The sequence below is a fragment of the Rothia terrae genome (genome assembly GCF_012396615.1).
GTDB lineage: Bacteria > Actinomycetota > Actinomycetes > Actinomycetales > Micrococcaceae > Rothia > Rothia terrae.
In genome coordinates, this window is record NZ_JAAXPV010000017.1 from 1 (window position 1) to 47364 (window position 47364).

40 protein-coding genes and 1 tRNA gene are annotated in these 47364 nt (G+C 52.9%); 7 read left to right on the forward strand and 34 right to left on the reverse strand.

From position 1 onward, the window contains the following. Positions 1-286: 286 nt before the first annotated feature. The 3 genes from HF984_RS09235 to thrS all read right to left on the reverse strand — a co-directional run bounded on the left by HF984_RS09235 (position 287) and on the right by thrS (position 4373). Positions 287-1660, reverse strand: coding sequence for an HsdM family class I SAM-dependent methyltransferase (locus tag HF984_RS09235; protein ID WP_168615386.1), 1374 nt, complete (start codon positions 1658-1660; stop codon positions 287-289). 3 nt (positions 1661-1663) lie between these two features. After that, positions 1664-2296 (reverse strand): hypothetical protein, encoded by a 633-nt coding sequence (locus HF984_RS09240; protein WP_168615387.1) that lies wholly within the window; start codon positions 2294-2296, stop codon positions 1664-1666. A gap of 73 nt (positions 2297-2369) precedes the next feature. Further along, on the reverse strand, positions 2370-4373 hold the full coding sequence (gene thrS / locus HF984_RS09245; RefSeq protein ID WP_168615388.1) for a threonine--tRNA ligase: 2004 nt from the start codon (positions 4371-4373) through the stop codon (positions 2370-2372). 256 nt (positions 4374-4629) lie between these two features. On the opposite strand from thrS, the gene HF984_RS09250 reads away from it, so the two are divergent. Then, the gene (locus HF984_RS09250) at positions 4630-4932 is read left to right on the forward strand and encodes an ArsR/SmtB family transcription factor (RefSeq protein ID WP_247596577.1); all 303 of its coding nucleotides are present in this window, start codon (positions 4630-4632) and stop codon (positions 4930-4932) included. A 399-nt stretch (positions 4933-5331) separates the two neighbouring features. Here the strand turns inward: HF984_RS09250 and HF984_RS09260 are convergent, their stop codons facing one another. Then, positions 5332-6186, reverse strand: a complete 855-nt coding sequence (locus tag HF984_RS09260; protein WP_168615391.1) for a fumarylacetoacetate hydrolase family protein — start codon at positions 6184-6186, stop codon at positions 5332-5334. A 132-nt stretch (positions 6187-6318) separates the two neighbouring features. Here HF984_RS09260 and HF984_RS09265 point away from each other — a divergent pair, with 132 nt between their 5' ends. Then, entirely contained in the window at positions 6319-6828 is a 510-nt protein-coding gene (locus HF984_RS09265) for a GNAT family N-acetyltransferase (protein ID WP_168615392.1), read from the forward strand. Positions 6829-6879: 51 nt separating this feature from the next. Here HF984_RS09265 and HF984_RS09270 read toward each other — a convergent pair whose 3' ends face one another. The 11 genes from HF984_RS09270 to HF984_RS09320 all read right to left on the reverse strand — a co-directional run bounded on the left by HF984_RS09270 (position 6880) and on the right by HF984_RS09320 (position 18018). Beyond that, positions 6880-7830 (reverse strand): SOS response-associated peptidase, encoded by a 951-nt coding sequence (locus HF984_RS09270; RefSeq protein WP_168615393.1) that lies wholly within the window; start codon positions 7828-7830, stop codon positions 6880-6882. Next, positions 7830-8516, reverse strand: coding sequence for a lipoate--protein ligase family protein (locus HF984_RS09275; protein ID WP_168615394.1), 687 nt, complete (start codon positions 8514-8516; stop codon positions 7830-7832). Before HF984_RS09275 ends, HF984_RS09270 begins: the two co-directional genes overlap by 1 nt. Before the next feature lie 2 nt (positions 8517-8518). Then, positions 8519-9385 (reverse strand): GNAT family N-acetyltransferase, encoded by an 867-nt coding sequence (locus HF984_RS09280; protein ID WP_247596578.1) that lies wholly within the window; start codon positions 9383-9385, stop codon positions 8519-8521. A gap of 450 nt (positions 9386-9835) precedes the next feature. Next, complete coding sequence (gene nrdF, locus HF984_RS09285) at positions 9836-10810, reverse strand: class 1b ribonucleoside-diphosphate reductase subunit beta (RefSeq protein WP_168615421.1); 975 nt, start codon at positions 10808-10810, stop codon at positions 9836-9838. Positions 10811-10925: 115 nt separating this feature from the next. Next, positions 10926-11411, reverse strand: coding sequence for a MarR family winged helix-turn-helix transcriptional regulator (locus HF984_RS09290; RefSeq protein ID WP_168615395.1), 486 nt, complete (start codon positions 11409-11411; stop codon positions 10926-10928). A gap of 127 nt (positions 11412-11538) precedes the next feature. Then, entirely contained in the window at positions 11539-13719 is a 2181-nt protein-coding gene (gene nrdE, locus HF984_RS09295; protein WP_168615396.1) for a class 1b ribonucleoside-diphosphate reductase subunit alpha, read from the reverse strand. After that, positions 13689-14165, reverse strand: a complete 477-nt coding sequence (gene nrdI / locus HF984_RS09300; protein ID WP_375546045.1) for a class Ib ribonucleoside-diphosphate reductase assembly flavoprotein NrdI — start codon at positions 14163-14165, stop codon at positions 13689-13691. Before nrdI ends, nrdE begins: the two co-directional genes overlap by 31 nt. A 171-nt stretch (positions 14166-14336) precedes the next feature. Further along, positions 14337-14561 (reverse strand): glutaredoxin-like protein NrdH, encoded by a 225-nt coding sequence (gene nrdH / locus HF984_RS09305; RefSeq protein WP_168615397.1) that lies wholly within the window; start codon positions 14559-14561, stop codon positions 14337-14339. 594 nt (positions 14562-15155) lie between these two features. Continuing rightward, positions 15156-16235 (reverse strand): App1 family protein phosphatidate phosphatase, encoded by a 1080-nt coding sequence (locus HF984_RS09310; protein ID WP_168615398.1) that lies wholly within the window; start codon positions 16233-16235, stop codon positions 15156-15158. A gap of 124 nt (positions 16236-16359) precedes the next feature. Beyond that, the gene (locus tag HF984_RS09315) at positions 16360-16791 is read right to left on the reverse strand and encodes a hypothetical protein (RefSeq protein WP_168615399.1); all 432 of its coding nucleotides are present in this window, start codon (positions 16789-16791) and stop codon (positions 16360-16362) included. 141 nt (positions 16792-16932) lie between these two features. Then, a complete protein-coding gene (locus HF984_RS09320; RefSeq protein ID WP_168615400.1) occupies positions 16933-18018 on the reverse strand; it encodes a 2,3-butanediol dehydrogenase in 1086 nt (361 codons plus the stop codon). Positions 18019-18664: 646 nt separating this feature from the next. Here HF984_RS09320 and HF984_RS09325 point away from each other — a divergent pair. Then, positions 18665-19642 carry a GNAT family N-acetyltransferase gene (locus HF984_RS09325; protein WP_168615401.1) on the forward strand — a complete coding sequence of 326 codons (978 nt, stop codon included), beginning with the start codon at positions 18665-18667 and terminating at the stop codon, positions 19640-19642. Here HF984_RS09325 and HF984_RS09330 read toward each other — a convergent pair. The 12 genes from HF984_RS09330 to HF984_RS09385 form a co-directional block, all read right to left on the reverse strand. After that, positions 19639-20058, reverse strand: a complete 420-nt coding sequence (locus tag HF984_RS09330) for a hypothetical protein (protein ID WP_168615402.1) — start codon at positions 20056-20058, stop codon at positions 19639-19641. The two genes, HF984_RS09325 and HF984_RS09330, sit on opposite strands and share 4 nt — an antisense overlap. A gap of 248 nt (positions 20059-20306) precedes the next feature. Beyond that, positions 20307-20379, reverse strand: a tRNA-Ala gene (locus tag HF984_RS09335). A 103-nt stretch (positions 20380-20482) separates the two neighbouring features. Continuing rightward, complete coding sequence (gene rsfS, locus HF984_RS09340; RefSeq protein ID WP_168615403.1) at positions 20483-20929, reverse strand: ribosome silencing factor; 447 nt, start codon at positions 20927-20929, stop codon at positions 20483-20485. A gap of 65 nt (positions 20930-20994) precedes the next feature. Beyond that, positions 20995-22242 (reverse strand): hypothetical protein, encoded by a 1248-nt coding sequence (locus HF984_RS09345; RefSeq protein WP_168615404.1) that lies wholly within the window; start codon positions 22240-22242, stop codon positions 20995-20997. An 80-nt stretch (positions 22243-22322) separates the two neighbouring features. Further along, the gene (nadD, locus tag HF984_RS09350) at positions 22323-22961 is read right to left on the reverse strand and encodes a nicotinate-nucleotide adenylyltransferase (RefSeq protein WP_168615423.1); all 639 of its coding nucleotides are present in this window, start codon (positions 22959-22961) and stop codon (positions 22323-22325) included. Positions 22962-23142: 181 nt separating this feature from the next. Beyond that, entirely contained in the window at positions 23143-23388 is a 246-nt protein-coding gene (locus tag HF984_RS09355) for a hypothetical protein (RefSeq protein ID WP_210729685.1), read from the reverse strand. 106 nt (positions 23389-23494) lie between these two features. Beyond that, positions 23495-24787 carry a glutamate-5-semialdehyde dehydrogenase gene (locus HF984_RS09360; RefSeq protein WP_168615405.1) on the reverse strand — a complete coding sequence of 431 codons (1293 nt, stop codon included), beginning with the start codon at positions 24785-24787 and terminating at the stop codon, positions 23495-23497. A 63-nt stretch (positions 24788-24850) separates the two neighbouring features. Next, positions 24851-26011, reverse strand: a complete 1161-nt coding sequence (gene proB, locus HF984_RS09365; RefSeq protein WP_168615406.1) for a glutamate 5-kinase — start codon at positions 26009-26011, stop codon at positions 24851-24853. Between the two features lie 94 nt (positions 26012-26105). Further along, positions 26106-27677 (reverse strand): GTPase ObgE, encoded by a 1572-nt coding sequence (gene obgE / locus HF984_RS09370; RefSeq protein ID WP_168615407.1) that lies wholly within the window; start codon positions 27675-27677, stop codon positions 26106-26108. 149 nt (positions 27678-27826) lie between these two features. Next, positions 27827-28084: a 50S ribosomal protein L27 gene (gene rpmA, locus HF984_RS09375; protein WP_168615408.1), complete on the reverse strand. Its 258-nt coding sequence runs from the start codon at positions 28082-28084 to the stop codon at positions 27827-27829. A gap of 51 nt (positions 28085-28135) precedes the next feature. Then, positions 28136-28447 (reverse strand): 50S ribosomal protein L21, encoded by a 312-nt coding sequence (gene rplU, locus HF984_RS09380; RefSeq protein ID WP_168615409.1) that lies wholly within the window; start codon positions 28445-28447, stop codon positions 28136-28138. A gap of 406 nt (positions 28448-28853) precedes the next feature. After that, on the reverse strand, positions 28854-32270 hold the full coding sequence (locus HF984_RS09385) for an Rne/Rng family ribonuclease (RefSeq protein ID WP_168615410.1): 3417 nt from the start codon (positions 32268-32270) through the stop codon (positions 28854-28856). Positions 32271-32792: 522 nt separating this feature from the next. Between HF984_RS09385 and HF984_RS09390 the strand changes: the two genes are divergently transcribed. Next, a complete protein-coding gene (locus tag HF984_RS09390; RefSeq protein ID WP_168615411.1) occupies positions 32793-33437 on the forward strand; it encodes a vitamin K epoxide reductase family protein in 645 nt (214 codons plus the stop codon). Between the two features lie 86 nt (positions 33438-33523). On the opposite strand, the gene ndk is transcribed toward HF984_RS09390, so the two are convergent. From ndk to HF984_RS09420, 6 genes are all read right to left on the reverse strand, one after another. After that, the gene (ndk, locus tag HF984_RS09395) at positions 33524-33943 is read right to left on the reverse strand and encodes a nucleoside-diphosphate kinase (protein ID WP_168615412.1); all 420 of its coding nucleotides are present in this window, start codon (positions 33941-33943) and stop codon (positions 33524-33526) included. A 194-nt stretch (positions 33944-34137) separates the two neighbouring features. After that, positions 34138-35154, reverse strand: a complete 1017-nt coding sequence (locus HF984_RS09400; protein ID WP_168615413.1) for an LGFP repeat-containing protein — start codon at positions 35152-35154, stop codon at positions 34138-34140. A 196-nt stretch (positions 35155-35350) separates the two neighbouring features. After that, complete coding sequence (locus HF984_RS09405; RefSeq protein ID WP_168615414.1) at positions 35351-35812, reverse strand: DUF4233 domain-containing protein; 462 nt, start codon at positions 35810-35812, stop codon at positions 35351-35353. Beyond that, positions 35813-37234, reverse strand: coding sequence for a bifunctional folylpolyglutamate synthase/dihydrofolate synthase (locus tag HF984_RS09410; protein ID WP_375546046.1), 1422 nt, complete (start codon positions 37232-37234; stop codon positions 35813-35815). It abuts the gene before it with no gap. 1 nt (position 37235) lies between these two features. Further along, the gene (gene ileS, locus HF984_RS09415; protein WP_168615415.1) at positions 37236-40538 is read right to left on the reverse strand and encodes an isoleucine--tRNA ligase; all 3303 of its coding nucleotides are present in this window, start codon (positions 40536-40538) and stop codon (positions 37236-37238) included. Between the two features lie 926 nt (positions 40539-41464). Next, the gene (locus HF984_RS09420; RefSeq protein WP_168615416.1) at positions 41465-41911 is read right to left on the reverse strand and encodes a precorrin-2 dehydrogenase/sirohydrochlorin ferrochelatase family protein; all 447 of its coding nucleotides are present in this window, start codon (positions 41909-41911) and stop codon (positions 41465-41467) included. Positions 41912-41980: 69 nt separating this feature from the next. Between HF984_RS09420 and HF984_RS09430 the strand changes: the two genes are divergently transcribed. Beyond that, positions 41981-42676 carry a GNAT family N-acetyltransferase gene (locus HF984_RS09430; protein ID WP_210729687.1) on the forward strand — a complete coding sequence of 232 codons (696 nt, stop codon included), beginning with the start codon at positions 41981-41983 and terminating at the stop codon, positions 42674-42676. A gap of 176 nt (positions 42677-42852) precedes the next feature. On the opposite strand, the gene nirD is transcribed toward HF984_RS09430, so the two are convergent. After that, positions 42853-43188, reverse strand: coding sequence for a nitrite reductase small subunit NirD (nirD, locus tag HF984_RS09435; protein WP_168615417.1), 336 nt, complete (start codon positions 43186-43188; stop codon positions 42853-42855). Positions 43189-43347: 159 nt separating this feature from the next. On the opposite strand from nirD, the gene nirB reads away from it, so the two are divergent. Next, positions 43348-45999 carry a nitrite reductase large subunit NirB gene (gene nirB / locus HF984_RS09440; protein WP_168615418.1) on the forward strand — a complete coding sequence of 884 codons (2652 nt, stop codon included), beginning with the start codon at positions 43348-43350 and terminating at the stop codon, positions 45997-45999. Between the two features lie 145 nt (positions 46000-46144). Then, positions 46145-47221 carry a uroporphyrinogen-III C-methyltransferase gene (cobA, locus tag HF984_RS09445; RefSeq protein ID WP_168615419.1) on the forward strand — a complete coding sequence of 359 codons (1077 nt, stop codon included), beginning with the start codon at positions 46145-46147 and terminating at the stop codon, positions 47219-47221. The last annotated feature ends 143 nt before the right edge of the window (positions 47222-47364 follow it).

Below are 47364 nucleotides of genomic sequence, written 5' to 3' on the forward strand. Positions count from 1 at the left end.
TGGCGGTGAGGCCGGTTGTACGCTGGTGTTGCAACGGTTCTTCCGGTATGGCTTGAGGTTATTTGTAGAGATTTAACGCTCATATTTTTGCCGCTGGTGGGGCCGTTGTCTAGTTGGTGGGTGTGGGGTGTGCTCTTACTTTTGAATAAGCCTCATTATAGTGCATTAAATTAGTCTATTTTTACCGGAATAGAGATGTATAAATTTATAAGATTGATTTAAACTTAAAATTATTTCCAATCAAATATTGAGATTAAATGAAGAAAATTTAGATACACCTTAAAAATCATAAATTTTTGAATAGTTCTATAGGTAAAAGTATTCTATTAACATCACCCGGTTGCAATTTATATAAACCGTTCGCCATTTGTTTAGAAACTTTAATTATCTCGCTGAGACCTTTTTCTGAACTTAGATACTTAAATAAAGCATGAGATAGATTTTTATCACCTTTGATATAAATTGAATGAAAACATGTCAGATTTTTCAAATGCACATTATTAAAAATAATCTTTGGCGCAACACGATATTGAGGAGTAATCCAAATGATTGATGGAGATTTATCTTCAGGCTTCCACCATTTATTTCTCTTAGAGCACAAATATTTTTTATTAACTCCGCTAAGCTCGCCATAATCAATATATTCTTGCGTATATTGGTCAAGAATTATGGGGTTAAACAGATATTTAATTTTACCGTTTTCTACCATTTTATTTTTTAATTTATTATCTAAAATGCTTCCAGTAATATCTGCTGACCTGGCTATCACCAAATCAAAATTTTCAACAGGAATCTTGCTTTTTTCCATTTGCGCCTTATCAAAAATAAAGAAGGAATTATCCCCAGTAGCAATTCCTCTTGAACATTTAGCGATTTCTTTAAGTTCAACATAATTTGCATCAGCGAAAAAATCGTATTTTATAGATTTATTCCAGTCCTCCATAGGATTGACTTCGGAAAATTTGATTTTCTCGCAACGGTCGAAAATATCATTCCTTAAATCATTAAGTGAAATATTTTTTGCATATAACAATTGTTTATTATGTTTTTTTTGAATATTTAATATACATGCAGTTGTTAAGACATTTTCAAAGGGCAAAGCTTTAGTAGAGTCCAATAATATCAAAGAATGAATTAAATTATTTTCTGTTAAGTACTTTTTAATTTCAATCCCTGAACGCAATCCGAGGAAATCACTGGGCAATATTATTGACAACCTACCCATCTCTTCTAGTTGATATATACATTTCCATAAAAAAAGAAGAGATTGATTACTGAATCCGCTAATTTTACAATTCAATTTTTCTTCAATTAAGGATTTTATTTTCGTGCGATCTTCAATATTTTGAAATCTGTTATATGGTGGATTGCATATTATGGCATCATATTTCTTATCCCAGTCAGAAATTAAAAAATCTTTAAAATATATGTCGACATCATCAGGTATTTGAAAGTGTTCATAAATTGAACTATCAATTTCATATCCTATTTTATTAACCTCTTTAATATTTTCTAGAAGTATTCCTGGCCCCAAAGCAGGATCAAGAATATTTGAGGGTTTATCCTCTAAAACCCAACCCTTCATAAATTCGGCAATTACATTAGGCGTAAAGAACTGGCCAAATTTTTTCCTGTGGATTGAATCTGATATGCTCCACACTTTTCAAATATTCCTTTCTAACTTTTTCTTATTTGCTATCGATATTGCATCTTCTAGTAAATCTAAAAATTCACTATCGTTTCGTTCTATTGAATTTCTTAGATCTTTAACTTTGGAGGATTGAAGATTTCCATTATTGCTGGGATTAACGTATATATCCGGTATCCAAGCAACAGGGAAAACTACACATTTATCTATCGTGACAGTCAGGTCATCATGAAAGCTTATGAAAAAAGTCGCTACGAATAACGTACTGTCATTCAAATCTTTAATGAAGTCTCTAATCTTATCAGCTTTGGATATATCATCCTTAGAATTCTTTGCCCCCACTACAGACGATTTTATATTTACGAAACTTTTTAGACCCCAACTTGTAGTGAATTCAAAATCATAAACACCAACCTCTGAGACGGCAGGCTTAACATTAGAGAAACCAAGTTCTTTATATCTTTTTTCCAGGTTTTGACTTATAATTTCTTCGACTATACGCCAAACTGTTCGACCTTTTGCAGCTTTGCGCCATCCGAACGGCAATAGCTCAGGTGAGGCAATTCTAATAGACGGTATCTCTGTAATAAGTTTGTCTAATTTGTCTTGTAGAACCTTGCGTTCTACCTCAATTTGCTGTTTATGCATTTTGTACCCCTGCTTAATTTAAAGCGCCATTTCAAATGTTGAAATGGCGCTGCTGAATTTTATTTAACTATATTTATTTATGCGACTTCGGGTCCTCATTGTTACGTGACTGAATGTGCTCCACGATGCGCTTCACCGCCTCTTCCATGGGTACGCCGTTCTCCTGTGAACCATCGCGGAAGCGGAATGAGACCGCGCCATTCTCCGCGTCCTCGCCACCGGCGATGAGGATGAAAGGTACCTTCTCCTTGGACGCGGTACGGATCTTCTTCGGGAAGCGGTCAGTGCCGTAGTCCACCTCAACGCGCACACCGGCAGCCTGCAGCTTAGCCGCAACCTCACCCATGTAATCGTTGAACGCCTCAGCCACGGGAACACCCACAACCTGCACCGGAGCCAACCACGCCGGGAACATACCCGCATAGTGCTCAGTCAGCACACCGAAGAAACGCTCCAATGAGCCGAACTTCGCGGAGTGAATCATCACGGGTTCCTGACGGCTACCGTCTGATGCCTGGTATTCCAGACCGAAACGGGTCGGCTGGTTGAAGTCATACTGAACAGTCGACATCTGCCAGGTACGTCCAATCGCATCCTTCGCCTGAACTGAAATCTTCGGGCCGTAGAACGCAGCTCCGCCGGGATCGGGCACGAGATCGAGACCGGTCTCCTTGGCGACCTGCTCCAAAACAGCGGTAGCTTCTTCCCACTGTTCATCGGTACCAATGAACTTGTCCTTCTTGTCGCCCTCAATGTCACGGGTGGACAGCTCAAGATAGAAGTCAGTCATGCCGAAATCTTCAAGCAAGCTCAGCATGAACTTCAACAAGTGACGAACCTCGTCAGGTGCCTGTTCCTTGGTCACGTAGGAGTGTGAGTCGTCCTGAGTAATCATGCGCACGCGGGTCAGACCCTGCAGAACGCCGGACTTCTCATCGCGGTAGACAGTGCCGAATTCAAACAGGCGCAGTGGCAACTCGCGGTATGAGCGTCCGCGTGAACGGAAAATCTCATTGTGCATGGGGCAGTTCATCGCCTTGAGGCGGTATGCCTGGCCTTCATCCTCCATTGCGGGGAACATGCCATCAGCGTAGTACGGCAGGTGACCCGAGGTGTAGAAGAGATCTTCCTTCGAGATGTGAGGGGTCTTCACGTACTGGAAGCCCTCTTCAATGTGGCGAGTACGAACATAGTTCTCCATCTCGCGCAGAATGATGCCGCCCTTGGGGTGGAATACAGGCAGGCCGGGGCCGATGGTCTTGGGGAATGAGAAGAGATCCAGCTCTTCGCCCAGACGGCGGTGGTCGCGTCGCTCCGCCTCAGCAATGCGGTCCTTGTAGGCAACCAATTCTTCCTTGGTCGGCCACGCGGTACCGTAGATACGCTGTAGCATGGGGTTCTTTTCAGAACCGCGCCAGTACGCGCCACCGGCACGCATCAAAGCATATCCGTTAGCAATCAACTTGGTGTTGGGCAGGTGGGGGCCTCGGCAGAGGTCCTTCCACACGGTCTCGCCCTTTTTGTTGACGTTATCGTAGATGGTGATTTCGCCGCCGCCGACTTCCTGGGATGCGCCCTCGGCAGCTTCAGCGCCAGAGCCGGGACCCTGAGTCAATGACAGTAGTTCAAGCTTGTACGGTTCGTCAGCCATTTCAGCAACAGCTTCTTCGTGGCTTACCACGCGGCGCTGGAAAGTCTGGCCTGACTTAATAATCTTCACCATGGACTTCTCAATTTTTTTGAGGTCCTCGGGGGTGAAGGGTTCATCCACGTCAAAGTCAAAGTAGAAACCGTCGGTGATGTAAGGACCAATGCCGAGCTTGGCGTCCTTGCGGTATTCCTGCACAGCCTGTGCCATTACGTGCGCAGCAGAGTGACGCAGAACGTTGAGGCCGTCTTCTTCATGGATGCTTACCGGAACGACGGCATCGCCGGCAGCTACCTCGTGTGAGAGGTCAACCAGCACGTCGTTCACGCGAGCTACAACAATTTCGCGGTCTTCTGCAAAAAGGTCAGCTGCGGTGGTGCCGGCTTCAACATTACGGGGTTCGCCAGCAACGGTAATTTCGATAGACAAAACGTCTCTCTCCTAAAAATGGTTGCTCACCCGTACTAAGGGCAAGCTTTCGTTACATCTGCGCGGTACAAGGGCACAGAACATTACTATTCTACGGCGTTTAATCATCGTTCGGGCACTGTTTGGATGTGCGTTGCCGAGTAAGCTACGCTCCCCTGGTCTTTGCATTATTGCCCACATAGCCATCCATAAATTTTTTAATTAAAATTTTGAACTCCTGCTCAATATAAAGAATTCATTATATAAAGTTATGTTTATGGAAAGTTCATACCCGTGGGAAAGCAAGTACGAGGCATCCGTAGTCATCTTCGCTGCGCTTGCGCATCCGATACGTATTTCAATCGCTCACTGTCTTGTGAACAAACCCCATACCGTCCGCGAGCTCACCGAGCACCTACAGGTTTCACAACCGCTGGTCTCACACCACCTCAAAATCTTGAGGGACGCTCACATAGTCGAAAAAACACAGCAGGGGCGCTCGTCCCTCTACAACCTCACAGATCACCACATCAGTCACATTGTGACAGATGTCCATGAACACACGAAGGAACAATCATGAGTACCCCCACCCTCGAACACACTTACTCAGAAGAACACACACCCACGGCCCTGACTGCGGTCACAAAGCTGTGATTCACCAGGACAACGTGGACTACCTGCACGATGGCCATGCTCACTGCGAGCACAATGGCCACTTCGACGAATGCAACACCTGCTCATGTGGCGACTGCAACGATCTGTGCGCTACCTGCGACTGCGCAAACTGCACCTGCGAGACTTGCAACCACGCACAGTGCCAGTGCGCTGACTGTTCAGATTCATGCTCAAACTGCGTTTGCCATAACTACGCTTGCCCGACCTGTGAGCACGCAGCCTGAGGTTTGATCTAAAAAATTTCCCCCACCGACAGTAGCCGGTGGGGGAAATTTTTATGCTTCAGGTATCAGCTAGGGGTGTATCAGATACATTTGTTTCTCAGCATCCCAATACCCTCAATTTCGGTTTCAACAACCTGACCGGGTTCAAGCCACTTGCGCGGATGCAACGATAACCCAACCCCGGCGGGTGTTCCCGTGATAATCACGTCCCCTGGCTCAAGCGTCATAAATTGCGAAAGATACGAGACAAGCTCAGCCGGTGAAAAGACCATGTTCGCAGTGTTGCCACTTTGACGCACTAGCCCATCTACTGTGCATGTTATTCGCAAGCCTGATGCGACATCCAGCTCTTCTGCCGGAACAATCACCGGCCCCAGCGGTGTGGAGTTATCCCAATTTTTGCCCTGAAACCATTCGCTTGTTCTACCCTGCCAGTCACGCACCGAAATGTCATTGCACACCGTGTAACCGAAGATAGCATCCTGCGCCAGATCTCTATCTACGTTGCGCACCGACTTGCCAACAATCACGGCAAGCTCAGCCTCCCAGTCAATCTTGGTTGAGGCCTCAGCATGAGGAAGTTGTATATGATCGTGCGGGCCAATCAACGCATTGGAAAATTTAGTAAAAATCGTCGGATACTTCGGGAGCTCCGCCCCTACTTCTTGAGCGTGATCGGTGAAGTTAAGTCCCACACACAGAAATTTTCCCGGTTTTAAGGGCATCACCAGCTGGCTCTCATCCAACTCTTCGATGATTGAACCACCCGCATCAGTTGCCGAGGCTTCATCGCGAACCTGATAGACCAACCCCGAAGCCAAGGCATCCGCCACGGTGCACTCAAACTCAAACACCTGATCATTCTCAAACACCTGATCATTGAGCACAGCAACCGCTTTGAAGCGATTATCCCTTACAATCTGACCCCACTTCATAGCTTTCCTTCCACCCTGTGACCTGCAGTTTCTATAAATTTTACGTTAATTTTGTGTCATAAGTCTCCTGAAATTCGCAAGACCTTGTACTCTTATGCATAAGTACTCACCACATCCGAAGGAGGCAATACGATGGACGGCATGATCACTCTCGTCACCAAAACATCACCGAACAATAAGGCTGACACCATCACTACACGCCCGGCAAAGCTTGAAGATGCTGAGGGCCTGGCTCGTCTATATTTTGCTTCTTATGATGACACCGGCATCACCTCACAGGCTGAGGCTCTGGCGGCAATTCAAGAAGTACTTGATGGTAAGTTCGGTGAGTTCCTTCCCGAGGCGTCACCCGTCATTGTTGATGAAAATGACCGCATCGTAGCAGCTGCCCTAGTTCTCAATAACCGCGCCGACGATGTAGAACCAGCTGACTTGCCATCAATCTATGAGCTCTTTACCGCAGCATCTCGCCGCCGTGAAGGTTTGGCAGAACACCTCATCCGCACTTCACTGCATGCTCTCCACGAGGCTGGCCACAAGCAAGCTACCGTTCGCATTTCAGAAAACAACGCCGCGGCTTTGGCCCTCTACCTAACCCTTGATTTCAATCGCTGGTTCCCGGCTAACGACGATATTTTCTAAACCCACAAAACATTCATGGGGCGGCTGAATTTCTCAGCCGCCCCATGAATGTTAATGAGCAAAACTCAATAGGTCCTCATCAGGCTCAATCAACGCCGGAAAGTTATTGCCCACGTTACCTACCTGAGGTGACACCGCGTGCATACGCCAGTTGGATGCCTCAGAGTACGCGTTCTCGATGATCCCGGCTAGTGCCGTCTGAGCGCTCTGGCTCAGACTTTGGCCCTCAGCACTGTAACCGTTCAGCGGGTTCTGGGATTCAAGCCCTGAGATACCGCCTGAACGAAGCCAAGCGTCCACAGTGTTCTTCTTTGAATTCGCCGAATATGTGAGTGGAACGGGCAAGCGATCATGCAGATTGCCTAGATCCATCAGCGCGTGTGCTGATTCTTGATGATCGGTAGCCTCAGCAACATCAAGTTCATCGGGGCTTGCCACCGTGATGATTGAACAGCTCAGTAGCCACTGTCCCGCCTGATTTTCAAACTTAGATCCCGCAAAATCCTCGGTCTCCGGAATCTTCCACCAGTCGTACAGCCCAGCAAAATAGATGGGTTCAGCATCGGCACGATGAATAAAGAACGGAGTCTTCTTAGTTTTGCCTGAATCAGTGGTTTCTGTTTTCCACTCAAAATATCCGCTCACTGGAACGGCGCAGTGGCCTGAAACCGCCGCTTTGCGGAAGGTTGGCTTTGAAAACACAGTCTCGCTGCGGGCGTTGAAGGCACGCGATGAAAAGCTTGATTCCTTAGCCCAGCCAGGTAGCAAACCCCAGCGCGCCGAGTGTAACTCGCGAATAAAGCTGTTTCCCGCATCATCGGTAAGGACGGATGCCTGCGGCGAAAGCACGCCGGTTTCGGCTTGTTCGGCAGTGAGTAAGCGATCAACCAGAATCGGTACGTTATGGGTTGGTGCCACGTTGTAGGACGCGATGGGTTCAGTGACTGGCACCTCGGCAAGATAAATACCGTGGTCAAATTCAACGGCGTAACGACCGCACATTATTCAAACCCTTCATTCGCGTACGCCTCAATGACAGCATCTTCGACATCTTCAGCGGTGATTTCTGGCAAAGCGTCGGTGACAGCACCCACTGTGGAAGGTGTCAATGGCAATTCCAGAGCGCGATAAACGTCGGTCGTCACCGCGCGTAACTGCCTCGAACTACCTACAACAATTCCCGCGCTAAACCACCACGCGCCCGAGACCACCCGTTGCGCTGTGCCCACGAGTTTAATCTTTCCTCCGTCCGGTAGCACACCGTGAACTGAGTACTCACCGGGGCAATACTCCCCCGGGATTTCGCCCACAGCGGCGTCCACGCCAAGACTTTGTAGAGCGTGCGCATACATCTGCCCAAAAATCCCAAACCGTTCGTTGTTGCCGGTGACCGCGTCCTTGGCTGGCTGAAAATGGTCAATAACTAGGCACCCTTGGTGGTAAGCGGCAGCATGCCCACCCACCTTACGAACGATAGGCTCAAAACCGTGATCTCGGCACACTTGAGCTGCCGATTGAAAGTTAGGATTTAGCTCGTCTCTTCGCCCAAAGGCAACCACGGGCTGCGGTGCATAGACGCGCAAAGCTGCCCCTCGTTTGCCGCTTCCCACCTCGCGTAGAAGCTCGAGACTACGCGCGTAAGCAACAATCTGCTGGCCGGGAGCCACTACATCGTGGATAATTTCCATGTTTATTCCGGCCGTCCTTCAATGAGACCCTGCTCAGGGGTATCCACATCAATATCTAACAGACTGGTTGAGGCAAATTCATACCACGCAGGTTCCATCCCAGCGTTAATAGCGGCCTTCTGAGAGACAATATGTGAAGGTGAGGTTCCATAAAAAGGAACTTTTCCGGTTTCGCAAACCCGTTGGGCAACTTCGCGCACCATTACCGGCGCCAGCCCGTGGCCGCGCAAAGGCTCCAACACATCAATACCGATCTGACACATCAGTTCTGAGTCATCGGAGGCACCTGCCATCGCCTGAATCTCACCGTCTTTTTCAGCAGCAAGAACGTGGATATCTGGACGCAATGCACTGAATCCAAGCGCATTTGAAAAACGACGGTCATCCCTGAATTGCTCAAACTCATGAGGTTCTAGCCAACGAAAGTTAAAGCTCTGGCTGAGTTGCTCACGTGCCCTCACGTGCATTTCTGACGACGCAAAGAAAGTAGCACTAGGAACAAAGAATAAAGCTGTTCCCGTATTTTGCAGAGCGGCAGGTGTCAGGTAATCATTGACGCGCTGGAGCTTGGAGTAGTCTCCGATCCACGAGCCGTTATCTCCATTCAGCAAATCCGCTATGGACTCCAAAACTTTTTGATGCTTGGCGCTCAAAAGTGTAATGCCCGAATAGTGCGCCAGCCGTAGTTCCCAATGATCGGTATAGCGCCTGCGGGCGGAACCCATATCCACCAGCTCTTTACGCGGCGCGGTCAATAGGTTACCACCGAATCGGCGCATCAAACCGATAGCACCTGGCTTAAGGCAGTAATCAACCTCAAGCTGCGTATCAAGGATGTCGCGCACTTCTGCGACGGAGGAAATTAGCATGAAAACCAGTCTACCGCCGGGCCATATAGCCTCAAAAGTAGGGGCTTGATAGAATCAAAAACGCGTCGAGCTTTTGGCTCGACGCGTCTGAAAAATAAATAAATTGAAGGAGTTGTTATGTCGCTGCAAGACATCGCAACCCTCGCTCTCATTTTCTCTTACCTTGCAGCTGGAGTCAAGAATCTTGTTGAAGCATTCAGGACTGCCCGCGAGAAGGAAGATGGTAATGAGAGTTAGGTGAGTAAGGGGCGAGGTAGTCCCTCGCCCCGCTCCCCCAACGTATATTGATTTCAGACAGATGCCCTCAGCTCTCTAAGCTGAGGGCATCTTATGTTTCTCAGAAACTGTGGCGTCGCATTACCCTAACAGCCCACTTAGATTATTCGCCTTAACAGCGAAGGGCACCGGTGAATCCGGTGCCCTTGCTCAGTTAACTAAAACCTAACAGAATTAGAAGTCCCAGTCCTCATCTTCAGTGTTCACTGCCTTACCAATAACGTATGAAGAACCTGAACCTGAGAAGAAATCATGGTTCTCATCAGCATTCGGTGACAGTGCAGAAAGAATTGCCGGGGACACATTGGTAACGCTCGCGGGGAACATTGCTTCGTAGCCTAGGTTCATCAGTGCCTTGTTAGCGTTGTAGTGCAAGAACTTCTTGACGTCCTCGCTTAATCCCACTGAGTCATAGAGTGAGTGAGTGTACTGTACTTCGTTTTCGTACAGTTCGTAGAGCAAATCGAAGGTGTAATCCTTGAGTTCCTGCTGACGCTCGGGGCTTTCCTTTTCAAGACCGCGCTGGAACTTGTAACCGATGTAGTAACCATGAACGGCTTCATCACGAATAATCAGGCGAATTAAGTCTGCTGTGTTGGTAAGCTTTGCGCGCGAGGCCCAGTACATGGGCAGGTAGAAGCCTGAGTAGAAGAGGAATGACTCAAGCAGAGTTGAAGCTACCTTTTTCTTCAAGGGATCGTCACCCTGGTAGTAGCTCATTACAATTTTGGCCTTCTTCTGAAGGTGCGGATTCTCAGCTGCCCAGCGGAAGACCTCATCAATTTCGCGGGTGGAGCTAAGAGTCGAGAAGATGGACGAATACGACTTCGCGTGTACTGATTCCATGAACGCGATGTTAGTGTACACGGCTTCTTCGTGAGCGGTTACAGCGTCGGGAAGCAACGAAACAGCGCCAACAGTACCCTGAATGGTGTCGAGCAGAGTCAAGCCGGTGAAGACGCGCATGGTCAACTGTTTTTCTTCATCGGTCAGAGTCTTCCATGAAGGTACGTCGTTTGACAGCGGCACCTTCTCGGGCAACCAGAAGTTAGAGGTGAGGCGGTCCCATACCTCAAGGTCTTTTTCGTCCTGCAGACGGTTCCAGTTGATTGCTTCAACGTGGTCAACAAGAGTGACCTTTTCGCTCATCATTGGCGATTAACTCCTTGGGGAAAATCGGGTCAGCTCTTACAGAAAGAGCTGTTTATCTTGCTTCTATTCAATCATTGAACCGCTGGTTTTGCACCTAGAAAAGCTGTGATTATTAACCTTGTTCGGCTGATGGCGCAACCGGAATAAATTTGCTGGTGGGAGCTACAGTTTTGTCGCTAATTTTATGCAAAAGCTCTAACGCAGCATCGAGTTGTGAAGCTTCTTCTTCCGTGAATTTCTGTTCTATGGTTGCAGTAAGCCACCGTGAACGTTGCTGGCTTATAGAACTCACTAGGCCTCTCCCCTGTTCTGTGAGAAAGAGTTCTTTGCGACGCTTATCGCGGGAATTTTTACCGGAGTCAAGAACACCGTGTTTCATCATAGTGGCTGTAATTTTATTCATTGATTGCGCTGTGATGTGCTCATGACGCGCCAGCTCGGCGTTGGTGAGCCGTGGTGTCCTTGAGAGCGCAAAAAGGACGCTTTCTTCCGTTGCGCTCAGGGACGTAATACTGGCAGTTTCGTTCCTCAGGCGTCGTTGTAGTTTAAACACCGCAAAATGGAGGTTGTCCGATTGCTCTTTAGAAAATTTTTTCATAACGTCCACCCGAGGATAATCAGTTTAACTTGTCAGTTATTTCTAGAATATAGCAGGACTGAAAGAAGGCGAAGTCTTCGAAACTGAAAACTTCGCCTCCTAGCCCAAACGAGCTACTCCCTATGCCTTACAGCATGCAGCTAACGCAGCCCTCGACCTCAGTACCCTCGAGCGCCATCTGGCGAATACGTGAGTAGTAAATAGTCTTGATACCCTTGCGCCATGCGTAAATCTGAGCCTTATTCACGTCACGAGTGGTCGCGGTGTCCTTGAAGAACAAAGTCAGTGACAGACCCTGATCGACGTGCTGGGTCGCTACAGCATAGGTATCGATAATCTTCTCGTAACCAATCTCGTACGCATCCGCATAGTACTCAAGATTCTCGTTCGTCAGGTAAGGAGCCGGGTAGTACACGCGACCAAGCTTGCCTTCCTTACGGATTTCAATCTTCGAGGCAATCGGGTGAATCGAAGAGGTTGAACCGTTGATGTATGAGATTGAACCGGTCGGCGGAACAGCCTGCAGGTTCTGGTTGTACATACCGTGCTCAGCAACGTCTGCAGCCAGCTGCTTCCAGTCCTCAGGGCCGGGAACAAAGTGGCCTTCGAAGAGCTCGCGTGCACGCGCGGTTTCGAAGTCCCAGGTGCCGTTGATGTACTTCTCAAAATACTCCCCCGTTGCATACTTTGAGTTCTCAAAGTTCACGAAGGTCTGCTTGCGTTCTTTAGCAATCAGCATGGACGCGCGAATTGCATGGTAGGTAACGGTGTAGAAGTACATGTTGGTGAAGTCCAACGCTTCTTCGCTACCGTAGTGAACGTGCTCGCGTGCCAAGTAACCGTGCAAGTTCATCTGGCCCAAGCCCACAGCGTGGCTCATAGAGTTACCGCGCTCAATGGAAGGAACAGATGAGATATCTGACTGGTCAGACACTGCGGTCAATGAACGAATAGCGGTCTCGACAGTCTTACCCAAATCATCGCCGTCCATGGTGGTTGCGATGTTGAGTGAGCCAAGGTTGCAGGAAATGTCCTTACCCACGGTGTCGTATTCAAGACCGGGCTTGTAGTGTGAAGGCTCTGAAACCTGCAGAATCTCCGAGCAGAGATTCGACATGATGATCTTGCCCTCAATGGGGTTAGCCTTGTTCACGGTGTCTTCGAACATCACGTAGGGGTAGCCTGACTCGAACTGAATCTCAGCCAGAGTCTGGAAGAACTCACGTGCATTGATCTTTGACTTGCGGATGCGCGCGTCATCAACCATCTCGTAGTACTTCTCAGAGACATTCACATCAGAGAAGGGAACACCGTAGATACGCTCAACATCGTAGGGCGAGAAGAGGTACATGTCTTCGTTGCGCTTAGCGAGCTCGAAGGTGATGTCAGGAATGACAACGCCCAATGACAGGGTCTTGATGCGAATCTTCTCGTCAGCGTTCTCACGCTTGGTGTCCAAGAATGAGTAGATATCGGGGTGATGCGCGTGCAAGTACACAGCACCTGCGCCCTGACGAGCACCCAACTGGTTGGCGTATGAGAATGAGTCTTCCAGAAGCTTCATTACGGGAATTACACCTGATGACTGGTTCTCAATCTTCTTAATAGGCGCGCCCGATTCACGCAGGTTGGTCAGCGCGAACGCTACACCACCACCGCGCTTAGAAAGCTGCAGAGCCGAGTTAATGGAACGACCAATGGACTCCATGTTGTCTTCAATACGGAGCAAGAAGCACGAAACCAGCTCGCCACGCTGCATCTTACCCGCGTTGAGAAAGGTCGGGGTTGCCGGCTGGAAGCGTCCTGAAATAACTTCTTCAACAATCTCACGAGCCAACTGTTCATTGCCCTCAGCAAGCAACAGCGCAACCATAACCACGCGGTCTTCAAAACGCTCCAAGTAACGCTGACCATCAAAAGTCTTCAGCGCGTACGAAGTGTAGAACTTGAAAGCACCGAGGAAGGTCGGGAAGCGGAACTTCTTAGAGTACGCGAACTTCGACAGTGACTTAATGAAGTCAAAAGAGTACATATCAAGCACGTGCTTCTCGTAGTACTGGTGCTTGACCAAGTAATCGAGCTTTTCTTCCAGGTCATGGAAGAAAACGGTGTTGTTGTTAACGTGCTGCAAGAAGTACTGGCGCGCTGCCTGGCGGTCAGCGTCAAACTGAATCTGACCGTTCTCATCATACAGATTCAACATCGCGTTGAGCTCGTGATAGCCCAAGCCCTGGAACTTCTCAGGAGTGGTCGGATCTTCGTGACCCGGCTCAGCACTTAGATTCGGTGCAGGGAGTTTTGCTTCCAAAATTCTTCCAATCCATCTCTTACTTTACTTACATCTTCGGCAGTGCCCATGAGCTCAAATTTATAGAGAACCGGCACATGGCACTTTGCGGCTACCTTGTCTGCTGCTACACAGTACAGCTCACCGAAATTAGTGTTTCCCGCCCCGATAACACCGGCAAGATGCTCACGATTAACGGGGTTATTCAAAAATTTCACGGCCTGTGGCGGAATAGATCCGCTACCACCAGGACGTCCATAGCTGGGCACACACAGCACAAAAGGTTCATTGACTTCAGGAGACTCATCTGAAGTCTTCAGCGGCAACCGAACACTTCTTACGCCCGTCTTCACCACAAACTTGTGAGTGTTTTCGGAAATAGACGAAAAATAAACAATTAGCGGGTTGATGGTTAGGTGCTCAAGGTCGGCAAAATCGCCGGTGGTCTCTTCTGCAAATTTCTCCACAGTAGAAAACTTTCTTTGTGCTGGTGTGGTTTGTAGTGCTACTCCCCCATTTGTCTCACTGCTTCCGCATCGTCTACTGGAAGATCTGCGGAGCTGAAGGAGCGCATCTAAAAACCCGGCTCACGAGCAGGTGAGCTCGTAAGTTCTCCGGGGTATGGCGACGCAGAGAATTTACTGCGCCAAAGCGTTAATTTTGTCGGGCTGGAAACCAGACCAGTGGTCATCGCCTGCAACAACAACAGGTGCCTGCATGTAACCCAAACCCTTGATGTGTTCGAGCGCCGCAGCATCCTCGGTGACATCAACAACGTTGTACTCGATGCCGTTCTTATCCAGCGCACGGTAAGTCATGTTGCACTGAACGCATGCGGGCTTGGTGTACACCGTAACTGACATGTTGTCTCTCTCCTCATCAGCTGACTCTTTGCGAGCGCGGCTGTGCGTAAATTCTTGTAGTTGTTTGTGCGTGTGATAACTGTTTTGGACAGTCGCGGGTGGGCGCTGTTGTGAGCTGGGGCTGTTGTTTTAGGCTTTTTGCTCTGTAGTTATCTCAACAGGAATCAATACTACATCTAGTGTTGTGGCTGAGGTAGAGCCCCCAGATGGTGTGGTTTGTCGCTTAATTTTTTTGTGAATTTGAGTATCCACATCTTAATTCGCGTGTTTTCGCGGTTTGTTTATGCGCCGGGGTGGGTTATCCACATGTTCACCTACAGGTGGGTGTTTGATGGTGCACTTGGTCTGGTTAATCACGTGGATTTTGGTCGTGATACGGTTTTGCGAAAACCTTCCTTGAAATTACGCGGTGGGAGGTTCAAGCATCACGTTAACCTTGAAGTTTTAAGGATGGTGGGTAGGAGTTTTTTAAACTTTTTTTGAGGTTGGCGTGTCGAATATTCGAGATTGACAAATTCTAAAAACGGGCTTAAAGATGCGGGTCTGAGTCACCGATAGTGGTGGCTCAGACCCGCATCTTAGGGTTCTAACTGGTTAGAGCAATCCTTCTTTTTCGAGTTCGTGACGGAAGGTCGTGCCGTCATTCGCCTCGTTCCAAAATTTCTCGCGTGTAATCTGTTTTGAGCGGTTATCCGCCCAGACGCGGGTGGGGTTGGCGAGGACGCTTTCGCCGACGGTGAGGTTGCGGATGAGGATTGAGGCTACGTTTTGGGGGTAGCGTACGGCGAAGCCGCTGTAGACGTCGGGGTCGCGCTGTCCGTCGTCGCCGATGAGTATCCATTTGATGTTGGGGAATTCTTCGGCGAGTCGTTTGAGTGAGTTGACTTTGTGTTGTGCGCCTGAGCGGAACCAGCGGTCTGCGGTGGGGCCCCAGTCGGTGAGGAGGAAGGTGCCTTTGGGGTAGCCGTTGCGTGAGAGGAAGCGGGTGAGGGTGGGGGTGATGTTCCATGCGCCGGTTGAGAGGTACATGATGGGCGCTTGGGGGTATTTTTGGTGGAGGCGGTCCATGAGGACTGACATGCCGGGGGTGGGTGTGCGGGCGTGTTCGTCGACGACGAAGGAGTTCCAGGCTGCGAGCATGGGGCGTGGTAGGGCGGTGACCATGACGGTGTCGTCGATGTCTGAGAGGATGCCGATTTTTTGGTCGTCGGGTACGACGAAGACTTCGGTTTCTGAGCTGTCGCCGTCTTCGAGGTCGAGGACGACTTTGTGCATGCCGGGTTCGAGGTTTACGGCGAGTTTGACGTCGATGACGCCGCCTTCGTCTGCGGTGATGGTGAATTCGTGTTGGTCGTCGATGATGACTTTGACGGCTGCGTGGCGGATGGCGATGGAGGTGAAGGATCGCCAGCCGCGTAGGGTTTCGGTTGAGCTGGCTTGGGTGATGGAGTCAAAGATTTCTTCGAAGCCGTCGGTTTTGTAGAGTGCGCGGCCGAGGACGCGTACCCAGCTGGTTGAGCCGTAGCCTTGGTTGGCGACGACGACTCGTTCTAGTCCTTTTTCGCGAGCGCGGTTTTCTCGCCAGTCGTGGATTTTGTTGCCGATGCGGTAGGCGATGTTGTCTGCTTCGTTTTTGATTTTTGTGGTGGGTGTTTGGTTGTTTGGGGTGTTCATGTGTTCCTGGTGGTTGGGGTTGATTGTTGTTTTATTGTCTCATTTTGTTGGCGGTTTGGGGGTGTGAGAAACGGCCGTGCGCGCCTGGTGCGTACGGCCGTTTGTGTATGTATGTGTGTGGTGTTTAGTTGTAGTCGAGGCGGCAGGTTGCTGAGCCTTTGCCTTCTGATTCTGAGGCGTGTGTGGGTTCGGTGATGCCGGTGTCTTTGATGTAGCAGCTGACTTCGGCTTCGGGGTCTTCTGCTTGGACGGTGACCCAGTAGGTGGTGCCGTGGAGATCGGATGTGTTGTCGGCGGTGAGTTTGTAGTAGGACTGTTCGCCGTTGAATTGTGCTTCGTTGCCGTTGAAGTTGGCGCCGTCTACGGTGACGCGGATGTTGCCGGGTGCGGTTTTGCCGTCTTCGGTGTGGATGGCGCCTGATACGACGATGTCGTCGCGGTGGTTGAAGCTGTCGGTTTTTTCGAGTGCGATGCCGGCGGGTACGGTGTGTGCGCAACCTGTGATGAGTGCGCCGGTTGCCAGAGCTAGTGCGGTGAATGCTTTGGGATTCTTCATATAGTTGAATATATCGTTTGTTGGGTGGTTTTGGGGTGATATTGGTGGGTTTTTGGCACAAGTAGTCAGTAAATTGTGTGGTGGGTATGGTTGTGGCCCCGGGACGCGTGTTGTGTTCCGGGGCTTTGTGGTTTGGTGTGTTTAGTTTAGGTTTTGTGGGTCGGTGGTGACGAGGATTTTGACGGCGGTTTCGTTGTGGTTGATAAGGGTGTCGAAGCCTTTGTCGATGAGGTCTTCGAGTTGGATTTTGCCGGTGATGAAGGGCGCGAGGTCGAGTTTGCCGGATTCGACGAGTTTGATGGTGTCGGGGTGGTTATTGACGTAGGCGATGGTGCCGCGGAGATCGATTTCTTTCATGACAATTTTGTGCATGTCGATGGTGGCTGGTTTACCCCAGATGGAGACGATGACGATTTTGCCGGTGGGTCGTACTGCGTCGATGAGGGTGTCGAGTACTACTTGTACTGAGGTGCATTCGAAGGCTGCGTCTGCGCCGCGGCCGTCTTTGGAGAGTTTACGGACTTCTTCTACGACGTTGGTTTCTGCAGGTGAGAAGGCGTAGTCTGCTGAACCCGCTTCGAGTGCTTTTTTGCGGCGGAGTTCTGAGAGTTCTGAGATGACGACGGTAATGCCTTTGGCGCGGAGTACTGCGCCGGTGAGTAGGCCGATGGGGCCGGCGCCGCCGACGAGTGCGATTGAGCCTTCGGGGAGTTCGCCTGCGCGGTCTACTGCGTGGTAGCCGACGGTGAGAGGTTCGATGACTGCTGCCTGATCGAGGGGAATGTTTTTGGAGATTTTGTGGACCCAGCGGCGTTTGACGACTACTTTTTCGGAGAGTCCGCCGCCGCGTCCTGCCAGCCCGATGAAGTTCATGTTGTCGGAGAGATGGTAGTCGTTGGAGTCGGGCCCTACGTTGACGTCTTCGTTGATGATGTAGGGTTCTACGACGACGTGGTCGCCGACTTCAAGGTCGGTGATTCCTTCGCCGAGTGCTTCGATGACTCCTGAGAATTCGTGGCCGAGAGTGACTGGTGCGGTTTCACCTGAGATGGGGTGTGGGGTGTTGTGGGTGGGGCAGAAGATGGGTCCATCGAGGTATTCGTGGAGATCTGTTCCGCAGATACCGCACCAGGCTACTTTGATGAGAACTTCTCCGTTAGCTGGCGTTGGTTCTGGTATGTCTTCGATGTGGATGTCGTGGTTGTCGTAGTAGCGTGCAGCTTTCATGGTGTCCACCTATTGTCGTTGTCTGTGTTTATTGGTAGTTCACTGTTAATGCTAGTCCTGTGAGAGCGGTTTTCTCAAGGGTGGGTTGTTTGTGACAGGAAGTTGCGTTTGGGTGTTGGTGACCTTAGTCAATTGCACTTTTATTGGCTGCTTTCGGGGCTGCGCGGGACATGATGAAGGTGGGTGCAGGTTAGCTAGGGGATCCCCTGTAGTTGGAGAGGTTTTTATGGGCGTTGTGTGACACATGTGGGATGTCTCTTGAAGCCCCGGTTGTACTTGCTGGAAAGCCAGGTGGTTTTTGGTGTAATTGTTGGGTCCTTATCTTCTGAGGCTTACACGTTAGTATGGAATATCCGGTGCGCCCGGCATGGTTGTTCTGACAGACTCAAACATGATTAGGCTGTCTTTGTAGGTACACACCGGGTGGGTTGTTCACAGGTCGGATTGCAAGCATCAAGGCATGTTTTAGTTCTTACTACTGGTTGTAAAAACCGCGAATTTCGGCGGTAAAAAATGGCCGTGCTTCACGGGCGGAATAAAAAGTTGCTAACCGGTTAGGATGTATTCGAATATTCATTCGAACATAGCGAAAATGTGTGCAGTTCAGCTCCATTTCTTCCCCGGCAACTCTAACCAAAGAGGTTTAATGATGCACAATCTCAGCTTTTCTTCGCTGACATGCAAGCACCTTTCTCAGATTCAAGAGCTCCTAGAATCCAACGCCGATTACACCCACCGCATTAGCGGTCAGAACGTCTCACCTCACGCTGCATCAGGGATTTTTGAGACTCTACCGGCAGGTGCATCGCCTGAAGATCTGCTGGTTATAGGCGCATGGCAAGATACTCAGCTCGTGGGCTTGTGCGTCACGGTAACTCATTGGCCCACCCCCGCCACCGCCTATATTGGGTTACTTGCCACGCACCGCGATTATCAGGGGCAAGGCATTGGACGCCAACTCCATTCATACCTATTAGAGCGCCTCCAACTACATACAGCGATAAAAACTCTTCGTCTGGGCATCGTTGCCACCAACGCCGCATCCGCCACCCCCTTCTGGGAATCACTGGGCTATACCTTCACCGGTGAGACAAAACCACATCAGGCAGGCAGGGTCACCAGCACCGTTGAACTCTTTGAACTGCGCATAGATTATAGGCAACACGTCCGTAGAGAAGTTCAGGAATTCTGGGATACCGCCCGCACAGTACTACCGTCACTGCCTATGACTGCACCGGATGCGTGGAGCTTCGGATCCACCGCCAAGCAAGCCGATGATCTGCTTGCACTCGTACTATCGGAAACCAAAACAGCCACATCTTCAGCGCTTCACGATTACGCAGCAGAAAACGAACCGCTCCCAGTTGCCGGTCAGTACAGCGTTCTCTGCAACGGCACAGGGACTCCTCGCGCAATCATCCAAATAACCAGCGTTACCGTCACCGAATTCTGGCAAGTAAGTACCGATCACGCACAGGCAGAGGGAGAAGGTGACCGGACGCTAGATTCCTGGCGAGCAAACCACCGTCAATACTGGGAAGCTAACTCCCCCGACGGTTTTTATCCGCATATGCAAGTAGTCTGCGAGCGCTTTGCCCTGATTTACCCACAGGCGGCACGTTAAAGCTGCCCGGTGGCAAGTCCAAAGACCAGACCGAGAACCACCGGCACAAACAGCAGCAAAAGCACTAGGGCACTGGTTATCAGACACAGGATGCTGATGCTCATCCAGACCGGGTGATGGTACTGTCCTAGACGGATGATCCCGCGCAGACTCAAAACGAACATGACCAAAAACCCGCAACAGGCTACGACGCCTAAGAACAGGCCGGGAAGGTATTCGTAGGCCTCCCCGTGTTGCAGTGCTTCGGCAACCGTTGGGTAGCGCGTAGCTACCTGTACACGAGTCACCATCCCTGCCGATAGAGCCAGCACCCCAAAGGACGCCAGGCCCACACCTATCGCGGTTAGAACACCCCTGGGGTTGTGATGGAAACCGCGAGCATTGCGGATAGTTCTCTTCAGGCGTTTTCTAACCATGGCAACGGAACCTTCAGGTGGTGTGTGGTGTGTGCTATCCACACGATAGCAGGAGCGAACACGGGCAAGGGCTATCTCTTACTGCCACCGACCTCGTTTTTCTGGCGGTTTTGCGCAAACCCAGGCGATAGATATCCCTCATGTGGTGCCAGCCGCCAGAGAAAAGAGAGGGCTACAGAAGACTCACGTGGTTTAGATACAAAAAAGCCGACCGATTGAACCAATGTTCAACCGGTCGGCTAAGGAAGTGGAGATAAGGGGACTCGAACCCCTGACCCCTTGCATGCCATGCAAGTGCGCTACCAGCTGCGCCATATCCCCGTATTCAGTTGAGTCGCATCCTGCAAGAGACGACTCAACTATATTAACCATCACAGGCGGGCAAACGCAAATTGAAAACGCTCGCCGCGCCGAAAGGGGTTTTCTAGCGGTCTTCGCCCACCAGATCGTCATCGGTAATGATAGCTTCTGCTTCTTCTTCACTTTCAGCATCTGCTACAGGAGCTTCATTCTCAACACCGAGCTCAATGCGCGGAGCCTCAGCCCACAGACGATCCAATGCGTAGAACGCACGGTCTTCTTCGTGCTGAACGTGCACTACGATGTCGCCGAAGTCCAGCAGAATCCAGCGTCCGGATGCGCGTCCCTCACGGCTGATGGGCTTGAGGCTCAACTTTTCGCGAAGAGCGTCCTCAATCTCATCAGAAATAGCGTTTACGAGACGCTCGTTGTGCGCACTCACTACCAGGAAGCCATCAATCAGGCCCATAAGATCCGATGCGTCAACAGCCAACAGGTTGGTGCCCTGTTTTTCTTCGGCCGCTACAGCAGCAACCTTAAGTGCTTCAATTGATTCTTTAGCCGCAGCCATAGATTCCTTTCAAAAAATTTTCTTATCTTCTTCACCTGCACATCAGCGCGGGTGTAAGAAGGTACTTAGCCATTATTCATGAAAAAGTAGATACCAAAAATAATGAGCGCCATGATAATCAGCACAAGGGGCAACCACACGGCTGAGGTGCTCTTTTGAGCGGCAGTCGTGGAGCTATCCGATGAAGCCACTTCGGTTGAATCTTGTACATAACCAGCAGGTGTCGCGGACTCATCTGCGAGCTGCTGGTTCTCCTTCGCTCCTGATGCCAAGCTACCGATCTGAGCTACATCGAACTGGGACTGAGCTACGGCTTCTTCATGAACGACCTCAGAGCGTTCAGAACTGGCCGCGGCGTCCTGATCGTCCTGTGGCTCAGTTGCCTCATAACTCTCTTCACCGCGCAAATCCTCAAATTCTTGCGAATCCCCCACCGCGGTTGAGTCAACGTCTACACCCTCAAACGAGTCGTGCTCTTGAACAGGTGCATCTTCTCGCCCCTGAGCGTCCTCACCCAACAGTTCATCATCGGTAAACTCCGAGAACTCAAAAGCAACAGGAGTCAAATCAAGACCCTGCGCCGATAGCGCATTCACGGTCTCGGGAGTGTACTCTTCAACCGGCGCGTCCTGCTCTTCATCTGAGAGTGCAGAATCAGTAACTTCTACAACCTCGGTTTCGTGCACACCCTCATCAACAGCTGGCTCACTAGCGGCAGCAGAGAAATCCTCAGACTCCCCCGCATCTACCAGCTGATCGCTCTCAAGAGGCGAGATGATCTCAGCGCTCGCATCCTCACCATCGTGCTGAGTCAGCGGATCAGAGACAACAACCTCAGTCTCATGCACCTGATCATCAGCATCCACGGCGGCAGGCCCGGTCTCCACCTCATCATCGAAGACAAGCGATGAATCATCGAGACCCACCAGCGTAGGATCGCTCTGCGCAACAGTAGATTTTGCTGTGCCATTGCCCTGCACCTTGTTCAAAGTGCTCTCATCCGAGGCGGCAGATTCTATTGACCCCTGCGCGGCGAGCGCCGATAGACGCTGGTGGGCTGCGGCTGATTCGGCGTTGACAGACTCATCGTCTTCCAGTGCTCCCATGTATGCCACGGGTTCATCTGGCAGCTGCTCACCGTTTTTGAGGGCGCGCAAGTACTCAGCTGCGTCGGTGCGGTAACGGGTGAGACGACGCGGGCCCATGGGACGCGTCGGAGGGGGAACTACGATGTCGTCCTCAGTGGTGAACGGTTCGTAGAGGTAGGCCTCTGATTCGTCATAGGACGTGTTCTGATCTTTGTTCTCAGTCACCGGAATCCTTTGTTGGTGAGCGGGGGTTTATGTAAATTCTAGTCTGTGGGTGCGCTGGACGGAATACGTCGTGTGCAGAGTTATTCGGTGTCTCTTGTCTCGGGGGCAGGTAGTCCGTTGCTGTAGAGGTGCCCGTCCCCTGTCTCATCGCAGCGGGTGTAGAGGTTGTACTTGTTGATGTACTGCACTACGCCATCGGGTACGAGGTACCACACGGGCATTCCTTCGGCGGCGCGGTCGCGTACGTCTGTGGAGGATATTGCGAGCGCGGGAACTTCGAGCAAAGCGGCTTTGGAGGTGTTAGCGATGGGTGGCAGCTCAAGCTCGTGGCCGGGGCGGGTAACACCCACAAAGTAGGCGAGTTCCCAGAGTTTGTCTGCGTCTTTCCATGTCATGATTTGGCTCATGGCATCGGCGCCGGTGATAAAGAACAGGTCGGCGTTGGGGCGTTGTTCGCTCAGATCTTTGAGGGTGTCGATGGTGTAGGTGAGTCCCCCGCGGTCAATATCGACGCGGCTGACGGTGAATTGCGGGTTGGATGCTGTTGCCACCACCGTCATGAGGTAGCGGTGTTCGGCATCCGTTACAACTCGTGCTTCTGCCTTTTGCCAGGGTTTGCCGGTGGGCACGAACACAACTTCATCGAGATCCAGCACGGCGGCGACTTCGCTTGCCGCTACGAGGTGGCCGTGGTGGATGGGGTCGAAGGTACCACCCATGACGCCTAGCCGGATGCGTCCTTCAACGCGCGGTGGAAGGTTCAGGGAGTGGATAGTTGAGCGGGGCTGCGGATTCACAATTCTCCGAAAACAAATAGGTTAATTCAACAAAGTTCGGCGCGACCCTATACGAAATATTCGCTATAAAGTCGCGCCGAACCTGAGGTCTGTAGCGGTGAGCTTAGACGTGGTGCTTGCCCTGGTATGAGCGGATTGCTACCTGCTCATCGCGGTCCAGGCGGTCGGTTGCGGTGTGCGAGCGCACGATACCGCGACCTGAGAATGAGATGGTGACAAGGAGCATCGCCAGGAAGCCGACAGCGAAAAGGATGCCGAACCAGAAGGTGGGGATGCCGAAGAGCATGCGCTCGTGAGCACCTTCTTCAGCGGCTACGGTGCCCGCTGCAAGAATGAGTGAGTTGATCATGTGTCCTCCAGGAATAATCACGATGGTGTGCGTGTGAAACTACAAGCAATGCTACCGGGTTTTGAGTGGTTTTTCTGCAAAGCTCGTGAGGTGTTTGTGTGAGACTTTAGGCGCGTGCTTGCCAGTTTCCGCGCATAATCCATTTGGTGGTGGTGAGCTGCTCTAGACCCATGGGGCCGCGGGCGTGAAGTTTTTGTGTTGAGATGCCGACTTCTGCGCCGAGTCCGAGCTGGCCGCCGTCGGTGAATCTGGTGGATGCGTTGATGTAGACCGCTGCGGAGTCGACGGTGCGGATGAACGTTTCGGCGTGGGCGAGGTTGTTGGTCAAGATCGCCTCGGAGTGCCCGGTGGAGTACTTGCCGATGTGGTTGAGGGCTTCATCAAGTGATGCGACGGTTTTGACGGCTAGATCGAGCGAGCCGTATTCGGTGGCCCAGTCTTCGTCGGTGGCGTCGACTGCCTCTACGCCTCCGGGAAGGTTTTCGCGGGTTGCAGCGTCCACGTGCAGGGTTACTCCGGCATCGTTGAGGGCTTGAAGGGCGCGAGGGGTAGCCTCTGCGCCCTGCGCTAAGATCAGAGTTTCGACGGTGTTGCAGGTACCCGGGCGCTGGGTCTTTGCGTTCACTAAAATCTTGGCTGAGCCCTCAACATCTGCTGTGACGTCAACGAAGATGTGGCAGTTGCCCTCGGCTGTCTCAATGACTGGCACACGAGCGTTGTTCACCACTGACTGAATCAGCTGGCGGCCACCGCGGGGAATGAGCACATCGATGTACCCGCGCGCGACCATTAGAGCGTTCGCGCCGTCGCGTCCAAATTCATCGACGCTTTGCACAGTATCCATGGGCAAAGAGTTCTTATCCAGTGCATGACGGATGATGCCCACAATCGTCTCGTTGGTCTTCGCGGCCGCTGAGCCACCGCGCAACATCACCGTATTACCTGATTTGATGGCAAGACCAGCGATATCAACAGTCACATTCGGGCGAGCCTCATAAATTGCGCCGATGACGCCCATTGGTACGCGCACCTGAGTCATGTGCAAACCGTTATCCAAGGTTGCACCGCGCACAACCTCACCCACCGGATCAGGTAAGGCAGCTAGCTCTCGCAAAGAATTCGCCAGCTCCCCCACGCGGAGAGCATTGAGCATTAGCCGGTCAAGCATCGCTTCGCTCATACCGCCTGCGCGCTCGCGTTCAAGGTCTTCGGCATTAGAACGCACGATAATATCTGCCTTGTGCTCAAGGTCCTTTGCAATAGCTTCCAGCGCGTTGTTTTTCCAGCGGGTATCAGCCTTCGCTAGAATCCGAGAAGCTACTCGGGCGTCATACGCCATATCGGTAACCTTCTTGAGCACATCTGCAGGAACACTCACGTTAGCAGTCGTTGAACTCATCGTTATCGCTTTCTCCCAAAACTCATTCCTGTGATTCACAATACAACCTGTATTCTTCTAGTGCTAGCGGCGAATTAAAGCGATATTGTCAGCATGCACCAGCGTGCCATCATTTTCATCACCCAAAATCTGCACAATCTCCTCGGTATGCAAACCCACCATTTTCTGCGCCGCGGCTGCATCGTACGAGCTCAAACCGTGAGCGACCACCGTACCGTCCTCATCGATGATCTCCACTGGATCGTTAGCCTCAAAATTTCCATGCACCGCCACAACACCGGCAGCCAACAAAGAATTACGACGCGTCAATGCCGCTGCCGCCCCGCGATCGACCGTAATCGTGCCGCGAATATCGGCCAGATGCTCCAACCACAGCATATTCACCGCACGACGCTGACCGGTCGCATAAAACCAGGTTCCAACATCCTCACCGGCCAAGGCCTCGCGTGCCTTCGCCGCCGACGTCACCAACACCGGGATGCCGCTGGCCGCAGCAATCTGAGCCGCCTTCACCTTGGTGACCATTCCGCCAGAGCCCACACCTGCACTCCCCACAGAACCGATGCTCAACCCCGCCAAGTCCTGAGCGCCGCGAACGCGAGTTACTCGCTCACCGCCCTCATCAGGATGCCTGGTGTATAGCGCATCAACATCAGAAAGCAACAACAAGACATCAGCTTTCACCGCGTGAGCCACCAACGCCGCAATACGATCGTTATCCCCAAATTTCAGCTCGGCAGTAGCCACCGCATCGTTCTCATTGACAATAGGCATCACACCCAAATCAAGCAGACGCTCCAGCTGACGATGCACGTTGGTATACCTATCGCGCGCAATCAGATCCTGCACCGTCAACAACACCTGCGAAACAGTCACACCGTACCTGGCAAAAATATCCGTATAGCGCGTCATCAACAGGGACTGACCCACCGACGCAGCCGCCTGAGCAGTCGCCAAATCCTTAGGACGGCGCTTCAAACCTAAAGGCGCCAAACCGGCAGCAATCGCACCCGAAGAAACAAAAACCAGCTCCACATTCTGATGAGCCCGCTTAAACTTCGCCAACACATCAGAAATCGTGGCAATCGCCAGCTCATCCAACGAATTTTCAATGGACGTCAACGATGAAGACCCAACCTTCACCACAACGCGCATCGCACGAGGAATATCAGCGCGCTCCACCACAGCACCACGCTGCACCTTGCTACCGAACTGATCATTCATCCGCGGCTCCGTCCCGTCTTCACGTACAACAAATAACTACCGTCACACCTTCGGCATAACGGTAGTTATTCTACAGATAAATATTAAGTTCTACTTAAGAGTTGCCGCGCTCGCGTTCACGACGCTTCGCATCAACAGACTCAGTCCAAATACCCGCCTTGCGCTCAGCCTCAAGCTCCTCACGAGCAGCAGTCTTAGCGTCCATACGCTCCTTGTACTCGGCACGCTTTTCGGCGCGAGTGGGGCGAATAATCTCTTCAAGACGAGAGTCAGTGCCGCGCGGCGACGTCAGAAGCTCAGCGCCACCCACCATGGTGGGCTCCCAGTCGAAGACCACAGCGTCGGTTTCTTCACCGATCACCACGGCATCGCCGGCGCGAGCACCCATCTTAAATAGTTCATCTTCAACGCCCAAGCGGTTCAGACGATCCGCCAGGTAACCAACTGCCTCATCGTTATTGAAGTCGGTCTGCATAATCCAACGCTCGGGCTTCTCGCCAATCACGCGGAACAACGGCTCAAGATTTCGTTCTTCCTTACGGATAATGAATTCTTGCTTCTTCTTACCGCGCATTGCCTTGGGCTTGATAACCTCAACCTCGACCTTGGGAGCTTCAGCTTCGCGCTTAGCCTGCTCAGCGCGGTCCTCAGCCACCAGCTCAGCCATCGCAAAGCTCAGCTGACGCAGACCCTCGTGAGACGCCGTTGAAATCTCAAAAACGCGCAAACCGCGCTCTTCGAACATGGGACGCACAAAATCTGCAAGTTCGCGTGCCTCAGGAACATCGATCTTATTGAGGATAATCAGCTGAGGACGCTCGTGCAAAGGCACGGTCACACCGGCGGTGGGGTCTACCTCGTAGTTGGACAGCTCGTTCGCGATAATCTCGTAATCGGTAATCGGATCACGGTTAGGCTCAAGAGTTGCACAGTCAATCACGTGAGCAATAGCAGAGCTACGTTCCACGTGACGCAAGAACTGGTGGCCCAAGCCCTTACCTTCTGACGCGCCTTCAATCAGACCGGGGACATCCGCCACAGTGAAGCGGGTATCGCCAGCCTGCACCACGCCAAGGTTGGGAACCAGCGTCGTAAAGGGGTAATCGGCGATCTTGGGACGAGCAGCCGACAGAGCCGCAATCAGCGAGGACTTACCTGCTGAGGGGTAACCCACCAGAGCAACATCCGCAATGGACTTGACCTCAAGCACAACATCGCGTTCATCGCCAGGAGTGCCCAACAGCGCAAAACCGGGAGCCTTACGCTTGGTGGACGCCAAAGCAGCGTTACCAAGACCACCGTAACCGCCCTGGGCTGCCAGGTATTCATCACCAATGTTCACCAAATCGGCAAGAACATTGCCCTCACGGTCTTTAACCACGGTTCCCTCAGGCACTGAAAGAATCAGATCCTCGCCGTGGAAACCATGATGCATATCGCCGCGTCCAATATCACCGTTCGGTGCATGCTGATGCGGGCTGTGGTGGTATTCGAGCAAAGTGGTGGTCTGGCCGTCCACACGCAACACTACGTTGCCGCCATTACCGCCGTTACCACCATTGGGGCCGCCCAGCGGCTTAAACTTCTCACGGCGCACAGACACACAACCGTGCCCGCCGTGCCCACCAGAAATGTGCAACACGACGCGATCAACAAAGCTTGCCATACCGGGCGTATCTCCTTTAAAAATCTTTACTTCACGTTTACTTCGCCACTCAAGTGGACGGGAAAGAATGGGTATAACCCATTAAAGCGAAAGAGGGCTCGCACGTACAGATGTGCTCACCCTCTTTAGCGGTTTGCTACTGAGAAAAATTACTCAGCGGTTGCAAGAATGTTGACAACCTTGCGACCCTTACGAGTACCGAACTCGACCTGACCTGCTGCCAAAGCGAACAGGGTGTCGTCGCCACCGCGACCAACATTGTTGCCGGGGTGGAAGTGGGTGCCGCGCTGACGTACGAGGATCTCGCCTGCGTTAACAGTCTGACCGCCGTAGCGCTTAACACCGAGGTACTGGGGGTTTGAGTCACGGCCGTTGCGGGTGGAGCTTGCGCCCTTCTTATGTGCCATTTGTGCCTACCTTAGGTAAAAGATTGAATTAAAACTGATTCTAGACCGAAATTACGCGTTGATCGAGGTGATCTTAACGTTGGTCAGTTCTGCGCGGAAACCCTGACGCTTCTTATAACCAGTCTTGTTCTTGTACTTCTGAATAACGATCTTGGGACCGCGGAGGTCTTCGATCTTTTCAGCAGTTACCTTTGCAGAAGCCAGTGACTTAGCGTCTGCAGTAACCTTGTCGCCATCAACCAGCAACAGAACGGGCAGCTCAATGCTGTCGCCTGCTTCGCCAGCTACGCGATCAAGGGTAACGATGTCTCCAACGGAGACCTTTTCCTGGCGGCCACCAGCGCGAACAATTGCGTAGGACACTTGGGAACTCAATTCTCTTGACGTCTTTTTTAACAATGAGGATAAAGCGTTTTTACTGCGTACCAAAACGTGTACGGTTTGAGCCCTATCAAAGCGTTAGCTTTGACTTTCTCAAACTGCTTTTCAGGAGGTAATAACGCTCTCCTTACGGCTGAGCTTCCACCGTTCACAGAACGGTTTGTGCTCCACTGAACCCACGCTAACGTTTGCTTGTGAGAACAGCACCAGCACACTAGATTACGGGATGCTCGCCTATCGGGCAAGTAATCCCTGCTTCAACCCACCGGTTTTGCCTGGTTTGTGGGCAAAGACTCACTACGTCAGCCCCCCCCCCCCGCTGATGATGCCACATTAACGCTAAAGCGTCCCGCACCTACTCAGGTACGGGACGCTGTAGAGCTAAAAGCTACTTACCTTCGCGTTTGATCTCATCGGCTGCCACACCGACACCGAGCATAACCGGCGCCGAAACTTCTGCCGTCGGCTTAGTATCTGCGGCCACCTGGGCTGTTACCGATGACCCCTGAGTTGCCTCAGACTTCACCTCGGCTGCTTTAATTTCAACACCGGCACCAGCACTGGTTGCTCGACGCGAACGACGCTTGGGCTTAGCGGGTGTCTGAACTGCCTGGGTTGCGGTTGCAGCTGCCTGAGTGGATGACTCCACCTGGGACTCTTCTTCAACTTTCCCCGGGGTTGCTACACCGGTGACACCTTCAGTAACAGGCGCGTCCTGCGGCTGAACGTAGGCAGGAGCAGATGATTGTGAGCTAGCGCGTCGATTACGGCGCTTCTTACCTTCGGATGAGGAACGTGACTCACGCGCATCATCCTTGGAGCCCTTGCCCTTACCGCCGTTGCCATCACGCTCAGCCTGATCGTACTGGCGTCCTGCCTTCTGCGATGCTCGCGCACGAGCCTCACCGGCGCGGATAGCCTCAAAACGATCAGAGTTCTGAGTAAAGCGATCATCAACCTCGGGATCAACCGACGCGTCTGAACTCTCGTTCAAAGCCTCAGCACGAATCTCACGACGCTGCTTCTTACGAGCGGGCTTATCGCCCTTCTTCTCGAAGACCTGAGCCAATGACTCGAGAGTGAAATCGCCCTGCTCACCCTCGGTGATTTCGTCATCTGATTTATTGCCCTGAGGCAGCTCAATGACTTCATCACCAATGGTCAGCACGTTCTCTGCAGTAACCTGTGATTCGGCAGCAAGAGCCTCCTGCTCCTGGCGGCGGTTGTTCTTGCGACGCTTACGCTTGCGAGCTGACTTGGACTCAGTGACCTGCTCTTCTTCATCGTGGTGCGATGATGCGGCAACGATGTTAGCAAGTGCCGCGCGTCGTGCCTCATTACGCTGCTGATCCTGCGGATTGTCAGTCTCATCGTGATGCTGCGAACGGTTCTGGTGAGCCTTATGGTTGCGGAAGCGCTTGCGGTCTTCACGATCATGACGATGCATGAAATCGGCGGTGCCGCCACTACGACCCTTCAGCGGCTGATCGTGTACGAGGATACCTCGACCAGCACACGCTTCACAGGATTCTGAGAAGACTTCCAGAAGACCTGTGCCCATGCGCTTGCGCGTCATCTGTACCAGACCCAGCGAGGTCACTTCAGCGACCTGATGCTTGGTGCGGTCGCGTCCCAGGCACTCCACCAGGCGGCGCAGGACGAGGTCGCGGTTTGACTCGAGCACCATATCGATGAAGTCGATAACGATGATGCCACCGATATCGCGCAGACGCAACTGGCGAACAATTTCTTCTGCCGCTTCCAGGTTGTTCTTGGTGACAGTTTCTTCAAGGTTGCCGCCGCTACCGGTGAACTTACCGGTGTTGACATCAACAACCGTCATTGCCTCGGTGCGGTCAATGACCAGTGAACCACCTGAGGGCAGGTATACCTTGCGATCAAGAGCCTTGTGCAGCTGTTCTTCAACGCGGTAGTGGTCAAAGAGGTCATCGTTACCTTCCCAGCGCTGCAGACGATCAACGAGGTCAGGCGCAACATAGGTAACGTAAGCTTCGATAGAATCCCAGGCGTGTGAACCCTGCACCACCATCGAGGAGAAGTCTTCATTGAAGACATCACGAACAGTCTTAATAGTGAGATCCGGCTCCTGGTATAGCATCTCGGGGGCAAGCACCTTATTAGAAGTGGACTTCTCTTGGATATCTTCCCACTGCACGCGCAGACGGTTGATATCGTTCGTCAGCTCTTCTTCAGATGCACCCTCAGCAGCGGTACGCACAATAACACCTGCGCCCTCGGGAAGCTTATCCTTGAGAATCTTCTTCAGGCGAGCGCGCTCCACATCGGGAAGCTTACGTGAGATACCGGTCATGGAGCCACCGGGTACGTAGACCAGGTAGCGGCCGGGCAGTGACACCTGGCTGGTCAGGCGAGCGCCCTTGTGACCGACAGGGTCTTTGGTGACCTGCACGAGCACGGAGTCGCCGGGCTTGAGAGCGTTTTCGATTTTGCGCGGTGCGCCGTCCAAGCCGGTGACGTCCCAGTTGACTTCACCTGCGTAAAGGACTGCGTTGCGTCCGCGTCCGATATCAACGAAGGCTGCTTCCATGGAGGGCAGAACGTTCTGCACTTTACCCAGGTAAACGTTGCCGATCAGGGAGTCCTGCTGGGTTTTGGAGACAAAGTGCTCAGCGAGTACGCCGTCTTCGAGTACGCCGATCTGAATGCGGTCGTCTTTTTGACGGACGATCATCTGGCGGTCTACGGATTCGCGGCGTGCGAGGAACTCTGCCTCGGTGATGACGTGGCGGCGGCGTCCGGTTGCTCGTGATTCGCGGCGGCGCTGTCGCTTAGCTTCGATGCGTGTTGAGCCGCGGATGCCGGCTACGCGGTTTGAGGTGTGCGAGTCTGACACGCGCGGTGCGCGAACCTTAGTGACGGTGTTCTCGGGATCATCTGCATTACCGCCGTCGATTTCCATGTCTTCTTCACCACGGCGGCGACGGCGGCGACGGCGCGAGGTGACCTCGGTTTCGCCGGCGAGCTCGGCTGCTCGGCGTGCGCGACGTTCAGCGGCTTCTTTTTCTTGGCGGGCTTTGCGTTCTGCGCGTGTCTGCTCGATGACTTCTTCGAGTGCGGGTTCGTGAAAGAGTAGCGACGCGGATGCTGCGCGGGTGAGCTCAGCCAGCTTTTCTGCCTGAATTTCGCGCTGGGTTTTAGCGGTTTTCTCTGTTTCTTCGGCCTCTTCGGTTGAGTTGATGAGGTCGGCAAGCAAGAAGGCGTGCTCGTTGGCGGGGTTGGATGCGTCAACGCGCAGTTTCTGCAAAGGAGCGGGCTGGGGTTCCGCTTCAGCTGCTGAGGGCTGCTCAGCTTCGACCTGTTCGTTTTCTGACTGTGCTGGTGTAGAAGGCTGATTCTGCTCTTGCGCAGTTTCACCTTCAGATTCTGGCTGCTGAACCTGTGCATCTTTAGCATCGGTGATATCTGCGGTTTGAGCAACCAGCTGTTCACCGTTATCAGCTACCTGCTGACCCTGCGCGTCCTCAGCCTGCGCGCTACGGATCGTATGAGCAGCCGCATCCGCCTCTACAGAGGTTGTTTGCTCTGCAGCTGATTCGCCCTGCTCAGTCTTGGCGGCAGAATCAGGCTGCTCTGCGGGCACGGTAACTTCAGAAGCTACATCCTGAACCTCAACAGTACCGGTGCTCTGCGCCTTGCGGTCTGAAGACTTACGACGGGTGCGAGTGCGCTTTTTCGGCGCCTGCTCGGATTGCGTTGGTGTTGCGCTCTGCTGATCAGCCGACTCAACAGATTCGCCAACGCCCCCAAAATTATTATCAGACATATACGTATCTCCTGCCCTTTTGCGCTCCGCCCCGCACAAAAGAAGCATCTGGCGCTCAAAAAGTTCAAGCGCCGCTAACTAAAACCTAGGCTACTTCGCACATCTCGAGCCCGCATTGGAGCGAGTACCACGGGCATCTATTGCCCCGGGTGCAAAGCCGACGCGCGTACCGAGCTAGCGCATCGCGCGCCAGAACTTACAGTGAACAACCTTCGCCCCCGCCCACAATCGTCCTGGGGCGTCGTACGGTACGTTGTTCTATCGAAACAGCTTTCGTCGGGTAACTGAATCTTGCAGGCGGGCAAGAGGTTACCAGCACCTATTCTCTCATACCGTGAACTCTATTAACACCCGGTTGCGCTTTGGTACCTAAAAATTCTCCGTGAACAATCACTATGACTTCTCTATAAATTTGCCCACAAAACCGTTTGCGACCGGTGCAGTTTTCATGGAAGTGAGTACGATTGTGAATGAATTTATTTGTCCGTCATCAATTACTGCACATGAAAAAGGTAGAAATCCATGAGTGTTGCCTCAACCGAAGAAGATGGCTACATCGATTCGGAAGAATCCATTGACGTCCTGACCGAACGCACCGATCGCAGGCTCGGACCGCTGATGTTTATCACCGGCATCATTGCACTGGCAGCCTCATCCATGCTGATTTATGAGAAGCTTCAGATTCTCATGGACGCTAACCACCAGTCGGTGTGCGACCTGAATGCCCTGCTCAACTGCGGCACCGTGATGCGCCACTGGCAGGCATCAGTCTTCGGCTTCCCGAACCCTTATATCGGCCTGATTGGTTTCACCATTATTGTGACTATCGGTGCCGCTTTGATGGCTGGTGCCCGCTTTAAGAACTGGTTCTGGTGGGGTGCGCAGATCGGTGTAACTTTCGCCTTCTGCTTTATCCTGTGGCTGTGGTCGCAGACCACCTTCGTCATTAACGCTTTGTGCCTGTTCTGCATGATTGTGTGGATTATGACCATTCCCTTGTTTGTGAAGGTCACCGCCCGCAATATCGTTGCCGGTGTTATTCCTGCCCCCGCAGTACTTCGCCGCTCAGTCAGCAGCTGGTCATGGTTCACTGTCATCATGATTTACCTGCTGATATTCGGAATCATCTTCATCCGATTCTTCGATCAGATTATGTTCCTGCTGTAATTTATTCAGCACATGATCATGGGCCTGCCGAGTTCGCTCGGCAGGCCCATGAGTTTTAAGTTGTGGGCAGATGCAATGAGTCAGATTTAGTGCTGGTTGAACCAGATATCGATCTCGCGCTGAGCTGACTCCACAGAATCTGAGCCGTGCACTAGGTTTTTCTGAATATTCTCGCCCCAATCACGTCCAAAATCGCCGCGGATAGTGCCAGCGGGGGCAGTGGTGGGATCGGATGAACCCATCAATGAACGTGCGCCTTCTACCACGCGCTCACCTTCAAAGATCACGGCAACAACCGGTCCGGAGCTCATAAAATCAACCAGTGGCTGAAAGAAGGGTTTACCTTTATGCTCCTCATAGTGCTTCTCGAGTAGCTCGTGGCTGGGAGTGAGCATCTTCAAATCTGCGATGTGGTAGCCCTTGGTTTCAAAGCGGGCGAGCACGGTGCCAATCAGGTTGCGCTCTACACCGTCTGGCTTGACCAGAATGAGGGTACGTTCAGTCATGGTTTGTCCTCTTCATTGAGATTGACTTGGTTTATCTCACTTTACTCCACTTTTTTAGTCGGCGATTTATTTCAAAATGAAAGGACGCGGGTGTTCCGCTGCCTTGCCACCGGCACACACTTGCCATGGCAGGAAAAGACGGAAACCCGCGTCCTTATGTTCACCGTCTCTCAAGCTCACCCTGAGAGCGCTGGTTAGCGGATGCGTTGCACTCCCCCGTTAGCAGTCCATTTGAGCTGAGCGCCCGATGAGAAGCTGATGGTTGCTGAGCCGTCGGCATGGGTGGTTTCATCGCTGGTAGGGTACCCCAAAGTGCGGTAATTACCGGCTTTGAACCAAAAGTTGTACAGGGCACCCTTTGAGTTCATGGTGTGAGTACCGTACGTGGGATGCCACCAGATGCCGTATTCGCGACCACCGGAGGTGCGGAAGTACTGCACTACGGCCCCGCTTTCAGAAATCTCGTCGGTGACGGGATAACCGAAACGATCTTCGCCACCTTGTGCCTGCCACTTAGTGTAAATGCCGCCGTTACCTTTCACCACGTGGGTGCCGGTGTTCGCTGACCAGTAGATGCGGTTTTGCACTCCACCTTGTTGGAAGACTTGGAAAGCTCCGTAAGGGGTTACTTCTTCTTCACCTGTGGGGAAGCCAAAGGTGCCGGTGCCGCCTTCACTCGTGAAGCGTCCACCGATTGCTCCGCCTTCCCAGACCGTGTGCGGGCCAGTTGACGGTGACCAGTAAAAGGCATAGGTGCCTTTCCCGACCTTGTAAAACTTCTGCATGGCACCACCGGGAATATTGACCTCATCGAACAGAGGGTAACCGTAGGTAGATTCATAATCGCCTTGGCGGTAGGTATCACCAATCGCTCCATCGAAATCAACGGCAAAGGCACCGGTTTGAGGGCTCCAATAAATGATGTATCCATTATCGAACTGCTGACCGGCACCGCCGTCTTCTAGCGGCCATTCATCGGCAAGAGGCTCACCAAAATGAGCCTCACCACCGTGGGTTCGGAAATAGTCACCAATGGCACCGCGTAAGGTAACCTCGTAGTCATCGGCGGCGACGCGGGCAAGGTTCACCATCTGGGCAGTCGTCGTAAAACTAGGGTGTTGCTGTGGTTCTGCCTGAGCAGGTACGCCAGTGATAACTGCTGCGCCGAGGGAAAGCGCGAGCGCTCCTGCCAAAATTTTGGGGGACTTCATGTTGTATCTTTCTTGTGCTGACTCATGGTTCGTATCCATGCTGGGGAATTCGATGTACTTATTGTAGAGCAGGTTTGTCCCCCATTCTATGGAATGACCCACGAGATAGAGAAGTTCCTGAATTTCACCAGATGGCGTATAAAAAATGGCGGCAACTGGAAAGAACCAGTTACCGCCACAGGTGTACGCAATGTACTTATTGATTTTTGGCTGGCGCCTCTACGGGGTTGTTGCGTTCCCACTCTTCTTGTTCGCGTGCACGCTGAACGTTTTCGCGATCGAGCTTCTCACCGGTGTGCACCGCGTACCACCAAGCCAGCGCAAAGCAGACCCCGACAAAGAGCATCATGGGTACGACGAGGCCCACGAGAATAAGCAGGACTTGAAGGACCCAGCCCATGGTGTAGCCCCACTTGGTTTTGGTCAGTAAAGCGGGGGTTACCAAAAATGCCAGCACGAGTGCCAGACCAAGTACCCACACCAGGGTTTTGATCCAGGACGCATCGTTGAAGAACAGGCCGAAGGCTGCCAGGGTGCCGAAGAAAGCGACGAGCGCTTCTAGGGTGAGAACGGTGGATGCGAACATGACTTTGATGGATCGCATCTCTTTTTTCTTGCCCGGGTACCATTCTTGCTGTTTGCGAGTCAGGCGTGCCATTTAGTCTTCTTTCTTCTCTCCCAAAAGAACCACGGTATCTCCCACAACGGTGATGGATCCGGTGACCAGTACCGCTGAGCTGTCGTCTTCGGTACCGGCAGCTTCCATCGCGCTGCCCAGAGCATCGGGGAGCTTGTCGAAGGTGATGAGGTCATCTTCGTCAAAGCCCGCGTCGAGTGCGAGTTCTGTTAGACGCTCGGGGTCAATGGCTCGAGGCGAGTTGGATGCTGTGAGGTACAGTCGCGTTGCAAAGTCGGCGGAGTCGCGGTATTCCTCGCGCAACACCTCGAACATGGCAACGGCGTCTTTTTCTTCTAAGATACCAATGACAATGTTGACGTTGGAGAAGTTGAACGACTCTTTGAAGGCGGCTGCTGAGGCGCGCAAACCGTGCGGGTTGTGCGCGGCGTCCACGATGACGGTGGGGTTGGTGGATGCGACTTCAAGACGGCCCGGTGAGGTGACCTGCTCGAAAGCTGCACGTACCAGCTCATCGTTTAGCTGCTTCTCGCCCCCGCCCAAGAAAGCCTCCACAGCGGCGATAGCCACTGCGGCGTTCTCTGCCTGGTGGGCGCCAAAGAGCGGGACGGCCACGTTTTCGTAGGTGCCTGCAAGACCCTTGACGGTAACCATCTGACCGCCAACGCCACCAACCCGCGAGGTCGGAGCAAATTCCACGCCCTCAAAGCGGTACTGCGCGTCCTTGGATTGAGCAGCTTCAAGAAGAACCTCAGCTGCCTCGGGGTCTTGAGCTGCAGATACCAAGAAGCCACCGGGTTTAATGATGCCCGACTTTTCAGCAGCGATATCAGCCAGGGTATCGCCGAGCATATCGGTATGATCCAGCCCAATCGGAGTGACAACGGAAACAGCTCCGTCAGCCACGTTAGTAGCATCCCACACGCCGCCGATTCCGACTTCAAGCACCATCACATCAACGGGCTCGTCCGCGAAAATAGCGAATGCGAGCAGCGTTAAAGCCTCAAAGTAGGTGATGCGCGGCTGACCGTCTGCCTCAAGCTCAGCATCTACGATCTGCAGGTAAGGGGCAATCTCGTCCCAGATACGCACAAAGGTTTCATCAGCAACGGGCTCACCATCAATGCTGATGCGCTCGGTGACCTTGGAAATGTGCGGTGAGGTGTAGCGCCCTACGCGAATGTCGTGCGCCATGAGTAGGCGCTCAATCATGCGAGCCGTCGAGGTTTTACCGTTGGTACCGGTGATATGGATAACCGGGGCAGCCTTATTCGGCTCCCCCAAAATCTCGGTAGCGCGCTGCATCGCATCCAGGCGCGGAGCCATCTTGTTTTCTGGTGCGCGTGAGAGCAAATCGGCATACACCGATTCAACGCCGAAAGCGGCGCTAGGGTTAGCGCCGCTTTCGGGCTGCTCAAACACACCGGTGTTTGAATCTGACAAACTATGCCTTCTTTACATCGATGGTGGTCTCAGTTGCCTCAACATACTCGATGCTGTTGGCAAGGGTTTCACCCGCCACCAGTTCTTCATTCGAACGAACAGCGTCCAGGGTTGAAGCCGGTGCGTTGATGGTTGCCACGATTCGATCTGAAACGTTGAAGTCAGCGTCCTTACGAGCCTGCTGAATCGCACGAATCATATCGCGAGCGGTACCCTCTGCCTCAAGCTCGGGGGTCAGCGCGGTATCGAGCACCAAGAAGCCGCCACCGGGCAGAACAGAAACAGCGCGCTGCTGCTCGCCCTCGGTCTCAGCCACCACAGTCTCGAGCTCGTATTCACCCTCAACCAGCGGCATACCGCCGTCTACAGCGTTGAAGCCAACAACGACGGTACCGTCTTCCTCAACCTTCCAGTCACCGGACTTTGATGCCTTGATAGCAACCTGAACCTGCTTGCCCAGACGCGGGCCAGCGGCACGGGCATTGACCTTGAGCTGCTGTGAGATACCGAAGTCAGCAGGTGATACCTCTGAGGCATCCAGCAATTTAACGTGCTTGATGTTGAGCTCGGATGCGATGATGTGCTCGAAGATGCCAGCCAGCTGCTTGCCGCCAGCAACAGCCACGGTCAGGTTGTTCAGCGGCTGACGCACGCGCAACTTCTGCGCCTTACGCAGTGATGAACCCGCGGATGCGATGGAGCGAGTGGTCTCCATGAGCTCGATGAGCTCTGACTCGTCGGTGAAGTTCTCAACCGAAGGCCAGTCAGTCAGGTGAACTGAACGCTCGCCGGTGAGACCGCGGTAGATTTCTTCGCTCATCAGCGGCATCAGGGGTGCTGCAACCTGAGCCACGGTGGTCAGCGCGGTGTAAAGAACATCGAATGCGACGGTGTCTTCTTCGAAGAAGCGCTCGCGGGAGCGACGTACGTACCAGTTGGTTAGCGTATCTGCGTAGGTACGCAGGATTTCGCATGCCTTCCAGACGTCATAGTCGTCCATTGCCTCGGTAACGTCAGCAACCAGCTCACGGGTCTTGCCCAAGATAAAGCGGTCCATCACGTTATCTGAAGTGTAGCGCAGCTGAGCGTCGTAGCCTTCGCTATTATTTGCGCTGTTGGTGTAGAGCGCAAAGAAGTGGTAAACGTTCCACAGCGGCAACATGACCTGGCGAACGCCGTCACGAATACCCTGCTCGGTCACGCTCAAGTTACCACCGCGCAGAATGGGCGATGACATGAGGAACCAGCGCATCGCATCCGAACCGTCGCGATCCAGAACCTCTGAAACGTCCGGGTAATTACGCAAAGACTTCGACATCTTCTGGCCATCTGAACCCAGCACGATACCGTGTGAAATCACGTTCTTAAAGGCGGGGCGGTCGAAGAGCGCGGTTGCCAAAATGTGCAGGGTGTAGAACCAGCCACGAGTCTGGCCAATGTACTCCACGATGAAGTCAGCCGGATGGTGGTTGTCCAACCATTCCTTGTTTTCAAAGGGGTAGTGAACCTGCGCGTAAGGCATAGAGCCCGAGTCGAACCAAACATCCAGAACGTCTTCAACGCGGCGCATAGTTGACTTGCCGGTGGGATCATCGGGGTTAGGACGCGTCAGCTCGTCAATGAAGGGACGGTGAAGATCAGGCTCGCCCTTCTCGTTTAGCGGTAGGCGTCCAAAGTCAGCTTCCAGTTCAGCTAGTGAGCCGTAGACGTCGGTGCGCGGGTAGTTCGGGTCATCTGAAACCCACACCGGAATGGGTGAGCCCCAGAAACGGTTACGAGAAATTGACCAGTCGCGAGCGTTCTCCACCCACTTGCCGAACTGACCGTGCTTGACGTTATCGGGAATCCAGTTGATTTCCTCGTTCAGCTCGACCATGCGGTCTTTGAAGTCGGTAACCTTCACGTACCACGAGGTGATTGCGCGGTACACCAGCGGGGTGCGGCAACGCCAGCAGTGCGGGTAGGAGTGAACGTAGGACTTCTCACGGATGAGAGCGCCATCGTTCTTCAAAATGTTGATGAGGGTGCGGTTAGCTTCGAAGATCTGCACACCAGCAATCTCAGCTAACGGAGCGCCAGCTGCCAATGAGTCATCCTTGAACAAATCAAGGAACTTCGCACCCTCATCCATGGAAAGAATCACGGGAATGCCGTAACCTTCACAGACCTTCTGGTCATCTTCACCGTAGGCAGGAGCCTGGTGAACCAAACCGGTACCGTCAGTGGTGGTCACGTAATTAGCCACCAGAATCTGCCATGAGGTTTCGGTGCCGAACTTCTCGGTGTCGGTGAAGTAGTCCCACAGCGGTGCGTAGCGCACGCCCTCAAGCTGGCTACCGGTAAAGGTCGCGGTCACAGCCTCAGCAGCTGCAGCAGCGTCCTCAAAACCAAGATCCTTAGCGTATGCACCCAGCAGATCCTGAGCAATCAGGAACTTGCGTCCAGCGAAATCACCCTGTGCCTCAACCACAACATAAGAAACCTCGGGGCCAACAGCCAACGCCTGGTTAGTCGGCAAAGTCCAGGGAGTAGTAGTCCACGCCATCGCCTCAACACCAGCAAGGGCATCCACAGTCTCGGGATGCTTAGCCAACGACTTATCACCGGTGATCTTGAATGCAACGGTTACCGAAGGATCCTGGCGGTCCTTGTACACGTCATCATCCATACGCAGCTCGTGGTTAGACAGCGGGGTCTCATCCTTCCAGCAGTACGGAAGCACGCGGAAACCCTGGTAGGTCAAACCCTTATCATGCAACTGCTTGAACGCCCAAATCACAGACTCCATGTACTCAACATTCAAAGTCTTGTAATCGTTCTCAAAGTCAACCCAGCGAGCCTGACGGGTCACGTACTTTTCCCACTCATTGGTGTACTTGAGCACAGACTTACGAGCAGCAGCATTGAAGTTATCAATGCCCATCTCAATGATTTCCTGCTTGTCAGTCATACCCAGCTGCTTCATAGCCTCAAGCTCAGCAGGCAAACCGTGGGTATCCCAACCAAAACGGCGCTCAACCTTCTGGCCGCGCTGCGTCTGGTAGCGCGCCACGAGGTCCTTCACATAACCGGTCAACAGGTGACCGTAGTGCGGCAAACCGTTCGCAAAAGGAGGGCCATCGTAGAAAACAAACTCGTCTTCGCCGTTCTTACCAGCATCACGGTTATCAATAGATGCCTGGAAGGTATCATCCTTCTTCCAGTACTCAAGAACAGCTTCTTCAAGCTGAGGGAACTTCGGCGACGCCACAACGTCGCTCGCGCCAGTAGCGCTCGCCTTAGGATAAACAGGCTTGTTGGTCACTTTACGCCCTTAAGTCTCGTGCTTAAATTCGGGGTGCAAGGACGCGTGAACCCACACACAAGGTGCGGGTGGCACAGCGCGGTACCACCTTGCTTACTGACTTATCACTTGGGTGCACGAATCCCCTCAAGGCTCGTGAGAATCCTTGAGGGGGCTAGTGCGCACAAAGCATTATCAGTCGCTTCATGACTGCTGTTTCGGGCTTACCCGTTCGGTTCTACTGAGGCTGTATCTATTCCGCTTGCTCGCCCTCGTCGCAACGATTCGTGGGCGAAAAGCAGGTACGGCCTGTTCTTCCGAATTGCTCGCCGGTGATAGCCGGGTCGTTGCAACTGGTACCTAGTTTATGTGTTCTAAGCCTGAGTGTCTAACGTATTTGGAAGGCTCAACGCGGGGCAAAATCGCTCATTTAGTGAATTACACGCGTGTGAGTCCCATATCTTGTGCTGAGCGCTCTTGGATAACCCCAGATAGGGGGTTTAGGGGTTGGTGAGCTTTGACGAGATTCACTCAAATTACAATTGTTGAATTCGTGTTGAGCCATTGTGATAAACAGTTCTTTTACATTTAGGTTCACACATAAAAGCAGGAACATCATTACTTGACGTCGCAGGACGCGTGCCGCCAGCAGTCCCTCTCGCGGGGCTCGCAATCAAACATCAGTTTTTGAGTTCTCTTGTAGAGCTTCATCGAGATATTGGTGCTCAACTTCCCTCAAACGCCAGCCCCGAGCCAGTTGAGCACCAATACATCGTGAAGCTAAGCGCAGCAAATCTTTATCACCGGATCACTCGGTAGGCAGTTCGCATCGAGTATTTTCATGACGCCAGCTGACATCGGGACTGGCGTGAATCACAACCGAGCGCCCCAGCGCGAGAGTGCGAGAGGGACTGCTGGCGTCATGAGGATACTCGTGTAGCTGAACCTTATGAGGTATGGGAAAGAAAACCCGCAATTTCTCCCACCAGCCGCTTTGCTTTTTTGGGGTTGGCTTTGGCACTGACCGCCACTGTGATGTCTTCAAGGACGCGGTGCGCCATAAACCAGAAGCTTGAGTTCTCGGGTTGCCCACCCACCAGGCACCACACGCGGTGTGTTTCGCAGGCGTCCTTGATCTGTTGTTGCACGCGTGGGCTGTCGGTGTGGGCTACCACGAGCCACTTATCGGCGGCGTCCTTGGGGTCGAAAAAGCGGTGGTGCCAGATAATTTTCTGCTCGACGTGTAGTTGGTGCAGCTCCTCACTGATGTCTGGGGCAACTATGTGCACTAGGGCACCTTGCTCTTGTAGGGTGCGGACGCGCCGGGTAGCCACGACTCCCCCGCCAACAACCAGCACGTCTTTACCTTCAAGGTTTATGTTGACAGGTAGCATGGCCGGCTCCTTATCTGCGCGGTTGTTAGCATTGGACTCAACTCATTTTTTCATATGGAGGGAAAGAAGATGCCCCTGATTAATGTTAGTTACGCGGCGCAGGTTTCGGAGTCTCAGAAAGCTGAGCTGATTGCCGAGCTTACGAAAACGTATGCCCGTGTCATGGGTACTCAAGAGTCTTCGGTGTGGGTGATGCTCAATGAGGTTCCGCGCGCTGATTGGGGCGTTGGCGGTCAGTCGCTTGCGCACATGGACGTTCAGAAGTCTCAGCCCGAGCCCACTGTGAAGGTACGTCAGGCGACCAGTGATGATATGGCACGCTTAGCTGAAATTGAGGCGGAGTGTTTTCCGGCGGCAGAAGCAGCGTCCTTAGAATCGTTGTCCGCGCGCTTTAACGTTTTTTGGGATCATTTTTGGGTCCTTGAGGCTGACGGCGAAATCGTTAGTTTTATCAACGGAATGGTGACTGACTCCCCCGTTATTTTTGATGAGCTGTTTGAAGATGCCAATGCGCACACTCGTTATGGTGCTTACCAGAGTATTTTCGGCATTAACACTTTGCCTGACTATCGCGGACGCGGGTACGCGGCTACGCTGATCAATAAACTGATTGAGCAGGCGAGGGACGAAAAGCGCACCGGAGTGATTCTCACCTGTAAAGAGGAGCTGATTGGTTACTACTCTCAGTTCGGTTTTGAACTCGATGGCGTATCTGATTCAACTCACGGTGGCGCGCGCTGGCACGATATGACCCTTCACTTTTAGTAAGGGGACGGCTAAAACTTTGGTGCAAGGCTTCCGCTTAGAGTCGCGTCAACACTATTACAGATTGTGAAGCACTACGTCAGACACACCATAACTAAAATTTTGATGTTTTAGCATACACAAAGACCCGCCTAACAGTCGATGTTGGGCGGGGCTTTTGAAGTCTGTGCAGGCGTTTAGGCGGTCGCTGTCATGTAGACAACGCCGTCTTCTACAGAGGTTTCGTAGACGGGCAAAGTGAAGTCTTTGCCTGAGAGGCATTTGCCAGTTTCAAGGTCGTAGACCTCTTTGTACAGGGGTGCAGTCACGGTGTGCTTACCGTCTTTCTCCCCCACGATTCCGCGCGCCATCACCAGTGCTTCGCTGGCGGGATCCTTGTGGTCGGTCACGAAAACGGCGCCGTCTTTGACCAGAAATACTGCGTACTGGTGGTCGCCAATCAGCGCGACTTCGCCCCAGTTGGTTTCAAGATCGCTGACGTTGCATACACGCTGAAGGTTAGTCTCTGCCATGTTCTTTCCCTTGTGTGTGAGTGAGTTTTCCAGTTTCAAGTATGACTGATTATGTGGTCATAAGTTGGTATTATCGCATTATTGATACCAATAATTAGTTTGCTGATTCCCACACCACTTTTTGGCAGGCTAAGTACTCACACATTAGGTAGATAAAGAATGGTTAACACTGTGAAAGAACCTCGCTCAGGTCGCAAGATTCTTGTTGTCGGCGGTGGCCCCGCTGCGTGGCGTTTTGTTCGCGCGATTCACGGCGAAGGTCTGGGTGAAGACACGGTTACGGTTCTCATGGATGAGCCGTTCGTTCCCTACGACCGCGTAGCCCTTGAACAGATTTTTAATGACACCGAGAAAGATTTGACTCTCGGTGAGAGCACCCTGTGGGAGCAGCCCGGCATCGAGCTTAAGCTCAACACCCGCGCGTCCGCTCTTGACCGCAAAAATCAGACTGTAACCACTACCAGTGGCGAAGTTTTCCCCTACGACGAGCTCGTTCTGGCTACCGGCTCTCGCGCTGTTAAGATTCCGATTCCCGGCGCTGAGGCAGCTCACGTTTTCCGTACTATCAACGATGTTCGCACCGTTGTTTCTGAGATGGATCGTCTGACCAAGAAGCTTGGACGCGCTCCTAAGGGCATTGTTGTTGGTGGTGGCTTGCTCGGTCTGGAGGCTGCTGAGGGTCTTAAGCACCTTGGCGCTGAGCCGACTATTTTGGATGTTGCTCCCTGGCTGCTGTCCATTGAGATGGACCAGGGCGGTGGCCACGCAGTCAACGCGCAGATTGAAGCTACCGGTATCGGTGTTGAGACCGGTTCATTCATCTCAACCATTAACCGCGATAACGCTGGCGAAGTTGTCTCCGTTTCTGTTGCTAACGGCATGGGCGATGAAGCCGATGTTCGCGTCATTGATGCTGATATCGTCATGTTCGCTGCCGGCATTCGCCCCAACGATGATCTTCCCCGCGAAGCTGAAATGCGTATGGGTGAACGCGGCGGTTTAGTGGTTGCCGACAACTGCCAGTCTGAGGACGAAAACATTTGGGCTATCGGTGAGGTCGCTTGCGTTCTAGGCCGTACCTGGGGTCTTGTTGCTCCTGCTAACCAGATGGCTGAGGCTGTCGCCAAGAACCTGATGGGAGGCAATGAGACCGTTGAAGAGTTCGATATTGCAACCAAGCTGAAGTTCGATGGCGTTCAGGTTGCTGGCTTCGGTGATCGTCGCGCAACCACTCCCGGCGCACTTGAGGTGCTTTTTGCAGACCCGGCCCGCGGTATGTACCAGAAGATCGTGACCACCGCGGACGCTAAGACCCTACTCGGTGGCGTCTTCGTCGGCGACACTGCTCCCTTCGACTCACTCAAGCCTTTGCTCGGTCGTGAGCTTCCCGCAGAACCTGCTGCCTACCTGACCGCAGCTGGTGGTGGCGACGGCATTCCCGATACCGAGCTTCCCGACGACGCCATCCTGTGTTCCTGCAACAACATCGACTTCGGCACTATCCGCCAGTCAATCGTTGACGGCAATCAGGACGTCGCATCCATTCAGAAGGCAACCACCGCTGGTACCCAGTGCGGCTCCTGTGTTCCCATGATTCAGAAGACCCTCAAGCAGCAGATGAAGAAGATGGGCATGACCGTCTCCAACGCGCTGTGCGAGCACTTCGGCTTCTCACGTGCGGAGCTCTTTGCAGCTGTTAAGGCAGTGGATGGCCTGGACGACTTCTACTCGGTACTCGAGCGCTTTGGTCAAGGCGAAGACGGCTGTGCAATCTGTAAGCCCACCGTTGCGTCCATTCTCGCGTCAACCCGCAAGTCATACGCTCTTGACGGTGGCCGCGGTACCCTGCAGGACACCAACGACCGTAACCTGGGTAATATGCAGAAGGACGGTACCTACAGCGTCATTCCGCGTATCCCCGGTGGCGAAATCACCCCCGACAAGCTGCTTGCCTTCGGTGCTGTAGCTAAGGAATACGGCCTGTACACCAAGATCAACGGTGCTCAACGCATCGGTATGTACGGCGCTCGTTTGGAGCAGCTGCCCGAGATTTGGCAGAAGCTCATTGACGCTGGCTTCGAGTCAGGTCAGGCGTACGGTAAGTCACTGCGTAACGTGAAGTCCTGCATTGGTAGCTCATGGTGCCGCTTTGGTGTTCAGGATTCAGTGAAGATGGCTATCGACACCGAAAACCGCTACAAGGGCTTGCGTTCACCGCACAAGTTCAAGCTGGCTGTTTCTGGCTGTAACCGCGAATGTGCTGAGGCTCAGGGCAAGGACATCGGTCTGATTGCAACCACCAACGGCTGGAACCTGTACTTTGCCGGTAACGGCGGTGCTAACCCCGCCCACGGTCGCCTGTTTGCTCAGGATATCGATCAGGAAACCGCCTACAAGTACATCGACCGTTACCTGATGTACTACATCCGCACCGCAGATAAGTTGCAGCGTACCGCTCGCTGGGCTGAGGATCTTGATGAGCAGTTCGGCGATGCGATTGAGCACCTGCGTTCGGTGATCATCGATGACTCACTGGGTATTTGCGCTGATTTGGATGCTGATATGCAGTACCACATCGACAACTATGAGGACGAGTGGGTTGCTACGTTGAAGGATCCCGAGCGTCTGAAGCGCTTCCGTGCATTCGTCAACCAGCCTGAGGCTCAGGATGAGGCGTCACGCCTGTACGTTCTTGAGCGTGACCAGATTCGTCCGGCAACTCCCGAGGAACTGGCAGCGGCTGATGCTGAGGACGCTGACGGTCCGGTTTTGATTACCGGCGCTAAGATTCCTGTGGGCGCTCCCGCATAAACATTTGTTACATAAATTTCAGATGTGAACAGTGAAAGGTCGGGCTTTTACCCTTTTCACCTGCCGTGGTGTACTTGGGTAGAGCCCGACTTTTTGCACAGTGGCACGGCGGTGTTGTTCGTGCCCATGAAAGGTTTTGAGAACTGTGTTTGTTGATCTTGATGTCGCCGATTCGCTGGTTTTGCTGTGCGGTGAATCTGAGCGCACCGCGCGTGTGGCACATAAGTACGGTGCGGCGGCGTCCGTTATTCAGTGCCCGAGTGTAGATGGCTTGGAGGGCGCTGCCGCTTTGCGTCCTGCGCTGGTGGTTATCTGTGCGGATGCGCGTGAGGACGCCGGTGCGCTTGCTGTGGCTGATTGGCGTTCGGCTATAGCTGAGGTTCTGCCAGGAGTTGTGGTGAGCGTTGACCGCGAGGCTCCCCTGGGTGAGACGGGTACTGTCTTTTTGATTGGTGCAGGACCCGGCACGCCCGGTTACATGACTGCGCGCGCGTTTGAGGCGCTGGCCGCGTCTGATGTTGTGCTGATTGACCATTTGGCACCAACCGCTGACATTGAGGCATGGGCACCGGGTGCAGAGATTATTGATGTGGGTAAGGTGCCCGGTGCGCACAAGGTGCCGCAGCGCGAGATTGATCAGATGATGATTGATTACGCGTTGGCTGGTAAGAATGTGGCGCGCATGAAGGGCGGTGACCCCTACGTGTTTGGTCGCGGAACTGAGGAGCTGTACGTGTGCGAAAGCGCCGGGCTGAACGTTGAGGTTGTCTCCGGTGTGACCTCATCGATTGCTGTGCCCGCTAGCGCGAAGGTTCCGATGACTTTGCGCAAGGTGTCGCATATGTTCACTGTGGTGTCTGGTCACGCTGAGCTGTCTGATATTGAGCTGGATCATCTGGCTGGTTTTGTGAAGTCCGGTGGCACGATTTCGCTGTTGATGGGTGTGCGCACGCTCCCCCATACGGTGGCTGGTTTGCTGGCGCGTGGCGTCCGCGAGGATATGCCGCTGGGCACGTTTGAGAATGTGTATCGCGAGAATGAGCGCGTGCGTTACTCGACGTTGGCACGGGCAACCGAGGAGCTGTCAGATGTGAATCCGCCTGCTATCACTGTGATTGGTGATGTTGTGGATGCCGGCAACGCCGAAGGTGAGGACGCGACAGCCCGCCGCGACGCGCTTTTGCAGCTGGCACTGAGTGAGGGAAGGGATAAGAAGGCGTAGATAGTCTTCTGAATCTATGAGGCTTATTCAAAAGTAGGAACACACCCACACCCCACCAACTAGACAACGGCCCCACCAGCGGCAAAAATAAGAGGATTAAATCACTACAAATAACCTCAAGCCATACCGGAAGAACCGTTGCT

Coding starts and splice junctions, on each gene's coding strand:
- HF984_RS09240 (WP_168615387.1), bottom strand. CDS start 2,296: ATGCATAAACAGCAAATTGAGGTAGAACGCAAGGTTCTACAAGACAAA.
- HF984_RS09250 (WP_247596577.1), top strand. CDS start 4,630: ATGGAAAGTTCATACCCGTGGGAAAGCAAGTACGAGGCATCCGTAGTC.
- HF984_RS09260 (WP_168615391.1), bottom strand. CDS start 6,186: ATGAAGTGGGGTCAGATTGTAAGGGATAATCGCTTCAAAGCGGTTGCT.
- HF984_RS09265 (WP_168615392.1), top strand. CDS start 6,319: ATGGACGGCATGATCACTCTCGTCACCAAAACATCACCGAACAATAAG.
- HF984_RS09270 (WP_168615393.1), bottom strand. CDS start 7,830: ATGTGCGGTCGTTACGCCGTTGAATTTGACCACGGTATTTATCTTGCC.
- HF984_RS09275 (WP_168615394.1), bottom strand. CDS start 8,516: ATGGAAATTATCCACGATGTAGTGGCTCCCGGCCAGCAGATTGTTGCT.
- HF984_RS09280 (WP_247596578.1), bottom strand. CDS start 9,385: ATGCTAATTTCCTCCGTCGCAGAAGTGCGCGACATCCTTGATACGCAG.
- nrdF (WP_168615421.1), bottom strand. CDS start 10,810: ATGAGCGAAAAGGTCACTCTTGTTGACCACGTTGAAGCAATCAACTGG.
- HF984_RS09290 (WP_168615395.1), bottom strand. CDS start 11,411: ATGAAAAAATTTTCTAAAGAGCAATCGGACAACCTCCATTTTGCGGTG.
- nrdH (WP_168615397.1), bottom strand. CDS start 14,561: ATGTCAGTTACGGTGTACACCAAGCCCGCATGCGTTCAGTGCAACATG.
- HF984_RS09310 (WP_168615398.1), bottom strand. CDS start 16,235: ATGAACACCCCAAACAACCAAACACCCACCACAAAAATCAAAAACGAA.
- HF984_RS09315 (WP_168615399.1), bottom strand. CDS start 16,791: ATGAAGAATCCCAAAGCATTCACCGCACTAGCTCTGGCAACCGGCGCA.
- HF984_RS09320 (WP_168615400.1), bottom strand. CDS start 18,018: ATGAAAGCTGCACGCTACTACGACAACCACGACATCCACATCGAAGAC.
- HF984_RS09325 (WP_168615401.1), top strand. CDS start 18,665: ATGATGCACAATCTCAGCTTTTCTTCGCTGACATGCAAGCACCTTTCT.
- HF984_RS09330 (WP_168615402.1), bottom strand. CDS start 20,058: ATGGTTAGAAAACGCCTGAAGAGAACTATCCGCAATGCTCGCGGTTTC.
- rsfS (WP_168615403.1), bottom strand. CDS start 20,929: ATGGCTGCGGCTAAAGAATCAATTGAAGCACTTAAGGTTGCTGCTGTA.
- nadD (WP_168615423.1), bottom strand. CDS start 22,961: ATGGGTGGTACCTTCGACCCCATCCACCACGGCCACCTCGTAGCGGCA.
- HF984_RS09355 (WP_210729685.1), bottom strand. CDS start 23,388: ATGATCAACTCACTCATTCTTGCAGCGGGCACCGTAGCCGCTGAAGAA.
- HF984_RS09360 (WP_168615405.1), bottom strand. CDS start 24,787: ATGAGTTCAACGACTGCTAACGTGAGTGTTCCTGCAGATGTGCTCAAG.
- proB (WP_168615406.1), bottom strand. CDS start 26,011: ATGAATGATCAGTTCGGTAGCAAGGTGCAGCGTGGTGCTGTGGTGGAG.
- obgE (WP_168615407.1), bottom strand. CDS start 27,677: ATGGCAAGCTTTGTTGATCGCGTCGTGTTGCACATTTCTGGTGGGCAC.
- rpmA (WP_168615408.1), bottom strand. CDS start 28,084: ATGGCACATAAGAAGGGCGCAAGCTCCACCCGCAACGGCCGTGACTCA.
- HF984_RS09385 (WP_168615410.1), bottom strand. CDS start 32,270: ATGTCTGATAATAATTTTGGGGGCGTTGGCGAATCTGTTGAGTCGGCT.
- HF984_RS09390 (WP_168615411.1), top strand. CDS start 32,793: ATGAGTGTTGCCTCAACCGAAGAAGATGGCTACATCGATTCGGAAGAA.
- ndk (WP_168615412.1), bottom strand. CDS start 33,943: ATGACTGAACGTACCCTCATTCTGGTCAAGCCAGACGGTGTAGAGCGC.
- HF984_RS09400 (WP_168615413.1), bottom strand. CDS start 35,154: ATGAAGTCCCCCAAAATTTTGGCAGGAGCGCTCGCGCTTTCCCTCGGC.
- HF984_RS09405 (WP_168615414.1), bottom strand. CDS start 35,812: ATGGCACGCCTGACTCGCAAACAGCAAGAATGGTACCCGGGCAAGAAA.
- HF984_RS09420 (WP_168615416.1), bottom strand. CDS start 41,911: ATGCTACCTGTCAACATAAACCTTGAAGGTAAAGACGTGCTGGTTGTT.
- HF984_RS09430 (WP_210729687.1), top strand. CDS start 41,981: ATGCCCCTGATTAATGTTAGTTACGCGGCGCAGGTTTCGGAGTCTCAG.
- nirD (WP_168615417.1), bottom strand. CDS start 43,188: ATGGCAGAGACTAACCTTCAGCGTGTATGCAACGTCAGCGATCTTGAA.
- nirB (WP_168615418.1), top strand. CDS start 43,348: ATGGTTAACACTGTGAAAGAACCTCGCTCAGGTCGCAAGATTCTTGTT.